Annotated in this window: 53 protein-coding genes (1 of these 53 running past the window's edge); 36 read left to right on the top strand and 17 right to left on the bottom strand. The window is 50.0% G+C overall.

Annotated features, from left to right (window positions below; translation table 11 throughout):
• The 5 genes from EC843_RS23100 to fhuB all read left to right on the top strand — a co-directional run.
• A protein-coding gene (locus tag EC843_RS23100; protein ID WP_133523118.1) for a hypothetical protein crosses the window boundary here: on the top strand, window positions 1–63 show its final stretch. The gene continues 669 nt to the left of window position 1, outside the view; the window shows 63 of its 732 coding nt (coding positions 670–732); its start codon lies off the left edge, out of view; it ends in the stop codon at window positions 61–63.
• Window positions 64–308: 245 nt separating this feature from the next.
• Window positions 309–2480, top strand: coding sequence for a ferrichrome porin FhuA (fhuA, locus tag EC843_RS23095; protein ID WP_064539817.1), 2172 nt, complete (start codon window positions 309–311; stop codon window positions 2478–2480).
• Window positions 2481–2527: 47 nt separating this feature from the next.
• A complete protein-coding gene (gene fhuC / locus EC843_RS23090) occupies window positions 2528–3325 on the top strand; it encodes a Fe3+-hydroxamate ABC transporter ATP-binding protein FhuC (protein ID WP_121814284.1) in 798 nt (265 codons plus the stop codon).
• Entirely contained in the window at window positions 3325–4224 is a 900-nt protein-coding gene (gene fhuD, locus EC843_RS23085; protein WP_064539812.1) for a Fe(3+)-hydroxamate ABC transporter substrate-binding protein FhuD, read from the top strand. Before fhuC ends, fhuD begins: the two co-directional genes overlap by 1 nt.
• Window positions 4221–6206, top strand: coding sequence for a Fe(3+)-hydroxamate ABC transporter permease FhuB (gene fhuB, locus EC843_RS23080; RefSeq protein WP_133523117.1), 1986 nt, complete (start codon window positions 4221–4223; stop codon window positions 6204–6206). Before fhuD ends, fhuB begins: the two co-directional genes overlap by 4 nt.
• Before the next feature lie 26 nt (window positions 6207–6232).
• Here fhuB and EC843_RS23075 read toward each other — a convergent pair whose 3' ends face one another.
• Window positions 6233–7159 (bottom strand): hypothetical protein, encoded by a 927-nt coding sequence (locus tag EC843_RS23075; protein WP_064539808.1) that lies wholly within the window; start codon window positions 7157–7159, stop codon window positions 6233–6235.
• 262 nt (window positions 7160–7421) lie between these two features.
• On the opposite strand from EC843_RS23075, the gene EC843_RS23070 reads away from it, so the two are divergent.
• Window positions 7422–9251, top strand: a complete 1830-nt coding sequence (locus tag EC843_RS23070; protein WP_133523116.1) for a hypothetical protein — start codon at window positions 7422–7424, stop codon at window positions 9249–9251.
• A 90-nt stretch (window positions 9252–9341) separates the two neighbouring features.
• Here the strand turns inward: EC843_RS23070 and hemL are convergent, their stop codons facing one another.
• Window positions 9342–10622 carry a glutamate-1-semialdehyde 2,1-aminomutase gene (hemL, locus tag EC843_RS23065; protein WP_064539804.1) on the bottom strand — a complete coding sequence of 427 codons (1281 nt, stop codon included), beginning with the start codon at window positions 10620–10622 and terminating at the stop codon, window positions 9342–9344.
• A gap of 139 nt (window positions 10623–10761) precedes the next feature.
• Between hemL and clcA the strand changes: the two genes are divergently transcribed.
• Together clcA and erpA are read left to right on the top strand one after the other, a co-directional pair.
• A complete protein-coding gene (gene clcA / locus EC843_RS23060) occupies window positions 10762–12183 on the top strand; it encodes a H(+)/Cl(-) exchange transporter ClcA (RefSeq protein ID WP_064539802.1) in 1422 nt (473 codons plus the stop codon).
• An 81-nt stretch (window positions 12184–12264) separates the two neighbouring features.
• Window positions 12265–12612: an iron-sulfur cluster insertion protein ErpA gene (gene erpA, locus EC843_RS23055; RefSeq protein WP_064539800.1), complete on the top strand. Its 348-nt coding sequence runs from the start codon at window positions 12265–12267 to the stop codon at window positions 12610–12612.
• A 139-nt stretch (window positions 12613–12751) separates the two neighbouring features.
• Here erpA and EC843_RS23050 read toward each other — a convergent pair whose 3' ends face one another.
• Genes EC843_RS23050 through mtnN form a run of 3 tightly spaced genes read right to left on the bottom strand, consistent with a single transcriptional unit; the run spans window position 12752 to window position 14879 of the window.
• Window positions 12752–13369, bottom strand: coding sequence for a TRIC cation channel family protein (locus EC843_RS23050; RefSeq protein WP_064539798.1), 618 nt, complete (start codon window positions 13367–13369; stop codon window positions 12752–12754).
• A gap of 12 nt (window positions 13370–13381) precedes the next feature.
• On the bottom strand, window positions 13382–14188 hold the full coding sequence (gene btuF, locus EC843_RS23045; RefSeq protein WP_064539796.1) for a vitamin B12 ABC transporter substrate-binding protein BtuF: 807 nt from the start codon (window positions 14186–14188) through the stop codon (window positions 13382–13384).
• Window positions 14181–14879, bottom strand: coding sequence for a 5'-methylthioadenosine/S-adenosylhomocysteine nucleosidase (gene mtnN / locus EC843_RS23040; RefSeq protein WP_064539794.1), 699 nt, complete (start codon window positions 14877–14879; stop codon window positions 14181–14183). The genes btuF and mtnN overlap by 8 nt, the downstream gene beginning before the upstream one ends.
• Before the next feature lie 78 nt (window positions 14880–14957).
• On the opposite strand from mtnN, the gene dgt reads away from it, so the two are divergent.
• The 3 genes from dgt to cdaR all read left to right on the top strand — a co-directional run bounded on the left by dgt (window position 14958) and on the right by cdaR (window position 19380).
• Complete coding sequence (dgt, locus tag EC843_RS23035; RefSeq protein WP_133523115.1) at window positions 14958–16472, top strand: dGTPase; 1515 nt, start codon at window positions 14958–14960, stop codon at window positions 16470–16472.
• 143 nt (window positions 16473–16615) lie between these two features.
• On the top strand, window positions 16616–18058 hold the full coding sequence (gene degP / locus EC843_RS23030; protein ID WP_064539790.1) for a serine endoprotease DegP: 1443 nt from the start codon (window positions 16616–16618) through the stop codon (window positions 18056–18058).
• Between the two features lie 164 nt (window positions 18059–18222).
• On the top strand, window positions 18223–19380 hold the full coding sequence (gene cdaR / locus EC843_RS23025) for a DNA-binding transcriptional regulator CdaR (RefSeq protein WP_121814277.1): 1158 nt from the start codon (window positions 18223–18225) through the stop codon (window positions 19378–19380).
• A gap of 48 nt (window positions 19381–19428) precedes the next feature.
• On the opposite strand, the gene EC843_RS23020 is transcribed toward cdaR, so the two are convergent.
• The 4 genes from EC843_RS23020 to map all read right to left on the bottom strand — a co-directional run bounded on the left by EC843_RS23020 (window position 19429) and on the right by map (window position 24321).
• Window positions 19429–19818 (bottom strand): DUF3461 family protein, encoded by a 390-nt coding sequence (locus EC843_RS23020; protein ID WP_034493480.1) that lies wholly within the window; start codon window positions 19816–19818, stop codon window positions 19429–19431.
• 110 nt (window positions 19819–19928) lie between these two features.
• A complete protein-coding gene (gene dapD, locus EC843_RS23015; protein ID WP_064539786.1) occupies window positions 19929–20753 on the bottom strand; it encodes a 2,3,4,5-tetrahydropyridine-2,6-dicarboxylate N-succinyltransferase in 825 nt (274 codons plus the stop codon).
• 38 nt (window positions 20754–20791) lie between these two features.
• Window positions 20792–23464, bottom strand: coding sequence for a bifunctional uridylyltransferase/uridylyl-removing protein GlnD (glnD, locus tag EC843_RS23010; protein WP_064540234.1), 2673 nt, complete (start codon window positions 23462–23464; stop codon window positions 20792–20794).
• Between the two features lie 62 nt (window positions 23465–23526).
• Window positions 23527–24321 (bottom strand): type I methionyl aminopeptidase, encoded by a 795-nt coding sequence (gene map / locus EC843_RS23005; protein ID WP_064539784.1) that lies wholly within the window; start codon window positions 24319–24321, stop codon window positions 23527–23529.
• A 310-nt stretch (window positions 24322–24631) separates the two neighbouring features.
• On the opposite strand from map, the gene rpsB reads away from it, so the two are divergent.
• The 21 genes from rpsB (at window position 24632) to EC843_RS22900 (ending at window position 48726) form a co-directional block, all read left to right on the top strand.
• The gene (gene rpsB, locus EC843_RS23000) at window positions 24632–25357 is read left to right on the top strand and encodes a 30S ribosomal protein S2 (protein ID WP_064516318.1); all 726 of its coding nucleotides are present in this window, start codon (window positions 24632–24634) and stop codon (window positions 25355–25357) included.
• A 276-nt stretch (window positions 25358–25633) separates the two neighbouring features.
• On the top strand, window positions 25634–26485 hold the full coding sequence (gene tsf, locus EC843_RS22995; protein ID WP_064539782.1) for a translation elongation factor Ts: 852 nt from the start codon (window positions 25634–25636) through the stop codon (window positions 26483–26485).
• Between the two features lie 142 nt (window positions 26486–26627).
• Entirely contained in the window at window positions 26628–27353 is a 726-nt protein-coding gene (gene pyrH / locus EC843_RS22990; protein ID WP_064516322.1) for a UMP kinase, read from the top strand.
• 171 nt (window positions 27354–27524) lie between these two features.
• The gene (gene frr / locus EC843_RS22985; RefSeq protein WP_034460857.1) at window positions 27525–28082 is read left to right on the top strand and encodes a ribosome recycling factor; all 558 of its coding nucleotides are present in this window, start codon (window positions 27525–27527) and stop codon (window positions 28080–28082) included.
• Window positions 28083–28231: 149 nt separating this feature from the next.
• Window positions 28232–29431 carry a 1-deoxy-D-xylulose-5-phosphate reductoisomerase gene (gene ispC, locus EC843_RS22980; RefSeq protein ID WP_133523114.1) on the top strand — a complete coding sequence of 400 codons (1200 nt, stop codon included), beginning with the start codon at window positions 28232–28234 and terminating at the stop codon, window positions 29429–29431.
• 186 nt (window positions 29432–29617) lie between these two features.
• A complete protein-coding gene (gene ispU / locus EC843_RS22975) occupies window positions 29618–30370 on the top strand; it encodes a (2E,6E)-farnesyl-diphosphate-specific ditrans,polycis-undecaprenyl-diphosphate synthase (RefSeq protein ID WP_064539780.1) in 753 nt (250 codons plus the stop codon).
• An 18-nt stretch (window positions 30371–30388) separates the two neighbouring features.
• Entirely contained in the window at window positions 30389–31246 is an 858-nt protein-coding gene (gene cdsA / locus EC843_RS22970; RefSeq protein ID WP_064539778.1) for a phosphatidate cytidylyltransferase, read from the top strand.
• 11 nt (window positions 31247–31257) lie between these two features.
• A complete protein-coding gene (gene rseP, locus EC843_RS22965; protein ID WP_133523113.1) occupies window positions 31258–32610 on the top strand; it encodes a sigma E protease regulator RseP in 1353 nt (450 codons plus the stop codon).
• Between the two features lie 33 nt (window positions 32611–32643).
• The gene (bamA, locus tag EC843_RS22960) at window positions 32644–35052 is read left to right on the top strand and encodes an outer membrane protein assembly factor BamA (RefSeq protein WP_064539774.1); all 2409 of its coding nucleotides are present in this window, start codon (window positions 32644–32646) and stop codon (window positions 35050–35052) included.
• 120 nt (window positions 35053–35172) lie between these two features.
• Entirely contained in the window at window positions 35173–35673 is a 501-nt protein-coding gene (gene skp, locus EC843_RS22955; RefSeq protein WP_064539772.1) for a molecular chaperone Skp, read from the top strand.
• Window positions 35674–35676: 3 nt separating this feature from the next.
• On the top strand, window positions 35677–36702 hold the full coding sequence (gene lpxD / locus EC843_RS22950; RefSeq protein ID WP_064539770.1) for a UDP-3-O-(3-hydroxymyristoyl)glucosamine N-acyltransferase: 1026 nt from the start codon (window positions 35677–35679) through the stop codon (window positions 36700–36702).
• Between the two features lie 116 nt (window positions 36703–36818).
• Entirely contained in the window at window positions 36819–37274 is a 456-nt protein-coding gene (fabZ, locus tag EC843_RS22945) for a 3-hydroxyacyl-ACP dehydratase FabZ (protein WP_064539768.1), read from the top strand.
• A 3-nt stretch (window positions 37275–37277) separates the two neighbouring features.
• Complete coding sequence (lpxA, locus tag EC843_RS22940) at window positions 37278–38066, top strand: acyl-ACP--UDP-N-acetylglucosamine O-acyltransferase (protein WP_064539766.1); 789 nt, start codon at window positions 37278–37280, stop codon at window positions 38064–38066.
• A complete protein-coding gene (gene lpxB, locus EC843_RS22935) occupies window positions 38067–39215 on the top strand; it encodes a lipid-A-disaccharide synthase (RefSeq protein WP_064539764.1) in 1149 nt (382 codons plus the stop codon).
• A complete protein-coding gene (gene rnhB / locus EC843_RS22930) occupies window positions 39212–39808 on the top strand; it encodes a ribonuclease HII (RefSeq protein ID WP_064539762.1) in 597 nt (198 codons plus the stop codon). The genes lpxB and rnhB overlap by 4 nt, the downstream gene beginning before the upstream one ends.
• Window positions 39809–39846: 38 nt before the next feature.
• Window positions 39847–43329 carry a DNA polymerase III subunit alpha gene (gene dnaE, locus EC843_RS22925; RefSeq protein WP_064539760.1) on the top strand — a complete coding sequence of 1161 codons (3483 nt, stop codon included), beginning with the start codon at window positions 39847–39849 and terminating at the stop codon, window positions 43327–43329.
• A 12-nt stretch (window positions 43330–43341) separates the two neighbouring features.
• Window positions 43342–44301: an acetyl-CoA carboxylase carboxyl transferase subunit alpha gene (accA, locus tag EC843_RS22920; protein ID WP_064539758.1), complete on the top strand. Its 960-nt coding sequence runs from the start codon at window positions 43342–43344 to the stop codon at window positions 44299–44301.
• Window positions 44302–44456: 155 nt separating this feature from the next.
• Window positions 44457–46598 (top strand): lysine decarboxylase LdcC, encoded by a 2142-nt coding sequence (locus tag EC843_RS22915; RefSeq protein ID WP_064539756.1) that lies wholly within the window; start codon window positions 44457–44459, stop codon window positions 46596–46598.
• Window positions 46599–46654: 56 nt separating this feature from the next.
• Window positions 46655–47044 carry a VOC family protein gene (locus EC843_RS22910; protein ID WP_064539754.1) on the top strand — a complete coding sequence of 130 codons (390 nt, stop codon included), beginning with the start codon at window positions 46655–46657 and terminating at the stop codon, window positions 47042–47044.
• 63 nt (window positions 47045–47107) lie between these two features.
• Window positions 47108–48418, top strand: a complete 1311-nt coding sequence (gene tilS, locus EC843_RS22905; protein WP_064540229.1) for a tRNA lysidine(34) synthetase TilS — start codon at window positions 47108–47110, stop codon at window positions 48416–48418.
• Window positions 48415–48726 (top strand): cytochrome c, encoded by a 312-nt coding sequence (locus EC843_RS22900; protein ID WP_064539752.1) that lies wholly within the window; start codon window positions 48415–48417, stop codon window positions 48724–48726. The genes tilS and EC843_RS22900 overlap by 4 nt, the downstream gene beginning before the upstream one ends.
• 54 nt (window positions 48727–48780) lie before the next feature.
• Here EC843_RS22900 and rof read toward each other — a convergent pair whose 3' ends face one another.
• Together rof and EC843_RS22890 are read right to left on the bottom strand one after the other, a co-directional pair.
• Entirely contained in the window at window positions 48781–49041 is a 261-nt protein-coding gene (gene rof / locus EC843_RS22895; RefSeq protein WP_121815684.1) for a Rho-binding antiterminator, read from the bottom strand.
• A complete protein-coding gene (locus EC843_RS22890; RefSeq protein WP_064540227.1) occupies window positions 49028–49228 on the bottom strand; it encodes a YaeP family protein in 201 nt (66 codons plus the stop codon). Before EC843_RS22890 ends, rof begins: the two co-directional genes overlap by 14 nt.
• A gap of 204 nt (window positions 49229–49432) precedes the next feature.
• Between EC843_RS22890 and EC843_RS22885 the strand changes: the two genes are divergently transcribed.
• Genes EC843_RS22885 through nlpE form a run of 3 tightly spaced genes read left to right on the top strand, consistent with a single transcriptional unit; the run spans window position 49433 to window position 51128 of the window.
• The gene (locus tag EC843_RS22885; RefSeq protein ID WP_064539748.1) at window positions 49433–49975 is read left to right on the top strand and encodes a YaeQ family protein; all 543 of its coding nucleotides are present in this window, start codon (window positions 49433–49435) and stop codon (window positions 49973–49975) included.
• A complete protein-coding gene (gene arfB / locus EC843_RS22880) occupies window positions 49975–50394 on the top strand; it encodes an alternative ribosome rescue aminoacyl-tRNA hydrolase ArfB (RefSeq protein ID WP_064539746.1) in 420 nt (139 codons plus the stop codon). Before EC843_RS22885 ends, arfB begins: the two co-directional genes overlap by 1 nt.
• Before the next feature lie 38 nt (window positions 50395–50432).
• Window positions 50433–51128, top strand: a complete 696-nt coding sequence (gene nlpE / locus EC843_RS22875; RefSeq protein ID WP_121815683.1) for an envelope stress response activation lipoprotein NlpE — start codon at window positions 50433–50435, stop codon at window positions 51126–51128.
• A 63-nt stretch (window positions 51129–51191) separates the two neighbouring features.
• On the opposite strand, the gene proS is transcribed toward nlpE, so the two are convergent.
• The 6 genes from proS to metN form a co-directional block, all read right to left on the bottom strand.
• On the bottom strand, window positions 51192–52910 hold the full coding sequence (gene proS, locus EC843_RS22870) for a proline--tRNA ligase (protein WP_121814267.1): 1719 nt from the start codon (window positions 52908–52910) through the stop codon (window positions 51192–51194).
• 113 nt (window positions 52911–53023) lie between these two features.
• Window positions 53024–53731, bottom strand: a complete 708-nt coding sequence (tsaA, locus tag EC843_RS22865) for a tRNA (N6-threonylcarbamoyladenosine(37)-N6)-methyltransferase TrmO (RefSeq protein ID WP_064539741.1) — start codon at window positions 53729–53731, stop codon at window positions 53024–53026.
• The gene (rcsF, locus tag EC843_RS22860; RefSeq protein ID WP_064539739.1) at window positions 53728–54132 is read right to left on the bottom strand and encodes an Rcs stress response system protein RcsF; all 405 of its coding nucleotides are present in this window, start codon (window positions 54130–54132) and stop codon (window positions 53728–53730) included. The genes tsaA and rcsF overlap by 4 nt, the downstream gene beginning before the upstream one ends.
• A 114-nt stretch (window positions 54133–54246) precedes the next feature.
• Window positions 54247–55062, bottom strand: coding sequence for a methionine ABC transporter substrate-binding lipoprotein MetQ (gene metQ, locus EC843_RS22855; RefSeq protein ID WP_133523112.1), 816 nt, complete (start codon window positions 55060–55062; stop codon window positions 54247–54249).
• Window positions 55063–55107: 45 nt separating this feature from the next.
• Complete coding sequence (locus tag EC843_RS22850; protein WP_064539735.1) at window positions 55108–55761, bottom strand: methionine ABC transporter permease MetI; 654 nt, start codon at window positions 55759–55761, stop codon at window positions 55108–55110.
• Window positions 55754–56785, bottom strand: coding sequence for a methionine ABC transporter ATP-binding protein MetN (gene metN / locus EC843_RS22845; RefSeq protein WP_064539733.1), 1032 nt, complete (start codon window positions 56783–56785; stop codon window positions 55754–55756). The genes EC843_RS22850 and metN overlap by 8 nt, the downstream gene beginning before the upstream one ends.
• 188 nt (window positions 56786–56973) lie before the next feature.
• On the opposite strand from metN, the gene gmhB reads away from it, so the two are divergent.
• Entirely contained in the window at window positions 56974–57540 is a 567-nt protein-coding gene (gene gmhB / locus EC843_RS22840) for a D-glycero-beta-D-manno-heptose 1,7-bisphosphate 7-phosphatase (RefSeq protein ID WP_064539732.1), read from the top strand.
• Window positions 57541–57671 lie beyond the last annotated feature (131 nt).

Below are 57671 nucleotides of genomic sequence, written 5' to 3'. Positions count from 1 at the left end.
AAAACACTCGCTTCAAAAAATAAACAGCATTATTCATTGATAGACAGAAGCGCGATTTCCTGAACCACTCGCATTAGCCATTCGGTCACGTTGCTGACAGCGTGATCGGGATGTGTCATTCCTGCCTGGTTTTCTCTGTTTGTGAGTCCTTTTTCACTCCTTGCACTTTGTATGGTTATTTTTTATCCCCCTGGTCCCCCAGGGGGTGTGATCCGCTTGCCATGCACTTTCCGTTTCGTCTATTATTCTGCGGCATAATAATAATTCTCGTTTTCGTTATCATTCGTTACTTCATCAGAGATAATACAATGGCGCGCTTAAGAACTGGACAACCAGTCAATACCTCAATTCGCAAACTTGCATTCTTTGTTGCTGCCGCTGTAAGCGGTGTCAGTGCATCAAGTTTTGCAGCAGACAACACAACAGCTAAAGAAGATACCATCACCGTTTCCGCCAGTGTTGCTGACGAAAGCGCGTGGGGCCCGTCTCCAACGATTGCCGCTAAACGCACGGCAACCGCGACCAAAACTGATACGCCAATTGAAAAGACTCCACAGTCTATTTCGATTGTGACTCGTGAAGAGATGGATACTCACCAGCCAGCTTCCGTGAAAGAAGCGTTGGGCTACACGCCAGGTATCACCGTTTCTACCCGTGGTGCATCCGACACCTATGACGCGGTGAAAATTCGTGGTTTCGGTTCGGTTAACCAGAACAACTATTTAGATGGCCTGAAACTTCAGGGCGACTTCTATAACGAAGTGATCATCGACCCGTACATGCTTGAGCGCGTGGAATTAATGCGTGGCCCAACTTCCGTGCTGTACGGAAAAAGCAGTCCAGGCGGTATTATCACTATGGTAAGCAAGCGTCCAACCACTGAACCGCTGAAAGAAGTTCAGTTCAAGATGGGCACTGACAATCTGTGGCAAACCGGTTTCGACTTCAGTGATTCACTGGATGATGCAGGCGTTTATTCTTATCGTCTGACTGGTGTGGCGCGTTCTAACGACGACCAGCAACAATTCTCCAAACAGAAACGTTATGCGATTGCTCCGTCATTCACCTGGCGTCCTGACGATAAAACTAATTTCACTTTCTTAGCGAACCTGCAAGACACTCCAGAGACGGGTTATTACGGTTGGTTGCCGAAAGAAGGTACCGTTGAGCCGTTGCCAGATGGTTCTTATCTGCCGACTGATTTCAACGAAGGTGTTCCAAATAACACCTACTCGTTGTCCCATAAAATGGTCGGTTATACCTTTGACCATGAGTTCAACGACACTTTCACCGTGCGTCAGAACCTGCGTTATGTTGAGTCTAAAACCAATCAGAAAAGCGTTTACGGCACTGGCGTAGACTCTTCAGGTTATATGCTGACTCGCGGCACTGTTGTGGATAACGAAAAGCTGCACAACTTTGCTGTTGATACTCAAGTGCAAAGTAATTTTGCGACCGGTGACGTGGCACACACCTTGCTGACTGGTGTTGATTTCCAGCAGATGCGTAACGATGTGAACGCAACCTTCGGCAGCGCTCCGCCACTGGATTTGTATAACCCAGTGTACGAAAACTACGATTTTGGCGATGCAGACCCGTATCAGCAAAACAAACAGAAACAGACCGGCATCTACATTCAGGATCAAGCTGAGTGGAACAAGTTTGTTCTGACCGTCGGTGGCCGTTATGACTGGCTGAAACAGTCAACTCTCGCTTACCAGGCGAATAACTACACCGAGCGTGACGATAGCGAATTCACTGGCCGTGCGGGTCTGAACTACCTGTTCGATAACGGTGTGTCGCCGTACATCAGCTACAGCGAATCTTTCGAGCCAAACTCAGGTGCAGATTTCTACGGCAACACCTTCAAACCGTCTAAAGGCCGTCAGTACGAAGCGGGCGTGAAGTATGTGCCGAAGGATATGGCGGTGGTGATTACTGGTGCGATTTATCAGCTGACTAAGTCTGATAATCTGATGTCTGACCCAGACACTTCCCACGGTTTCTCCTCCATTCAGGGTGGTGAAATTCGTTCTCGCGGCGTAGAGCTCGAAGCGAAAGCGGCGGTGAATGCCAACATCAACGTGACGGCTTCTTACACCTACACCGATGCGGAATACACCACTGACACCAACTACAAAGGCAACACGCCTGAGCAGGTGCCAGAGCACATGGCTTCACTGTGGGGTGATTATACCTTCAATGAAGGCTCGCTGACCGGTCTGACTATCGGTACCGGTGGTCGCTTCATCGGCTCCAGCTACGGCGACCCGGCTAACAGCTTCAAAGTGGGTAGTGCTGCGGTTCTGGATGCGGTGGTTAAATATGACCTCGGCCGTTTCGGTATGAATGGTTCAAGCGTGGCGGTGAATGTGAACAACCTGCTTGATCGTGAATACGTTGCCAGCTGCTTCGCCACTTATGGCTGCTTCTGGGGCGCTGAGCGCCAGGTTGTTGCGACTGCTACATTCCGCTTCTAAGTGTATTCGGGCACGGTTCGCCGTGCCCATCAACAAAGTTGGCTACCATGCAGGACAAACACCTTCATCCCGATACCACGTTTAGCCTCTCAGACGTTACCTTTCGCGTACCCGGTCGCACGCTTCTTCACCCTCTCTCGATAACCTTTCCCGTTGGCAAAGTCACCGGCCTGATTGGGCACAATGGCTCGGGGAAATCGACATTGCTGAAAATGCTTGGCCGTCATCAAAAGCCTTCTGATGGGGAAGTTCAGCTCAACAATCAACCGTTAGATAGCTGGAGCAGCAAGGAATTTGCGCGCAAAGTCGCGTATTTACCGCAGCAACTTCCGGCGGCAGAAGGGATGACGGTGCGTGAGTTGGTGGCGATTGGTCGTTATCCGTGGCATGGCGCGCTGGGGCGTTTCGGCGCGGCAGACCGTGAATTGGTTGAAGAGGCAATTACGCTGGTGGGGTTGAAACCTTTTGCGCATCGTCTGGTGGATAGTCTTTCTGGTGGCGAGCGCCAACGGGCGTGGATTGCTATGTTAGTGGCGCAGGACAGCCGCTGTTTGCTGCTTGATGAACCCACGTCGGCACTGGACATTGCCCATCAGGTTGACGTGCTGGCGCTTATCCATCGTCTGAGCCAGGAACGCGGTCTGACGGTGATTGCTGTGCTGCATGATATCAATATGGCCGCTCGCTATTGCGACCACCTGGTGGCACTGCGCGGTGGTGAAATGATTGCCCAGGGTAGCCCGGCTGACCTGATGCAAAGCGCAACGCTGGAGAAGATTTACGGAATTCCAATGGGCATTCTGCCTCATCCTGCGGGTGCCGCTCCGGTGAGCTTTGTTTACTGATGCCTGAACTAATCAATCCTTTGTTGAGTCGTCGTCAGTTGCTCACTGCTCTGGCACTCTCGCCGCTATTGCTCAAAATGGGTAATGCACAGGCGGCAACCATTGACCCTCAGCGTATTGTGGCGCTGGAGTGGTTGCCCGTCGAACTGATGCTGGCGCTGGGAATCAAGCCTTACGCCATGGCGGACATTAAAAATTACCAGGCGTGGGTCGGCGAACCGAAATTGCCGGATGGCATTATTGAAGTCGGCCTGCGCACTGAACCCAATCTTGAACTCCTGACACAGCTGAAACCTTCACTGATTCTCTATTCTGCAGGCTATGGCCCACAGCCTGAAAAAATGGCGCGTATCGCTCCGGGATTAGGTTTTAGCTTTAACGACGGTTCCGGAAAACCGCTGACCGTAGCGCGCCAGTCGCTGATTGAACTGGGCGAGAAACTGGGCATGCAGCAAGCGGCTCGTGACCACTTGCAGAAATTCGACCAATTTATTGAGCAGATGAAACCGCGCTTTGCCGCACGTGGTGAAAAACCTGTGTTGCTGATGACGTTATTAGATTCCCGCCATGCGCTGGTGATCGGCAAAAACAGCCTGTTCCAGCAAGTGATGGACTTACTCGGTGTGAAAAATGCCTGGTCTGGGGAAACCAATTTCTGGGGCAGCGCGGTGGTGGGGCTTGAACGTCTCGCTGAAGTCAAAGACGCCGACGTTATCTGCTTTGATCACAATAACGACGCTGAAATGGAGCGTGTGATGGCGACACCATTATGGAAGGCGATGCCTTTTGTGCGCCAGCAGCGTTTCCAGCGAGTCCCGCCAGTCTGGCTTTACGGGGCGACACTCTCTGCGATGAGTTTCACCAACACGCTGGCTAAAGCGATAGGGAGCGACGCGTGAAACATCGTTATGCCTTGTTCCCGGCGATACTGTTATCGCTGCTGTTTGTGGTTGCCTGCGCGCTAACACTACACAACCTCAACGCACAACTGCCTGCTGCCCAGTGGAGTGCGGCCTGGTGGCAGCCCAACATTGATAACATCAACCAGATGTTATTCCACTACAGCTCGCTTCCACGCCTTGCTATCTCGCTGTTAGTGGGCGCGGGGCTGGGGTTAGTGGGCGTGCTTTTCCAGCAAGTGCTGCGAAATCCACTTGCCGAACCGACCACCCTGGGCGTGGCCAGTGGTGCACAGTTAGGTGTCACCGTTGCTACGTTGTGGGCGTTGCCGGGTGGGTTTGTTACCCAACAGTTCGCGGCATTAGTCGGGGCAGGCGTTGTTGGTTTGCTGGTGTTTGGTGTCGCCTGGGGCAAGCGGTTATCGCCGGTCACGCTGATCCTCGCCGGTCTGGTGCTGAGCCTGTACTGCGGCGCGGTAAATCAGCTATTAGCGATTTTCCATCACGACCAATTGCAGAACATGTTCCTGTGGAGCACCGGTTCGCTGAACCAGCAAGACTGGGACATCGTCAACGGCCTGTGGCCGCGCCTGGTGGGTGGTTTATTGCTGACATTGCTGTTGTTGCGCCCGCTAACCCTGATGGGGCTTGACGATGGTGTGGCGCGAAATCTTGGTCTGGCACTTTCGATGGTGCGCCTCGCCACACTAGTGCTGGCGATTGCCATCAGTGCGCTGCTGGTGAATGCGGTTGGGATTATTGGGTTTATCGGCCTGTTCGCGCCGTTGCTGGCGAAGATGCTCGGCGCGCGTCGCCTGGTGGCGCGTTTGTTCCTCGCTCCGCTTATTGGTGCGTTGATCTTGTGGTTGTCGGATCAGTCGGTTATCTGGCTGACGAGCGTGTGGCGTGAAATTTCGACCGGTACCGTGACCGCGCTGATTGGTGCACCGTTGCTGCTGTGGTTGCTGCCGCGCCTGCGTACCGTCGGCACGCCTGCGATGAATCAGGGCGACAACGTTCCGGCTGAACGCCAGCATTTGGGCTGGTGGGCGTTAATCGGCAGCGGGGTGTTAGCGCTGGTGATTGTCACTGCGCTGACGCTGGGGCGTGACGTACATGGCTGGAACTGGGTGAGCGGTTCATTATTCCATGATTTGTTGCAGTGGCGTTGGCCGCGAGTATTAGCCGCGTTGACGGCGGGTATGATGTTGGCGGTTGCCGGTAGCGTTATTCAGCGCCTGACGGGCAATGCGATGGCCAGCCCGGAAGTGTTAGGGATAAGCTCAGGTGCCGCATTTGGCGTAGTGGTGATGCTGTTTATCGTGCCAGGCAATGCTTTCGGTTGGTTATTCCCTGCGGGGAGCCTGGGAGCGGCGGTCACATTACTGGTGATTATGGTCACTGCCAGCCGTGGCGGTTTTTCCCCGCAACGCATGTTGCTGGCCGGGATGGCGCTGAGCACCGCATTTACCATGTTGCTGATGTTACTGATGGCGAGTGGTGACCCGCGCATGGCTGGCATTCTCACCTGGATTTCTGGTTCAACCTATAACGTGACCGGCGATCAGGCGGTCAGAACGTTAATCCTGATGGTGATTTTGTTTGCCCTGACGCCGCTGTGCCGCCGTTGGTTGATGATTCTGCCGCTAGGTGGGGCAACCGCGCGTGCCATTGGTATGGCGTTGACACCATCACGCTTTGCGCTGTTATTACTAGCCGCCACGTTGACGGCAGCAGCAACCATGACCGTCGGCCCGCTGAGTTTTGTTGGCTTAATGGCACCGCATATCGCGCGCATGCTGGGATTCCGCCGTGCGATGCCGCAACTGATCATGTCGGCGTTGTTAGGTGGTATGTTGATGGTGGCAGCGGATTGGTGTGGAAGGATGATTCTGTTCCCCGATCAGGTTCCGGCGGGGTTGTTGGCGACCTTTATCGGCGCGCCTTATTTCGTTTATTTGCTGCGTAAGCAGAGCCGTTGATAGGGTCTATAACGGCCCTGTCTGTATCAGCGATTGACGGACCTTGCGATACGCGTGTAGGTATGACGAACACCGCGGATAGCGATGCTGTAGGTGCGAATATTTTCGGGTATGGCTATCCCGGTGTAACCGGTATCTCCAATGTGGTGTAAGTCCGTTCCGGCCATTTTACTCATCAGTGCAATTTGACGTACCGTTTCAGCGTCCGCACCTTCTTGCGAGGTACCAATTGCGGTCATGGTCATCGCGCCCATTTGATGTGCCAGATCGATAAGCTTTTGCGCATACTCGAGCGTTATTCCTGGTACAGTTCCGGGGGCGGGCAACAAAATAATATCGGCACCTTTTTGGATGAATTTCTCTACATCGTCTGGCGTTATCAGCTTTTGAGAGCCAGAGGGTAAGATCCCCGCAGAGTGCATTTTCCCTGCTATCAGCACCATATCCTCACCTAATTCAGCACGTATTTCCTGCAAACTTTCAGCGATCGCTTCATTGCTGATGCCGTTGCCTGGGTTTCCCGTCAGCACAATAAATCCGACGCCCATTTCATGGAGCCGGCGTGCATTAGCAGCGGTAGCAAAACGCCCCTGACGCATCATCCAAAGCTCTTCGTGTGTTGCAGAAAAACCTTTATCTACTGCTTCCAGATTAACGCCAATTATCCGCCCGGTTAGATGCTGCAATTTGCGGATGACATCCTCGGGCGGGGTATCGGCAGGCATTCCTGCAATTTTTGGATTTTCAATATCGAACAGGTTGAGCAATAAAAGATCTGCCCCTTGGCTGGCAGCGAGTTCAGCATTGGTGACCGAGGTCAGTAACGGCGCGACGGTGACAATGGTTTCACTCACCAGAATACGGCCTTCGCAGGCTCTGAGAGAAAACAGTAAATCGGTACGGGAAAGATCCATCAAATCTGAGGCATTACAATCCAGATATCTTTTATACATTTTAATTTCCTTCCAAAAGTTGAATTTTTATGACGACCTGGTTCTTATAATGAAGAGTTTATTTACGTTGCAAAATATCATGATTAAAAATGTGGCTGATATCACTACTCTTTAGCATTTGTAGCTAACAGATGAATGCTGCAGCCGCCTAGAATAGATATCAAAGTTAAATTTATTCCATCAATGAATTAAGTTAAATCTATCATTTAGGTCAATGGTATTGGTTGGAATTTATATTAAGTGATGTATTAGAAGGGAACTCATGATTAGTGCAACTGTAAAAAAATATATAAGCAATCCTTCCGCTAAATTAATTATTGTTAGCTACTCCCCAACCGGGGGGGGGCATACTGCACGTTTACTCAATATTATTTCGATGGCGCTAGAAAAAAAATCAATCCCCGAAGGTAGCATCGTTATGTTTCATGTCCCCTGTCCCTGGGAAGGTACGCCACGCTCCCCTTTAGTCGCAAATCTTGCAAAGACACTCATCAATCGCCAAATTAATGTCTGGATAGCTGAGTCAGATAAATCTATCTATGGATATCTGAATAAAGAGACGGGGGGATCAGATGATGCCAGCATTCTCCAGCATATCACGCGCTTTCCTCAACGCAATGTCACGCCCCAATCCGCCAGAAAGGATGATAGCCAGAAAACGATCACAGAACTTACGCAATGTGTTTCTTTCCAAACTGATGAGGACTGTAAGAATTTACCCATTATTTCAGCAAAGAATCTGATGAATAGCATGGCGGCTACATTTGGGCGTGAAATTATGGCTGAGCGTTGTTATGTTTTGACTGATATGGACCCCTATTTGCAGAAAGCGGCACAGGCTGCGGGGGTTCCAGGGAAACGATGCCTGGATCAACAAAATCATGCAATTTTACTGAATCTTAATGATAGCCAGCTCAACATATTGCCTAAATATGCTCTGTTATCAAAAGTATTAGGTGGATACGGTGAGCAAATCTCGCATATTGATTTAGGTGGGCGTAATACGCTGGTGAGTATCAGTAATATTACTGAACGTCTTGGTATATTAAGTGGAACACCCAAATATATTGCCAGGCTAAAAATTGCTGATTTATTATTGTCACATGCGCTTCCTGCAGAAAAAATTAAAGAAAAATTAGCGGATGCTAATCGTCCCTTTTCTGGTGTGATGGCGGGTCCTTTAGTGCAGCATGGTGGCGATGCCCAAAATATTGTTTATGTTTATGCACATAAGAAAACAAATATAGTAGCACGTTGTGTCAATGAACGAATGTGTGCCAATGATCCCCTTTTTCAGAGCATAATATTCTTATTTTGCGGGCCGGGAGCTGCGGGTGATTTTAATGCCATGCATCTGGCTTATATTGCCGATGCTGATGGTATTACTACCGCTGGGGCGGGTACGATTGGCGAATTTGCCTATTTACGGAAACAGGCGGGATGTGGTTCACGCTTGTTGGTCTTACCTATTGAAGGTCACAACGAGCAAGAGAAGAATGCCGATGTGATTTCTGAAGACAACGAAATCAAAGCTTTTGTGGTACGTACACTTGCAACCGAACAGCTTTCTGATTCGCTTCTGCGTTTTGTTAGCGATCAGCCTAAAACGCGTGAAGCACCGTGCACCATGAACGAATTCATTACCGCAATTAGCGATCAAAATAGCTATGTGCGGCAGGCTTATGATCGGTTGTTTAACAATGATATCGCCATCAATTTCAAAAATATTGAGCAAGTTGAGCAGATTATGAATCGAAGCCCATTGCTGAAAGCCACACGTAAATATTTGAAACTCGTCTTCCAGGCGCTTAATGCGACCGAGAAAGAAGCCAACAGCAGTATCCAGGTTATGTTACAGCAAGGCATGTCACATACTTTTAGCAATGTGAAAGAACTGAACAACACGCTGCTCAGCTCTATGCGTCTGGCACAAATGATTGGACTGAAGGAGGCAGAAGATGCGGATCGATTGCCGTTACTTAGCGAAGTAAGGAGGCACTTTTCAGCGCTGGCGGGAGGAGGTAAACCTTCAGTCAGTCAATCGACAAAACTTAAGGAAGAATTTGGTGAGTTTATGGTAACTGGGTTCTGATATTGCTGCATTTATTGCTGCATTGAAACTACGTGATAACCACTTTCGTAGGGCGATAGCTCGCCCTACGAACCTATTTTGCAATCAGCGTTACAGTTTTGCGAATGCCCGACGCGCAGCGTCGATAGTCTTCTGAATATCTTCTTTCGAATGGGCAACTGACATAAAGCCTGCTTCAAACGCAGACGGTGCCAGGTAAACACCTTCTTCCAGCATTAAGTGGAAGAACTTTTTAAAGCGTTCAACGTCACACGCCATCACATCCTGATAGCACGTTACGCTCTCGGCATCGGTGAAGAACAAACCAAACATCCCCCCAACATTATTCACCACCAGTGGGATATTTTCGGCAATCGCTGCATTCAACAAGCCATCAGCCAGCATTTCGGTCAGTTCGGTCAACGTCTGGTGAATGCCCGGTTGTGCGACTTCTGTCAGGCAAGCGTAGCCTGCAGCCATGGCAATTGGGTTACCGGAAAGTGTTCCCGCTTGATAAACCGGTCCGGTTGGTGCCAGCGCATCCATAATTTCACGACGGCCACCGAATGCTCCGACAGGCATGCCACCACCGATGATTTTGCCCAGACAGGTTAAGTCAGGCTCCACGCCGTAGTAAGACTGTGCGCCAGCCAGCGCGACACGGAAACCAGTCATCACTTCGTCGATAATAAACAGTGCGCCAAACTCATCGCACAACGCGCGCAGGCCTGGCAGGAAATCATCGTTTGGCGGAATGCAGTTCATGTTGCCGGCAACCGGCTCAACGATAATACAAGCGATGTCTTGCGGATATTGCTCGAACGCGGCGCGCACCGAGGCGAGATCGTTATAGGTACAGGTGAGGGTATGTTTGGCGAAATCAGCCGGAACGCCCGGTGAATTTGGCTGGCCAAGGGTCAGGGCACCAGAACCGGCTTTCACCAGCAGGCAATCGGCGTGACCGTGATAGCAGCCTTCGAATTTGATGATTTTATCGCGCCCGGTGAAACCACGCGCCAGACGAATCGCGCTCATGGTGGCTTCTGTACCGGAGTTCACCATGCGAACCATGTCCATTGTTGGAACCAGTTCGGTGACCAGCTCCGCCATTTTTACTTCCATCTCCGTCGGCGCACCAAAGCTTAAACCGCGCTCAACTGCTTCAATGACCGCATTGCGAATCGCCGGATGGTTATGGCCGAGAACCATTGGCCCCCATGAACCTACGTAATCGATATAGGCTTTGCCGTCTGCGTCAAACAGGTAAGCCCCGTCAGCACGTTCGATAAACAGCGGCACACCGCCGACGCCGGTGAAAGCACGAACTGGCGAATTCACCCCACCCGGGATGACTTTACGTGCGGCAGCGTACAGGTTTTCAGACTTACTCATGGAGCGGCTCCTGGATTCGTATAAATAATGGCAACGCACTATTCTAAGGGAAACCGCCGACGTTATGAAAGTATTGCCCAAACGCGTCGAGGGAGTAGAATGCCCGCTCGATTTGTATTACCAATAAATGATTAGCCTAATGAATCACTCCCAGCCCTCTTTTGAAGCACAACAGGTTGTGCGCTTACGCCGGGGCGACATGGTACGTCGCCTGATTCGACAGGATAAAACCCCTGTCGCTATTCTTTTTATGGCCGCGATAGTAGGGACGTTAACCGGTTTAGTGGGGGTCGCGTTTGAAAAATCAGTGACCTGGATTCAACAAAATCGCCTGGCGATGCTGGCGCATGTGGCAGATTACAGCGTGATCGTCTGGCCACTGGCATTCATCAGTTCAATGCTTTTGGCGATGATCGGCTACTATCTGGTGCGTCGTTTTGCGCCGGAAGCAGGCGGTTCAGGCATCCCTGAAATTGAAGGTGCGCTTGAAGAGTTGCGCCCGGTTCGCTGGTGGCGTGTCATACCGGTGAAATTCATCGGCGGTATGGGGACGCTCGGCGCGGGCATGGTGCTGGGCCGCGAAGGGCCAACAGTACAACTTGGCGGGAATATCGGCCGTATGGTGCTGGATATTTTCCGTCTGCGCGGTGCTGAAGCTCGCCATTCACTGTTAGCCACCGGTGCGGCTGCTGGTTTATCCGCGGCGTTTAACGCTCCGCTGGCGGGCATTTTGTTCATCATCGAAGAGATGCGCCCGCAGTTCCGCTACAACCTCATTTCGATCAAAGCCGTGTTTATCGGCGTGATTATGTCGAGCGTCGTGTTCCGTATTTTTAACGGTGAAAATGCGGTTATTGAAGTCGAGAAACTTTCTAACGCGCCGGTTAACACACTGTGGCTTTATCTGGTGCTCGGCATGGTATTTGGCATTGTCGGCGTCATGTTTAATGCGATGGTGTTTCGCACTCAGGATATGTTCCAGCGTATTCATGGCGGCAACCTCAAAAAATGGGTGATCATCGGTGGCCTGTTGGGCGGTGTTTGCGGTGTGTTAGGTCTCATTCAGCCCGCAGCAGCCGGTGGCGGTTTTAACTTGATCCCTATTGCTGCGGCGGGTAACTACACCATCGGCATGCTGCTATTTATTTTTATTGCCCGGGTGATTACCACATTGTTGTGCTTCGCATCTGGTGCGCCGGGTGGGATCTTTGCGCCAATGTTGGCACTGGGCACATTGCTGGGTACGGCTTTCGGTGCCGCTAGTGTCGCCTGGTTCCCGGCCTATCATCTTGAAGTGGGAACATTTGCCATTGCTGGTATGGGCGCATTATTTGCGGCTTCCGTGCGTGCACCACTGACGGGAATTGTGCTGGTTCTGGAAATGACTGACAATTATCAGCTCATTCTGCCAATGATTATTACCTGCCTGGGCGCGACACTATTGGCACAATTCCTGGGTGGAAAACCGCTATACTCCTCGATCCTTGCGCGTACGCTTGCCAAACAAGACGCCGAAAAGCACAGCAAAGAGCAGCAAAACCCGGTCGGGGAGAATACTTGAACGATTTACTCGGGTATTAGATAATGGCGCTAAAGATCGGGTTATTCTTTGCCCGACTTCTTATTTCGTTGGGAGCAAAAAATGAGTGATGACGTAGCAGTGCTGCCGTTGCAGTTTACCGAAGCCGCAGCCAATAAAGTAAAAACCCTGATCGCGGATGAAGAAAACCCGAATCTGAAACTGCGCGTTTACATCACCGGTGGTGGTTGCAGCGGCTTCCAGTATGGTTTTACTTTTGATGACCAGATCAACGACGGCGATATGACTATCGAGAAGCAAGGCGTTGCACTGGTTGTTGACCCGATGAGCCTGCAATATCTGGTAGGTGGCGCGGTGGATTACACCGAAGGTCTGGAAGGTTCCCGCTTTGTGGTGACCAACCCGAACGCCAAGAGCACCTGCGGGTGTGGTTCATCTTTCAGCGTTTAAAGACATCGTTCTTTTGTAGGTCGGATAAGCGAAGCGCCATCCGACAAAAATGGTGGATGACGCTAACGCTTATCCACCCTACAAAACCTGTTTAGCTATCCGAAGCCGTGTTTTCTAACACGGCTTTTTTATGTCTAAATTACCGGTCATCCAGCGCAAACGTCGGCAGTTTTAAGTGCCAGCGAATGGCAGCCAGACGAATCCCTAGCGTGACCACCATGCCAATCATACTGGCCTGGTCTAGCGGGACGTGGAAGGTGTGATAGGCGGTGGCATGAACGATACCGCCTGCAATACAGGCTGTCGCGTAGATTTCGGTGCGCAGAATCATCGGGATTTCACGCGCTAAAACGTCACGAATGATCCCGCCACCAACGCCAGTGAGCACGCCCATGCAGATAGCAATCAGCGGGCTGGCGCCCGCCAGAAATGCTTTATTTACCCCAATCCCGACAAACACTGCAAGACCGACCGCATCCAGTACCGGTAAAATCCATTTTGGCAGGCGACGCGGCTGGCGTATTAACAGGATAGTGAGTAAACAGGTCACCATCGCGACTACTAAGTCGGTCGGGTCTTTAACCCAAAATACCGGGCCGTTATCCAGAGCCATATCGCGTATTGTCCCACCGCCCACAGCTGTCACTACGCCCAGCACCAGTACACCGAACGGGTCCATACGGAGTTTTCCAGCTAACAATACGCCGGATATGGCAAAGACGGCTGTGCCTATGATGTCCAGCCAATAGACAAGCATGTGAGATTACCCTCATTGTTCATTGTTATTCAGCTCCTTACAGAGCTGTTTTGCGGCGAGGATAATACGTGGGCTCGAGCGACTAAACCAGTCATCATTCACTGCGATAACCGGAATTTTTAACTGGGTATTCCAAAATTGTTCAACCGGAGGAATCTGGGTCTCATCGCCAGTAATAATAATAGCCTGGGGACGCCGACTAATCACTTGTTCGCGGCTCACCTGTGGCCAGGGAACCCGGCTGTCCGCAAAGATATTTTGCCCGCCACAGACTTCCAGAATTTCGTTCTGAATCGAACCTTTTCCTGAAGTAAATAACGGTTGCTGACCAAATTGCAGGAATACTTTTTTCTTCGGGTGTTGAGAGTACTGGGCTTTTAACTCAGCAAATTCTTTTGCCAGCCGATCTGCGGCGTCCTGGGCAGTTTGTGGTGTTGGGCTGAATTGGCCAAGTTGACGCAGTGCGGCAACCACACCTTCAACGGTTGTTGGATCAAGCCAAATGACTTTAATCCCCAGAGCCTGCATTTGATTGACTTGCCGTTCGGCATTACCGCCACGCCATGCCAGCACCACATCGGGTTTAAGTGCCACGATACGTTCGAGGTTCATCCCCTGCCAGTTAGAGACTTGCTCAAGTTTTTTGGCGGCATCCGGATAATTCGACCACGCGCTGACCGCCACAGGGGTAATTCCCGCAGCGTACGCCAGCTCAGTATTACTGGGCGACAATGAGATAACCCGCGGCGCTGCAATCAGCAACGCCGGGAGGCAACACAGCAGCGCGGTGAGCCCGCGCCAGATTTTTTTATTATGCACGAGCCAGTTTCTGTACCAGTTTTTCAACCATCAGCGTGGACTGCTTCGCCGCTACGGCGAGGAACTCGTCAAAGCTCAGGTGAGATTGTTGGTCGGCGACGTCGGAAATCGCGCGAACCACCACAAATGGTGTGCCAAAATTATGGCAAACGTGCGCAACGGCGGTCGCTTCCATTTCAACGGCTACAGCCTGCGGGAAGTTATGTTGGATCTTTGCCAATGCCACAGAACCATTAATAAAGGCATCACCGCTGACCACCAGGCCACGTACTGCATTCAGGTTCAGCTCGGCAATGCACTCTTCAGCCGCGGCAATCAGTTTGGCGTCGGCGGCGAAACCTGCCGGGCAACCTGGCAATTGACCATATTCATAGCCAAAAGCGGTAACGTCTGCATCGTGGTAACGCACTTCATCGGAAACCACGATATCGCCTACTTTGAGCGTGGATGCGAGGCCACCTGCAGAGCCGGTGTTAATCACAACATCTGGTTTGCAATGCTCAAGCAGAAGCGTTGCGCCCATGGCTGCTGCCACTTTACCGATGCCTGATTTCAACAATGCGACTTCAACGCCGTCCAGTGTGCCGGTGTAGATTTCACACCCAGCCAGCGTCAGAGTTTGACGGTTTTCAATTTTGTCACGCAGCAACGTAACTTCTTCTTCCATTGCACCAATAATGCCTGCTTTCATAGTGATACTCGCTAAAGTAATAAATCAGTCGCATAGTCTACCATGACAAACCGCAGAGAAAACGGCGCAGGAGAGGGCATGAGTGAGATAGATTTCCGCAAGAAAATTAACTGGCACCGCCGTTTCCGCTCGCCAGAAGGGCAGAAAAGCGAGCATGAGATCCTGCGAATTTTTGAAAGCGATCGCGGGCGTATCGTGAATTCCCCGGCGATTCGCCGCTTGCAGCAGAAAACACAAGTCTTTCCCCTGGAGCGTAATGCTTCGGTGCGCACGCGTTTAACGCATTCAATGGAAGTGCAGCAGGTCGGGCGCTATATCGCCAAAGAAGTGTTGAGCCGCTTGAAAGAGCAGCAAGCGCTTGAGCGCTACGGGCTGCATGAACTGACCGGCCCGTTTGAAAGTATTGTCGAAATGGCCTGCCTGATGCACGACATCGGTAACCCGCCGTTTGGTCATTTTGGGGAATCGGCGATAAATGACTGGTTCCGCCAGCGTTTGTTTCCTGCTGATGCCGGGAGCCAGCCACGTAGCGATGATCGTTGCCGTGTGGCGACGTTGCGTCTGCACGAAGGCGAAGATCAACTGAACGGTTTGCGCCGTAAAGTCCGCCAGGATCTCTGCCAGTTTGAGGGCAATGCTCAGGGCATTCGTCTGGTACACAGTCTGCTGCGTATGAATCTGACCTGGGCGCAGGTTGGCTGCATCCTCAAATATACCCGTCCCGCCTGGTTTGTTGGTGAGCCTCCAGAAAGCCACGCCTATCTGATGAAGAAGCCGGGTTTTTATCTTTCCGAAGAATCGTACATTGTGCGTTTGCGTAGCGAACTTGAACTCGGTGAGTACAGCCGTTTTCCACTGACGTGGATAATGGAAGCGGCTGACGACATCTCTTATTGCGTGGCGGATCTCGAAGATGCCGTTGAGAAGCGCATTTTCAGTGTTGATCAACTTTACCAGCACTTATGTGACGCCTGGGGCGAGCATCGCGAGGGGGATCTTTTCGAACGCGTGGTGAATGAAGCCTGGGAGAAATCCCGCTCAAACCAGATGCGCCGCAGCACCGAAGATCAGTTCTTTATGTATCTGCGCGTCAACACGCTAAATCAACTGGTGCCGTATGCCGCCCAGCGTTTTATCGATAACCTGGCTGAGATCTTTTGTGGGGAGTTTAATCACGCGCTTCTTGAAGATGACAGCCCATTTGCGCGCCTGTTGGAGTTATATAAACAAGTGGCGTTCAAACACGTGTTTAGCCACCCGGAGGTTGAGCAGTTAGAGTTACAGGGTTATCGCGTAATAAGCGGCTTACTTGATATTTACAGTCCCTTACTCAATATATCCCTTGAGGATTTTGCTGAGTTGGTGGAAAAGGAAAGTTTACGCCGTTTGCCGATTGAGAGTCGGTTATTCCATAAATTATCGACAAAACATCGGCTTGCTTACATAGAGGCAGTCAATGATTTGACGCCGTCGGCCAGTGATTTTCCGGTATGGGAATATTACTACCGCTGCCGCCTGATTCAGGATTATATCAGTGGAATGACGGACTTATTCGCCTGGGATGAATATCGTCGTCTGATGGCCGTGGAGTAATGGAGTCGCTGAGTTTTGTAAAGACGGACAATAAACTTTTACGTTTTCCAGTGACTTATAGACGGAACTTAGCGTCGCATTAGTCACTCTATATTGGCCTACACAGCAATTTTGCGTGACTTATTAACTTTGGATCGAAATCAATGAAAAAAACAACTTTAGCAATGAGCGCGCTGGCTCTGAGTTTGGGTTTAGCGCTGAGCCCTGTATCTGCAATTGCAGCAGAAACCGCATCTTCCGCATCCGCAGCACAACCGCTTCCAAGCCTTGCGCCGATGCTGGAAAAAGTGATGCCTTCAGTGGTGAGCATCAATGTTGAAGGCAGCACTACCGTTAACACGCCACGCATGGGACGTAACTTCCAGCAATTCTTTGGTGATAACTCACCATTCTGCCAGGAAGGTTCACCGTTCCAGAGCTCTCCATTCTGCCAGGAAGGTGCGCCTGGGAACGGCGGCCAGGGTGGTGGACAGCAACAGAAATTTGCAGCCCTTGGTTCTGGTGTCATTATTGACGCAGCGAAAGGCTATGTCGTGACCAACAACCACGTTGTTGATAATGCAACAAAAATTCAGGTCTCACTGAGTGATGGTCGCAAGTTTGAGGCGAAAGTGGTGGGTAAAGATCCACGATCTGATATCGCACTATTGCAATTACAAGATCCGAAAAATCTGACTGCCATTAAAATGGCTGATTCAGACGCATTGCGCGTTGGTGATTACACCGTGGCAATTGGTAACCCATACGGCCTGGGTGAAACCGTGACTTCCGGTATTGTATCTGCACTGGGTCGTAGTGGTCTTAACATTGAAAACTATGAAAACTTTATCCAGACAGATGCGGCAATCAACCGGGGTAACTCGGGTGGCGCACTGGTTAACCTGAATGGCGAACTGATCGGGATTAACACTGCGATTCTGGCACCGGACGGCGGCAACATCGGTATCGGCTTTGCCATTCCAAGCAACATGGTGAAAAACTTGACTGCTCAGATGGTGGAGTTCGGTCAGGTTAAACGCGGCGAGCTGGGGATTATGGGTACCGAGCTGAACTCTGAGTTGGCGAAAGCGATGAAAGTCGACGCGCAGCGTGGCGCATTTGTCAGCCAGGTGATGCCAAACTCTTCTGCTGCAAAAGCGGGTATTAAAGCCGGTGATGTGGTGGTGTCAATGAACGGTAAAGCAATTACCAGCTTTGCCGCATTGCGTGCTGAAGTCGGTTCTATGCCGGTGGGTAGCAAACTGACTCTTGGCCTGCTGCGTGATGGCAAACCAGTATCGGTAGATCTGGAGTTGCAACAAAGTAGCCAGACTCAGGTTGACTCAGCAACCATCTTTACCGGTATTGAAGGTGCTGAAATGAGCAACCGCAGCGGTAAAGGCGAAAAAGGGGTTATCGTTAACAACGTTAAAGGGAATACCCCAGCGGCACGTATTGGCCTGAAAAAAGGTGACATCATCATTGGTGTGAACCAGCAGGCAGTGAACAACATTGCTGAATTGCGTAAAATTCTTGACGCTAAACCGTCAGTAATGGCGCTGAACATTCAGCGAGGTGATACCACTATCTACCTGCTGATGCAGTAATCGTCACTGAGATACACTCAAAACTATCAGGGCCGCGCTATGCGGCCCTTTTTTGTGAGCCTTTCCACAACTCCATACTCTTCCTTTGTGCTTTGTGCATTTGCACAATGCTGGGGCGATTCATCTCGCCTATGCTAGGCCATTAGCACGATTCAGGAGGAAGCATGGCTGGCTGGCATCTTGATACCAAAATGGCGCAGGACATTGTGGCGCGCACCATGACCATCATTGATACCAACATCAACGTGATGGATGCGCGTGGGCGGATTATTGGTAGCGGTGATAAAGAACGTATTGGTGAACTGCATGAAGGTGCGTTGCTTGTGCTCTCTCAGGGACGTGTTGTCGATATTGATGACGCAGTAGCCCGGCATCTTCACGGCGTGCGTCAGGGCATTAACCTGCCTTTGCGTATCGATGGTGAAATCGTTGGTGTAATTGGTTTGACGGGGGAACCGGGCTCGTTGCGTAAGTACGGCGAGTTGGTGTGTATGACAGCCGAGATGATGCTTGAACAATCTCGTTTGATGCACCTGCTGGCGCAAGACAGCCGTTTACGCGAAGAGTTGGTGATGAATTTGATCCAGGCGGAAGAGCATACGCCCGCGTTGAGTGAATGGGCGCAGCGTTTGGGGATTGACCTGAATCAGCCTCGAGTGGTTGCCGTGGTGGAAGTCGACAGCGGTCAGCTTGGCGTGGACAGTGCCATGGAAGAGTTGCAACAACTGCAAACTGCGCTGACGACACCTGAGAGAAATAACCTGATTGCTATTGTGTCGTTAACCGAAATGGTCGTGCTGAAACCGGCACTTAACCAGTTTGGCCGTTGGGATGCAGAAGATCATCGCAAACGCGTTGAACAGTTGATTAGCCGCATGAAAGAAAACGGTCAGCTGCGTTTTCGCGTTGCATTGGGCAACTATTTTACCGGTCCTGGCAGCATCGCACGTTCGTATCGTACCGCTCGCACCACCATGATAGTTGGTAAACAGCGTATGCCGGAAAGCCGTGGCTATTTTTATCAGGATTTGATGTTGCCGGTGCTGTTGGATAGTTTGCGTGGCGGTTGGCAGGCGAACGAACTGGCTCGTCCGTTGGCTCGTCTGAAATCAATGGATAACAATGGGTTATTACGCCGCACGCTTAGCGCATGGTTTCGTCATAACGTGCAGCCGCTGGCGACATCTAAAGCGTTGTTTATTCATCGTAATACGCTTGAATATCGGTTAAATCGCATTTCCGAATTAACGGGTTTGGACTTAGGGAATTTTGACGACCGGTTGTTGCTGTATGTGGCGTTGCAACTGGACGAACAGAGATGAAATAGAGTGGATGACGTTGTGTCATCCACTCGTGGCATACGCAGGACTTTATTTACCGCGGGTTAGCTTATCGAGATCGGATTCAATTTCACTGATCTTATGAGCAACCACAGACTCCAGATGGCGGAGATCGTCGAGAATTTTGCGTTTCAGATCGACTTCTGTGCGATCGCGCTGACACAGTTGATCCAGTTCATCAATCACATAACGCAAGTTCGGGCTGATTTCCTGTACTTCTTTGTAGCCCTGGCCAACGCCATCGGCAACGACAGTTTTACGCTGGCGTGGGTATTTAAACTTCACGCTTTTAGCAAAAAACTCGCCTTTATCCTTCTGGAAATAGATTTTCAGGATATCGTTGTTGGCTTCCTGCCGGAGGCTATAACGATCGATTTCATCAGGATTGGTAATACCCAGACTTTTCAAGTTATCGTACATAGTGTTACCTTTTCGATATCATTAACCTATAGATAATCAACGGAAAATTCCCTTTCCGCCAGTCCCGGATGCAAAAAAGGCGAGTCGCCCCGCCTTTTGAACATTTATATTTAGTCGATAGTGCGAAGCAGTTCGTTGATGCCCACTTTACCGCGGGTTTTGGCGTCTACTTTTTTCACGATAACCGCGCAGTACAAGCTGTACTTACCATCTTTGGATGGCAGGTTACCGGAAACAACTACGGAGCCTGCTGGTACGCGGCCATAATGCACTTCACCCGTTTCACGGTCATAAATACGCGTGCTTTGACCGATGTAAACGCCCATGGAAATGACAGAACCTTCTTCAACGATAACGCCTTCCACAACTTCTGAACGCGCGCCGATAAAGCAGTTATCTTCGATAATGGTTGGGTTAGCCTGCAGTGGTTCCAGAACACCACCAATTCCCACGCCACCAGACAGGTGTACGTTTTTACCAATCTGCGCGCAAGAACCTACGGTCGCCCAGGTATCAACCATCGAGCCTTCATCAACGTATGCGCCGATGTTGACGTAAGAAGGCATCAGAACGGTATTGCGCGCGATGAATGCGCCCTGGCGTACTGCCGCTGGTGGCACAACGCGGAAACCTTCTTTCTGGAAGCGTGCTTCGTCATAGTTGGCGAATTTCATCGGCACTTTGTCGAAGTAGCGGCTTTCTGCGCCATCAATAACCTGGTTGTCATTGATACGGAAAGAGAGCAGAACGGCTTTTTTGAGCCACTGGTGGGTAACCCACTGGCCATCAATTTTTTCGGCAACGCGCAGCGCACCGCTGTCGAGCAGGGAGATGACCTGGTTTACCGCTTCACGAGTCACGGTATCTGCATTTGCCGGAGTGATTTCGGCGCGGCGCTCGAAAGCGGTTTCAATGATATTTTGTAGCTGCTGCATTAAAATTTTCCTGATCGTAGCTGAATTAAAAAAGACTGTTATTTATCGTTGGGATTAAGGGCCGCTGTCAACCGTTGCTGTACTTCCTGTTGTAACTCATCATTAAGAGCACGCCGGTCGGCAGTGGCTATTATAAATAAATCTTCTACTCGCTCACCAATTGTCGTGATTCTTGCGCCATAAAGCGAGATCCCGAGATCGGCAAATACTTCCCCAACCCTTGCCAGCAAACCTGGCTGATCTAAAGCAATCAGCTCCAGGAATGTGCGTCTGTCGGTGTGTGTCGGCAGGAAATTCACCTCAGTATCGACAGTAAAATGGCGCAGTTTTGCCGACTGGCGCCGGGGTTGTGGTGGCTGCCAGCTGGCTTGCGTGATGGCTTGTTCCAGGCTGTGGCAAATAAGCTCGTGCCTGTCGGCGGAAAGCGGGCTGCCGTCTGGCTCCAGTACAATAAAGGTATCCATCGCCATTCCGTCGCGGGTGGTAAAGATTTGCGCGTCGTGAACACTAAGGTTACGCCGGTCTAACTCCGCGCAAACCGCAGCAAACAGGTGAGGGCGGTCAGGGCTCCAGATGAAAATTTCGGTGCCACCGCGAGTTGCCTGCGGGCTGAGTAAAATCATCGGCTTGCTGAGATCGTGTTTCAGTAAATGGCGCGCATGCCAGGCAATTTGGTTTGGTGTATGGCGGACGAAATAGTTTGCCCGGCAACGGCGCCAGATATTATGCAGGGCTTCTTCGTTGATGTTGTCCATACGCAACAATGCCAGCGCCTGTAATTGATGATGGCGCACACGTTCGCGCATATCCGGGCTGTTCTGCATCCCGCGGCGTAGCTGTTTTTCGGTCGCGAAGTACAGTTCACGTAGCAAGCTTTGTTTCCAGCTGTTCCATAAGGTTTCGTTAGTCGCGCAAATATCGGCAACGGTCAGGCAAACCAAATAGCGCAGGCGGTTTTCAGTCTGTACCTCTTCAGCGAACTGCTTAATCACTTCTGGATCCTGAATATCGCGGCGTTGTGCCGTTACCGACATCAGCAAATGCTGGCGTACCAGCCATGCGACTAACTGTGTTTCACGCGAGTTCAGCCCGTGAAGTTCCGCAAATTTTACAATGTCCTGCGCGCCGAGCACCGAGTGATCTCCGCCACGGCCTTTGGCGATATCGTGGAACAGGGCTGCGATCAGAATAAGTTCCGGATGCGCCAGGCGTGGCCACAGATCCACACATAAAGGATGTTTCGAGCGAGTCTCTTCTTTGGCGAAACTCTCCAGTTTTAGCAGCACACGAATAGTATGTTCATCAACGGTATAAGCGTGGAATAGGTCAAACTGCATCTGGCCGACGATATGCGACCACTGTGGCATATAAGCCCACAACACGCTGTGGCGGTGCATCGGTAATAATGCGCGGCTAACGGCACCAGGGTGGCGCAGGATAACCAGAAACAGTTCACGCGCCTCAGGAATGTAGCAAAGAGGCTGTTTGAGATGGCGACGTGCATGACGTAAATGGCGCAGGGTAGTCGAATAAATTCCGGTGATGTCCCGATTGCGTACCATCGTGTAAAACATGCGCAGAATGGCCTGTGGCTCGCGCATAAACAGTGTTTCGTCACGCAAATCAATCAGTGTTCCGCGCAGCTGGAAGTCATCATCAAGCGGGCGAGGTTTTTCGCTGGCATCCAGGGCAAGAATCGCTTCGTCAAAAAGCTGCAATAGCATCTGGTTAAGCTCACCCACACGTCGGGTCACGCGATAAAAATCTTTCATCATGCGCTCGACTGGCTCATTACCTTCACCGGTGTAATTCAGGCGTTGGGCGACGCTGAGCTGGCGGTCGAACAATAAGCGGTTGTCGTAGCGATTCACTTCAAGATGCAGTGCAAAACGGATGCGCCATAACAGATGCTGACATTCGTCGAGTTCATTTCGTTCCGCTTCGGTTAAAAAGCCAAATCCGACCATTTCACTTAATGACGTTGCGCCAAAGTGGCGACGGGCAACCCATTGCAGGGTATGGATGTCGCGCAGGCCACCGGGGCTACTTTTGATATCTGGCTCGAGGTTATAACTGGTACCGTGATAACGTTGATGACGTTCGTTTTGCTCGTCAATTTTGGCGGCAAAGAATTTCGCCGATGGCCAAAAACCATCGCTAAAAATGTGTTTTTGAAGTTCGAGAAACAGAGCGACATCGCCAATCAGCAAGCGCGATTCAATCAAGTTAGTGGCGACGGTTAAATCTGACAAACCTTCGAGTAAACACTCTTCAAGCGTACGCACGCTGTGGCCGACTTCCAGTTTCACATCCCACAATAGCGTTAGCAGCTCGCCGATTTTCTGGGCTTGAGATTCGGTCAGACGCTTACGGCTGAGAATCAGTAAGTCAATGTCGGAAAGAGGATGTAGCTCCCCGCGTCCGTATCCCCCAACCGCGACCAGAGCCGTTTCGGCAACATCGCCAAAGTCATATTTCAGCCACAACCGCTGTAGCAGTTGATCGATAAATTCGGTGCGGGCATCCATTAACTTTTCGGCTGAAATACCGTCATCAAAAGCGCGCCCCAGCCATTGCTGGAAGAGGTCGATTCGGGCTTTTATCTGGCTGCATTCAAGCTCTGCATCTGGCCAACTGACGGGGTATTCAGGTTGCCCGGAAATCTCAGGAAGCACTGTGGTCGCGTACTGCTCGGGTAAACTCTGGGTCATGTCGCCATCCATAAAAAAAGCCGGCATAAGCCGGCTTCGATCGCTGACTTTCGTCAGGCGAATCACTCGTTATGCGAAATCACACTTGGGATGGTGTCATCTTTACGCAAAGTGAGAATTTCGCAGCCGTTATCTGTCACCACAATAGTATGCTCGTATTGTGCAGACAAGCTGCGATCTTTGGTTTTCACCGTCCAACCGTCTTTCATGGTGCGAATGCGGTAATCACCGGAGTTCACCATCGGCTCGATGGTGAACGTCATACCCGGTTGCAGTACTACGCCGCCGTCGTCAGCATCATAATGCAGCACTTGTGGTTCTTCGTGGAATACGCGACCAATACCGTGTCCACAGTATTCACGTACTACAGAAAAACCTTCTGCTTCAACGAACTTCTGAATTGCCGCACCGAGGGTACGCAGGCGAATGCCTGGTTTTACCATGCGCAGAGACAAATACAGGCTTTCTTGCGTGATACGACACAGACGCTCACCAAGGATGGTTGGTTTGCCCACGAGGAACATTTTTGAGGTATCGCCGTGGTATTCATCTTTGATGACAGTGACGTCGATGTTGACGATGTCGCCATCTTTCAAAATTTTAGTGTCATCAGGGATACCGTGGCATACCACTTCGTTGATGGAGATGCACACGGATTTTGGGAAGCCGTGGTAACCCAAACACGCTGAAATAGCCTGTTGGTTGTTAACGATGTAATCGTTGCAAATACGATCCAACTCACCAGTGCTAACACCAGGCCGCACGTGAGGTTCAATCATTTCCAGCACTTCAGCGGCAAGCCTGCCCGCAACGCGCATTTTTGCAATTTCTTCAGGGGTTTTAATTGAGATAGCCATTAATTCGATCCGCAGGTGTCGTCAATATCGACAATAATTGAGCAAGTGTATAGCAATGTTATCAGGGCAGGCGATCGGTGCCAAATTGAGAATCCTTGCGCGCACTATCTGCCAACAACTATTGGTGTCTGAGTCTGTTTTATGGTATAAAGCGCGCCGGACTTGTATTCCGATTTTTCGGATACAGCCAACACTCTCACTTTGTGTAAATAACACACACGTATCGACACATATTCCGGGGTGCCCTTTGGGGTCGGTAATATGGGATACGTGGAGGCTTAACCCCAATCACTATATAGAGGTTTTAATCATGGCAACTGTTTCCATGCGCGACATGCTCAAGGCTGGTGTTCACTTCGGTCACCAAACCCGTTACTGGAACCCGAAAATGAAGCCTTTCATCTTCGGCGCTCGTAACAAAGTTCACATCATCAACCTTGAAAAAACTGTACCTATGTTCAACGAAGCTTTGGCTGAACTGAGCAAGATTTCTTCTCGTAAAGGCAAAATCCTTTTCGTTGGTACTAAGCGCGCAGCAAGCGAACCAGTAAAAGAAGCTGCTCTGAGCTGCGATCAGTTCTTCGTGAACCATCGCTGGTTGGGCGGTATGCTGACTAACTGGAAAACCGTTCGTCAGTCCATCAAACGTCTGAAAGACCTGGAAATCCAGTCTCAGGACGGTACCTTCGACAAACTGACCAAGAAAGAAGCGCTGATGCGTACCCGTGAGCTGATTAAGTTAGAAAACAGCCTCGGCGGTATCAAAGACATGGGCGGCTTGCCGGATGCACTGTTTGTAATCGACGCCGATCACGAACACATTGCAATCAAAGAAGCGAATAACCTGGGTATCCCAGTATTCTCTATCGTTGATACTAACTCTGATCCAGATGGCGTTGATTTCGTTATCCCTGGTAACGACGATGCAATCCGTGCTGTAACCCTGTACCTGGGTGCTGTAGCTGCTACCGTTCGTGAAGGCCGTTCTCAGGATCTGGCTTCTCAGGCAGAAGAAAGCTTCGTAGAAGCTGAATAATAAGGTTCGCTCTTATTTGAGCTCTTATTAACCAGGTATACCCTTTAGATTTCGAGTTGCAGGTAGACGGCAAACTCAAGAATCCCCAGGAGCTTACTTAGGTAAGTGACTGGGTGAGTGAGTACAGCCAACGCCCCTGTGGCTTGAAAGATTATGGGTATATTGAATAGTTTGGTTAGGGGGCCTGCACAGGCCCCCTTTTTATTTTGAGCCAGGGTTCGTCTGTTCCGTGGACCAGGGCTTATCTCTCTCTACGAGATAACCGAGGATTTTAGAATGGCTGATATTACTGCTGCTCTGGTAAAAGAACTGCGTGAGCGTACTGGCGCAGGCATGATGGATTGCAAAAAGTCACTGACTGAAGCTAATGGCGACATTGAGCTGGCAATCGAAAACATGCGTAAGTCTGGTGCGATCAAAGCGGCTAAGAAAGCAGGCAACGTTGCTGCTGACGGCGTGATCAAAACTAAGATTGCTGACGGCTATGCTGTGATTCTGGAAGTTAACTGCCAGACTGACTTCGTTGCTAAAGATGGTGGTTTCCAGGCATTTGCTGACAAAGTGCTGGACGCTGCTGCTGCAGGCAAAGTAACTGACATCGAAGTGCTGAAAGCACAATTCGAAGAAGAGCGTGTTGCACTGGTTGCTAAAATCGGTGAGAACATCAACGTTCGTCGTGTTGCTGTTCTGGAAGGCGACGTTCTGGGTAGCTACCTGCACGGTGCTCGCATCGGTGTTGTTGTTGCAGCTAAAGGCGCTGACGAAGAACTGGTTAAGCAAATTGCTATGCACGTTGCTGCAAGCAAGCCAGAATTCGTTAAGCCAGAAGATGTGTCTGCTGACGTGGTTGAGAAAGAGTACCAGGTTCAGCTGGACATCGCTATGCAGTCTGGTAAGCCGAAAGAAATCGCAGAGAAAATGGTTGAAGGCCGCATGAAGAAATTCACCGGCGAAGTTTCTCTGACTGGTCAGCCTTTCGTAATCGACCCAAGCAAAACTGTTGCTCAGTTGCTGAAAGAGCACAATGCTGACGTGACTGGCTTCATCCGCTTTGAAGTGGGCGAAGGCATCCAGAAAGTTGAGACTGACTTCGCAGCAGAAGTTGCTGCAATGTCTAAGCAGTCTTAATTTTTAAAGGAGCCGCCAATTGGCGGCTCCTTTATATCTGCCTTTAAAAATCAGTCTGCTCTGATACAGATCTTACTGATATGCGACATTATGTCGCCTGAATTTACCATCCCCATTCGTTGACTGTTCCCAGGAAAGAATCATGGCTACCAATGCAAAACCTGTCTACAAACGCATTCTGCTCAAGCTAAGCGGCGAAGCGCTGCAAGGTACCGAAGGCTTCGGTATTGATGCAAGCATCCTTGATCGTATGGCTCAGGAAATTAAAGAGCTGGTTGAATTGGGCATTCAGGTCGGGGTGGTGATTGGTGGTGGCAACTTATTCCGCGGTGCGGGCCTGGCAAAAGCCGGTATGAACCGTGTTGTGGGCGACCACATGGGCATGTTGGCCACCGTCATGAACGGCCTGGCAATGCGTGATGCGCTTCATCGCGCCTATGTGAACGCCCGCTTGATGTCAGCTATTCCATTGAATGGCGTGTGTGATAACTACAGCTGGGCAGAAGCCATCAGCCTGCTGCGTAATAACCGCGTAGTTATCCTGGCTGCCGGTACTGGCAACCCGTTCTTTACCACTGACTCTGCAGCGTGTTTACGCGGTATTGAAATTGAAGCTGACGTCGTATTGAAAGCGACAAAAGTTGATGGCGTGTTTACCGCAGATCCGGTTCAAGATCCTACCGCTACGCTTTGTGAGCAATTGACCTATACCGAAGTACTGGAAAAAGAACTGAAAGTGATGGACCTGGCGGCGTTTACCCTCGCACGCGATCACAAAATCCCGATTCGTGTTTTCAACATGAACAAACCTGGTGCGCTTCGCCGTGTTGTGATGGGCGAAAAAGAAGGCACTTTAATCACTGAATAATTTCAGTCGATGATAAATCAGGGTAAGATTCGATTTCACTTACTCTGATTAATTGAGTAGCAGGCAACCCCAACGGGCGCCATGAATAAACAGGGCTATACTTAGCTCGCAGCGTCTGCATCGCAGCGTGAAGTGTGGTCTGCCCTAAACCAGTTTTCAAGGATTCGTAACGTGATAAGTGATATCAGAAAAGATGCCGAAGTGCGTATGGAAAAATGCGTAGAAGCATTCAAAACTCAAATCAGTAAAATCCGCACCGGTCGCGCCTCTCCATCTCTGCTGGACGGTATCATTGTGGAGTATTACGGAACACCAACTCCACTGCGCCAACTGGCAAGTGTAACGGTTGAAGATTCTCGTACACTGAAGATCAACGTGTTTGACCGCTCTCTGAGCCAGGCCGTTGAGAAAGCGATCATGACTTCCGACCTCGGTCTGAACCCAAGCTCTGCCGGTACCGACATTCGTGTTCCACTACCAGCACTGACTGAAGAACGTCGTAAAGACCTGATCAAAATTGTACGTGGCGAAGCTGAAGGCGCGCGCGTTGCGGTTCGTAACGTTCGCCGTGATGCTAACGACAAAGTTAAAGCGCTGCTGAAAGATAAAGAAATCAGTGAAGATGACGATCGTCGTTCACAGGATGACGTTCAGAAAATGACTGATGCTGCTATCAAAAAAGTAGATGCTGCGCTTGCTGAGAAAGAAGCTGAGTTGATGCAGTTCTAATCCGTTGAGATGACGGATCAAACGCCGTATACAGGCTGTGGCTAACGTTGCAGTCATTGTTTACGGCGTTTTGTTTTTCACGCGAAAGTGTCGGCAATCTCTCTGTGTCGCGGCAAACTATTATTAATTCTAAAATTCCAGAGCGTCTTATGAAGCAACTGACCATTCTTGGCTCTACCGGGTCTATCGGTACCAGTACCCTTAGCGTTGTTCGTCATAATCCTGAGAAGTTTTCCGTCACGGCATTAGTTGCCGGGAAAAATGTCGCGCGTATGGCCGAGCAGTGCCTGGAGTTCCAGCCAAAATGGGCAGTGATGGATGATGAGAAGTCTGCCGGTGAGTTACGTCGCCTGTTAAAAGAGCATGGGAGTCGCACCGAAGTCCTGGCAGGGCAGCAAGCGGCTTGCGAAATGGCCGCGCTGGATGAAGTTAATCAGATTATGGCCGCGATTGTTGGTGCTGCGGGGTTGTTACCAACACTTGCAGCTATCGCTGCAGGCAAGCAAGTTTTACTGGCAAACAAAGAGTCGTTAGTGACTTGTGGTCGTCTATTTATGGACGCCGTTCAACGCAGTAAAGCCCAGTTGCTACCTATCGACAGTGAACACAACGCAATTTTTCAGAGTTTGCCGGAACCAATCCAGCAAAACCTCGGGTACGCTGAACTTGAGAGTAATGGCGTTTCGTCCATTATTCTTACTGGGTCAGGTGGCCCGTTCCGTGAGACGCCTTTAGGCGACTTGGCTGCAATGACGCCAGACCAGGCTTGTAGCCATCCGAACTGGTCGATGGGACGTAAAATCTCTGTCGATTCAGCCACCATGATGAATAAAGGTCTCGAATATATTGAAGCTCGCTGGCTATTCAATGCAACAGCGAAGCAAATGGAAGTCCTGATACATCCGCAGTCGGTTATCCATTCGATGGTTCGCTATCGCGATGGCAGTGTATTGGCACAATTGGGCGCGCCAGATATGCGCACACCAATCGCACATGCAATGGCGTTCCCGGAGCGTGTTATATCCGGTGTTGAGCCGCTCGATTTTTGTAAAATTGGCACTTTCACCTTCATGGAACCAGACTATCACCGCTATCCTTGTCTGAAATTGGCGATGGACGCGTTTGAGCAGGGGCAGGCCGCAACGACAGTACTAAATGCGGCTAATGAAGTGGTTGTTGAAGCCTTCTTACGCGAACAACTGCGATTCACCGAGATTGCAGCCCTGAATCGGGCCGTGTTGGAAAGTGTTGATTTGACGGAACCGAAGAGCGTTGAAGATGTGATTACTGTGGACGCAAAAGCGCGTGAAGTTGCCCGAAATTTGGTGACACGTATCGCTTCCCGATGATTATTCATCCGGCTGATGTGCCTCCATTTGTTAGCTCTGTGCTTCAGTGATATAGTCTGCGCCATCTTTCAGTCGATAATTATTGACTGAAAGATAGGTAAGCCGTGTTATAGCACGGCTTTTTTATGTAAAAGCTGAAATCATTCTGAGTACCGCTTAATCCTTATCTGGGAATAATTACGTCTTATGTTGTCTGCAAACCAACAATTAAGCGAATCACAATCTGACCATGGCGCACGTCATGTTGCCATCATTATGGACGGTAATGGACGTTGGGCTAAACGACAGGGGAAGATGAGGATTTCCGGCCATAAAGCGGGTGCGAAATCAGTACGGCGGGCTGTGAGTTTTGCAGCAAACAACGGTATTGATGCGCTAACACTTTATGCCTTCAGTAGTGAAAACTGGAATCGCCCTGCTCAAGAAGTCAGCGCGTTGATGGAATTGTTCGTGTGGGCTTTAGACAGTGAAGTCAAAAGTTTACATCGACACAATGTTCGTCTGCGGATTATTGGTGATACCAGTCGATTCAATGCTCGCCTGCAAGAACGTATTAACAAAGCCGAAGCCCTCACCAGTGCCAATACCGGTTTAACTCTCAACATTGCCGCGAATTATGGCGGACGTTGGGATATTATTCAGGGAGTGCGGCATCTTGCCGAACAGGTACAGGAAGGCTTATTGCGCCCAGACCAGATTGATGAAGAGATGCTGAGTCAGCAAATCTGCATGAATGAACTGGCTCCCGTAGATTTAGTAATTAGGACAGGGGGAGAGCATCGTATCAGTAACTTTCTGATTTGGCAGATTGCCTATGCAGAACTTTATTTCACTGATGTTCTTTGGCCTGATTTCGATGAACAAGACTTTGAAGGTGCACTACATGCTTTTGCAAATCGAGAGCGTCGTTTTGGCGGCACGGCACCTGGTAGTGAGTAAGCCTGTTGGGGGTCACCTTTGCTGAAGTATCGCCTGCTTTCTGCGTTTATTTTAATCCCGGTGGTTATAGCCGCGCTATTTTGGCTCCCACCCGTAGGATTTGCTATTACCACTCTGGTGGTCTGCATGCTCGCCGCCTGGGAATGGGGGCAACTGGCAGGCTTTAAAGCACGCTCTCAACGAGTATGGCTTGCTGTGCTGTGCGGCCTGTTATTGGCGCTGATGTTGTTTGCATTGCCCGAATACCAGCGTACGGTCCATATTCCGCTCATTGAGGCGTCACTTTGGGCATCGCTTGCCTGGTGGTTTGCGGCACTGCTACTGGTGTTGTTCTATCCGGGCTCTGCATCCATTTGGCGTAATTCAAAAACACTGCGTTTAGTATTTGGTGTGCTGACGATCGTGCCGTTTTTCTGGGGCATGATTGTACTGCGTAACTGGCATTACGATATCAACCACTACACCGGTTCAATCTGGCTGTTGTATGTAATGGTACTGGTCTGGGGCGCGGACTCCGGAGCGTATATGTTTGGCAAAATGTTTGGCAAACATAAACTAGCTCCGAAAGTATCGCCTGGCAAAACATGGCAGGGCTTCTTCGGTGGCTTGTTCACTTCTGCGATTATCTCAGTGCTGTTCGGCATGTGGGCGAACCTGGATGTGTCACCGGCTATCCTGTTGACCTGTTCGGTCGTTGCGGCTCTGGCTTCAGTTCTTGGTGACTTAACCGAAAGCATGTTTAAGCGCGAAGCTGGGATTAAAGATAGCGGTCACCTGATCCCCGGTCATGGTGGTATCCTTGACCGCATTGATAGCCTTACAGCAGCAGTACCGGTATTTGCCTGTCTGTTATTGCTGGTATTCAGGACGATTTAACGGAAGGTTATATGCTGAGCTTACTCTGGAATTTGGCTGCATTTATCGTTGCACTGGGTGTGTTAATTACCGTGCATGAGTTCGGCCATTTTTGGGTTGCTCGTCGCTGCGGCGTAAAAGTAGAGCGTTTTTCCATTGGTTTTGGTAAAGCGCTCTGGCGTCGCACTGACCGTCATGGTACCGAATTTGTCATTGCCCTAATCCCTCTTGGCGGCTACGTCAAAATGCTTGATGAACGTGTTGAGCCGGTTAGCCCGGAACTGCGCCATCAGGCTTTCAATAACAAAACTGTTTCTCAACGAGCAGCAATTATTGCTGCCGGTCCGATTGCTAACTTTATCTTCGCTGTGTTTGCTTATTGGCTTGTGTTTATCATTGGTGTGCCCGGTGTTCGTCCGATTGTTGGCGAAGTTATGCCCAACTCGATAGCGGCCGAAGCACAAATTGCACAAGGCACGGAACTTAAAGCGATAGATGGTATCGAAACGCCTGATTGGGAATCAGTTCAACTTGCGTTAATGGGCAAAATTGGCGATGACAGCGTCAAGATGACGACGGCACCGTTGGGCTCGAATCTGAAAAGTGAAAAAACGCTCGATTTGCGCCACTGGCAATTTGACCCAGAGAAGCAGAATCCGATCACTTCTTTAGGTATCGAACCACGTCGTCCGCAGATTGAGACAGTACTACAGGAAGTACAGCCAAATTCCGCAGCGGAAAAAGCGGGTTTGCAAGCTGGAGACAGGATCGCTAAAGTCAACGGTGCGGCACTGACTCAGTGGACAGAATTTGTTAGTCAGGTGCGTGACAATCCAGGTCAGCCACTGGAGCTAGAAATAGAAAGACAAGGGGCGCTCTTGTCTTTAACGTTGATACCGGATACAAAACCGGGTAAAGCGAAGGCTGAAGGGTTTGCGGGTGTGGTTCCAAAGGTTATCCCGCTACCGGATGAGTATAAAACAGTACGCCAGTATGGGCCGTTTGCGGCTGTTGCGGAAGCCACGGATAAAACCTGGCAACTGATGAAGCTTACGGTCAATATGCTGGGAAAATTAATAACCGGTGACATCAAGCTGAATAACCTCAGTGGGCCAATCTCCATAGCTCAAGGGGCTGGTATGTCAGCGGAATCTGGGTTGATTTACTATCTGATGTTCCTGGCGCTGATTAGCGTCAATCTGGGGATTATCAACCTGTTTCCGTTACCCGTCCTGGACGGGGGGCATCTGCTCTTTTTGGCGATTGAGAAACTGAAAGGTGGGCCGGTTTCCGAGCGAGTTCAAGACTTTAGTTACCGCATTGGCTCTATATTGCTGGTGCTGTTGATGGGGCTTGCACTTTTCAATGATTTCTCTCGGTTTTAGAGAGAATTAGGTTAGGAAGAACGCATAACAACGATGGCGATGAAAAAGTTGCTCATAGCGTCGCTGCTGTTTAGCAGCGCCACCGTATACGGTGCAGACGGGTTCGTGGTGAAGGATATTCATTTCGAAGGCCTGCAGCGAGTCGCCGTCGGTGCGGCCCTCCTCAGCATGCCGGTTCGCGTAGGCGATACTGTCTCTGACGAGGATATCAGTAATACTATCCGTTCACTTTTTGCTACCGGGAACTTCGAAGATGTCCGGGTGCTGCGTGATGGTGAAACGTTGGTTGTACAGGTGAAAGAACGCCCGACAATCGCGAGTATTACTTTCTCTGGTAACAAGTCCGTGAAGGACGACATGCTTAAACAGAACCTCGAGGCTTCTAGCGTGCGTGTCGGTGAGTCATTGGACAGAACAACCCTGGCCGATATTGAAAAAGGGCTGGAAGATTTCTATTACAGCGTTGGTAAATACAGTGCCAGCGTGAAAGCCGTTGTTACGCCACTGCCGCGTAACCGTGTTGACCTGAAACTGGTATTCCAGGAAGGCGTTTCCGCCAAAATTCAGCAAATCAACATTGTGGGCAACCATGCGTTTACTACTGACGAGCTCATTTCGCACTTCCAGTTGCGTGATGAGGTACCGTGGTGGAACGTGGTGGGCGATCGTAAATATCAGAAGCAGAAGCTTGCTGGTGATCTCGAAACACTGCGCAGTTACTACCTGGATCGTGGTTATGCACGCTTTAACATCGATTCTACCCAGGTCAGCCTGACGCCTGATAAGAAAAGCATTTACGTTACCATCAACGTGACAGAAGGTGATCAGTATAAGATTGCTGGCGTGACGGTGAGCGGTAATCTGGCAGGGCACTCAGCAGAAATTGAAACGCTGACTAAGCTCAAGCCGGGCGAGCTTTATAACGGCACTAAAGTGACCAAAATGGAAGACGACATCAAGAAATTGTTGGGTCGTTATGGTTACGCCTATCCGCGCGTGCAAACACAACCTGAAATCAATGATGCAGACAAGACCGTTAAACTGCATGTTAACGTTGATTCAGGTAACCGTTACTACGTACGTAAAATTCGCTTTGAAGGTAACGACACCAGTAAAGATTCTGTCCTGCGTCGCGAAATGCGCCAAATGGAAGGAACGTGGCTGGGTAGTGACCTTGTCGACTCAGGCAAAGAACGTCTGAACCGTCTGGGATACTTCGAAACTGTAGATGTCGACACGCAGCGTGTGTCAGGTAGCCCTGACCAGGTTGATGTGGTTTACAAAGTTAAGGAGCGTAATACCGGTAGCTTCAACTTTGGTATCGGTTACGGTACTGAAAGTGGTATCAGCTTCCAGGTGGGTGTCCAGCAGGATAACTGGCTTGGAACGGGTTATTCTGTCGGTATCAACGGGACCAAAAACGATTATCAGACATATGCGGAATTGTCCTTAACCGACCCGTACTTTACAGTTGATGGTGTGAGCCTTGGCGGTCGTGTCTTCTACAACGACTTTAAAGCAGATGACGCGGACCTTTCTGACTACACCAACAAAAGTTATGGTGTGGATGGAACCCTTGGTTTCCCGGTTAATGAAAACAACACGTTGCGTCTTGGTGTAGGTTATGTACACAACGACCTGTCCAACATGCAGCCGCAGGTTGCGATGTGGCGTTACCTGGATTCAATGGGTCAATCAGCGGGTACTACGTCGACTGATAATGGTTTTGCGGCAGATGACTTCACGCTGAACTATGGCTGGACGTATAACAAACTTGACCGTGGTTACTTCCCAACGGAAGGTTCACGTGTGAACCTGAACGGTAAAGTGACCGTACCAGGTTCTGACAACGAGTTCTACAAAGTCACGTTTGATACAGCAAGCTACTTCCCAATTGATGATGATCATACCTGGGTAATGTTAGGCCGTGCTCGTATTGGTTACGGTGATGGCCTGGGCGGCAAAGAAATGCCGTTCTATGAAAACTTCTATGCCGGTGGTTCCAGTACAGTCCGTGGCTTCCAGTCCAACAACATTGGTCCGAAAGCGGTCTATATTGGTGGTCCTGGAAATGATAATTGCGACCAGCCTAACGGGTATTGCTCATCCGACGATGCAGTCGGTGGTAACGCAATGGCTGTGGCAAGTTTAGAACTTATCACGCCAACACCATTCCTGAGCGATAAGTACGCGAACTCAGTTCGTACTTCCTTGTTCATGGACATGGGTACCGTTTGGGATACAAACTGGGATAATGAGAAGTATTCTGCTGATGGGATTCCTGATTACAGTGACCCAAGCAATATTCGTATGTCAGCAGGTATAGCATTGCAATGGATGTCACCATTAGGGCCGTTGGTATTCTCTTATGCCCAACCGTTCAAGAAATATGAAGGTGACAAAGCGGAACAATTCCAGTTTAACATTGGTAAAACCTGGTAATTGTTTTGCGCAAAGGAATGCGAGTAAGCAGTGTCGCGTTGATGCCAGTTCGCTAAATGCAGAACTGGCACTCGCAAAAAGAGTGTCTCAGGACACATACGGGATGGTAAGGAGTTAATTGTGAAAAAGTGGTTATTTGCCGCAGGTCTTGGCCTCGCTATGGCTGCATCAGCCAGTGTTCAAGCAGCTGACAGCATTGCTGTAGTGAACATGGGTAATCTGTTCCAACAGGTTGCACAGAGCACCGGTGTGTCCAAAACTTTGGAAAACGAGTTCAAAGGCCGCGCGAGCGAGTTGCAGAATATGGAAGGCGATCTGCAATCCAAAATGCAAAAGCTGCAACGTGATGGTTCTACCATGAAAGCTGCTGACCGTAGCAAAATGGAAAAAGATCTGATGGCTCAGCGCCAGCAGTTCCAGACCAAAGCTCAAGCTTTTGAACAAGACCGTAACCGTCGTTCTAACGAAGAACGTGGTAAACTGGTTACTCGTATTCAGAGCGCAGTGAAGAAAGTTGCTGACGACAAAGGCTACGACGTAGTTCTGGATACTAACACCGTTGCTTATGCAGGCAGCAGTGTAAAAGACATCACTTCAGATGTTCTGAAACAGGTTAAATAAGTAATGTCTTCAATTCGACTGGCTGATTTAGCCCAGCAGTTGGATGCAGAATTGCACGGTGATGGCGAACTCGTCATCACCGGCGTTGCATCTATGCAAACGGCAAAAGCAGGCCAAATTACATTCATGGTAAACCCTCGTTATCGTGAGCAATTGGCTGTTTGCCAGGCTTCTGCCGTCGTGATGACTGAAGCCGATCTTCCTTTCGCACATAGCGCAGCTTTGGTAGTGAAGAACCCCTACCTGACTTATGCTCGTATGGCGCAAATTCTTGATTCCACGCCGCAACCTGCTCAAAATATCGCGCCAGGCGCGGTGGTTGATGCGACTGCGACGTTGGGTAAAAATGTTGCCATTGGCGCTAATGCGGTTATCGAATCTGGCGTAGTGCTGGGCGATAATGTCGTGATTGGCCCTGGCTGTTTCGTGGGCAAAAACACCAATATTGGTGCTGGCACTCGCCTGTGGGCGAATGTGTCGATCTATCACGAAATCCAGATTGGTGAGCAGTGCCTGGTTCAGTCCGGTACTGTCATTGGTTCTGATGGTTTTGGTTATGCTAACGATCGTGGAAACTGGGTGAAGATCCCCCAGCTTGGCCGAGTGATCATTGGCGATCGTGTTGAAATTGGTGCATGTACAACAATCGACCGTGGTGCACTGGACGACACGATTATTGGCAATGGTGTTATCATCGATAATCAATGCCAGATTGCACATAACGTTGTGATTGGCGACAATACTGCCGTTGCTGGTGGTGTCATCATGGCTGGTAGCCTGAAAATTGGGCGCTACTGTATGATTGGCGGTGCCAGTGTTATCAATGGTCATATGGAAATCTGCGATAAAGTCACCGTGACTGGAATGGGCATGGTAATGCGCCCAATCACAGAACCGGGAGTTTACTCCTCAGGTATTCCACTACAGCCAAACAAAGTGTGGCGTAAAACAGCCGCGTTGGTGATGAATATCGACGAAATCAGCAAGCGCTTGAAATCAGTTGAGAAAAAAATCAATCAACAAGACTAAAAGTCACCCGCCCAAGACGCGTTAGTGCTTACTGATTTGCGGCCTGCTAGCTATCCCGAGATAGCCGCAGGCCGTGTTATTATTGTCATTTGGTACATTTAGACAGGAAGAGTATCTTGACTATCGACACTCATACTCTGCACATCGAAGAGATTTTAGAACTTCTGCCGCACCGTTACCCGTTCTTGCTGGTAGATCGCGTGCTGGATTTTGAAGAAGGCCGTTTTTTACGTGCAGTAAAAAATGTCTCAGTAAACGAGCCGTTTTTCCAGGGCCACTTCCCTGGTAAACCGATTTTCCCAGGTGTTTTGATTCTTGAAGCGATGGCGCAAGCCACCGGTATTCTTGCGTTTAAAAGCGTAGGCAAACTGGAACCTGGTGAGCTTTATTACTTTGCTGGTATTGATGAAGCACGTTTCAAGCGCCCAGTCGTGCCTGGTGACCAGATGGTCATGGAAGTTACTTTCGAGAAAACCCGCCGTGGTCTGACGCGCTTCAAAGGCGTGGCAACTGTTGACGGTAAAATTGTCTGCGAAGCAACTATGATGTGTGCCCGCAGCCGGGAGAGTTAATACGTGATTGATAAATCCGCCTTTATTCATCCATCAGCCATTGTGGAAGAAGGTGCCGTCATCGGTGCTAACGTTCATATTGGTCCGTTTTGTATTGTTGGTCCGCATGTTGAGATCGGTGACGGTACCGTTCTGAAGTCTCATGTTGTGGTAAATGGTCATACGACTATTGGTCGCGATAACGAGATATATCAGTTCGCGTCCATTGGTGAAGTGAACCAGGATCTTAAATATGCTGGTGAACCAACCCGAGTGGAAATTGGCGACCGCAACCGCATTCGCGAAAGCGTAACCATCCATCGTGGAACAGAACAGGGCGGTGGCTTGACGAAGGTGGGTAGCGATAACTTACTGATGATTAACGCCCACGTGGCGCATGATTGTACGGTTGGTAATCGTTGTATCCTCGCGAATAACGCAACACTTGCTGGTCACGTTTGCGTTGATGATTTTGCCATCATCGGCGGCATGACCGCGGTGCACCAGTTCTGTATTATCGGTGCGCACGTGATGGTGGGTGGCTGCTCTGGTGTAGCACAAGATGTTCCACCGTATGTTATTGCGCAGGGCAACCACGCGACACCATTTGGCGTCAATATCGAAGGGCTTAAACGCCGCGGTTTCAGTAGAGAAGCAATCCACGCAGTTCGTAATGCGTATAAAATTCTCTACCGCAGCGGGAAAACCTTCGAAGAAGCTAAGCCTGAGATTGCTCAAATTGCCGAGCAACATCCAGAAGTGAACGCATTCGTTGAATTCTTCGCTCGTTCAACTCGTGGTCTGATTCGCTAAATGAAGCCTGGTCGTCCGCTTACGATTGCCCTGGTCGCCGGAGAAACTTCCGGCGATATTCTTGGTGCAGGTCTGATTCGTGCATTAAAAGCTCGTGTTCCTGATGCTCGCTTCGTGGGTGTCGCTGGGCCATTGATGCAGGCTGAAGGTTGTGAAGCCTGGTATGAAATGGAAGAGTTGGCCGTGATGGGCATTGTTGAAGTGCTGGGTCGCCTGCGTCGATTACTTCATATTCGTGCTGATTTGACTCGCCGTTTCACAGAATTACAGCCAGATGTTTTTGTCGGTATCGATGCGCCTGATTTTAACATCACGCTGGAAGGTAATCTCAAAAAGCAGGGTATTCGTACCATTCATTACGTCAGTCCTTCTGTTTGGGCATGGCGTCAAAAACGTGTTTTCAAAATTGGCAGAGCAACGGATTTAGTGCTCGCATTTCTGCCTTTCGAAAAAGCGTTTTACGATAGATTTAATGTGCCGTGTCGGTTTATCGGTCATACCATGGCGGATGCTATGCCGCTTGATCCTGATAAAAATGCCGCACGCGCGACTTTAGGTATTTCCCCTGAGGCTAAATGCCTGGCACTGTTGCCTGGTAGCCGCGGTGCAGAAGTTGAAATGCTCAGCGCAGATTTTCTCAAAACAGCACTTTTGCTGCGTGAACGTTTTCCGAGTCTGGAAATCGTTGTTCCGCTGGTTAATGCCAAACGTCGTGAACAATTCGAACGAATCAAAGCTGAAGTCGCTCCAGACTTGACGATGCACTTGCTCAATGGGCAAGGGCGCGAAGCGATGGTGGCGAGCGATGCCGCATTGCTGGCATCGGGTACCGCTGCACTGGAGTGCATGTTGGCGAAATGCCCGATGGTGGTTGGTTATCGCATGAAGCCGTTCACTTTCTGGCTTGCGAAGCGCCTGGTTAAAACTGATTACGTTTCATTGCCAAATCTGCTGGCTGGCCGTGAACTGGTTAAAGAGTTATTGCAGGATGAGTGTGAGCCCAATGCGCTTGCGAAGGCGCTGGGCCCGTTGCTTGAAGACGGTGCGCAGAGTCACCAAATGCATGACACCTTCCGCGATCTGCATCAGCAAATTCGTTGTAACGCAGATGAACAGGCCGCAGACGCCGTGCTGGAGCTCGCACAATGATTGAATTTATTTACCCTCATACGCACCTGGTAGCAGGTGTTGATGAAGTGGGTCGTGGCCCACTGGTTGGCGCAGTTGTCACTGCGGCGGTGATTCTTGATCCAGCAAAACCTATTATTGGCCTTGCTGATTCGAAGAAACTCTCTGAAAAACGTCGCAACGCGCTTTACGATGAAATCATCGAAAAAGCGCTGTCCTGGAGTCTTGGCCGAGCTGAACCGGAAGAGATCGACCAGTTAAACATTTTGCATGCCACTATGCTGGCGATGCAGCGTGCAGTTGCTGGCCTCAGTGTGGTGCCTGAATATGTGCTGATCGATGGTAACCGCTGCCCAGCGCTACCAATGCCCTCACTGGCGGTAGTAAAAGGCGACAGCCGGGTTGCAGAAATTAGCGCGGCATCGATAATTGCCAAAGTGACGCGCGATCGTGAAATGACAGAGCTAGACCTCTGTTTTCCGCAATACGGTTTTGCCCAACACAAGGGTTACCCTACCGCTTTTCATCTGGAAAAGTTGGCAGAGCATGGTGCGACTGAACATCATCGTCGTAGTTTTGCTCCGGTCAAACGCGCTCTCGGACTGGCGTCCTGATTTGCGGACGTACGTTACACATCTAAACGGAATGAGAAATGGCTGAACCACGTTTCGTACACCTGCGGGTGCACAGCGACTACTCTATGGTTGATGGCCTGGCAAAAACCGCTCCGCTGGTGAAGAAAGCCGCGGCGATGGGGATGCCGGCGATCGCTATCACCGATTTTACTAACCTTTGCGGGTTGGTGAAATTCTATGGTGCAGCTCATGGCGTAGGGCTTAAGCCGATCATCGGTGCTGATTTTAACGTTGCCAATGAGTTGTTGGGGGATGAGCTTAGCCATCTGACGGTTCTCGCCACCAATAATGACGGTTACCAGAACCTTACCCTGTTGATTTCTAAAGCCTACCAACGTGGTTATGGAGCAGCAGGCCCGATTATTGACCGAACCTGGCTTGCCGAGCTCAACGAAGGGCTGATCCTGCTGTCTGGCGGGCGGATGGGGGATATTGGCAAAAACTTGTTGCGTGGCAATACGGCACAGCTTGATCAGTGCCTGGAATTCTACCAGCAGTATTTTGCCGATCGCTTCTATCTGGAGCTGATTCGAACCGGCCGTCCCGATGAAGAAAGCTATTTACACGCCGCTGTGGCTTTGGCCGATGAGCGTGGTTTGCCGGTGGTGGCGACCAACGACGTCAGGTTTATTGAAGCCACAGATTTTGATGCTCACGAAATTCGTGTCGCGATTCACGACGGCTTTACGCTCGATGACCCGAAACGCCCACGCAATTACTCTTCGCAGCAATACTTGCGCACTGAAGAAGAGATGTGTGAGCTGTTTTCAGATATTCCGGAAGCGCTAGAAAATAGCGTAGAAATTGCCAAACGCTGTAATGTCACCGTGCGCCTGGGTGAGTACTTCTTGCCCCAATTCCCAACCGGTGAAATGTCGACCGAAGATTTCCTGGTGATGAAATCCCGGGAAGGGCTAGAAGATCGTCTGGAATTCTTATTCAAAGATCCTGAAGAGCGGGCAGCAAAACGGCCACCGTATGATGAGCGTCTGGAAATTGAACTCAAAGTTATCAACCAGATGGGGTTTCCTGGGTACTTTCTGATCGTAATGGAATTTATCCAGTGGTCCAAAGATAACGGTGTGCCAGTCGGCCCAGGTCGTGGTTCTGGTGCGGGCTCGCTGGTTGCTTACGCTCTGAAAATCACTGACCTCGATCCGCTTGAATTGGATCTGCTGTTCGAACGCTTCCTGAACCCGGAACGTGTTTCGATGCCTGACTTTGATATCGACTTCTGCATGGAGAAACGCGATCGGGTTATTGATCACGTGGCCGAAATGTATGGGCGTGAGGCGGTATCGCAGATCATTACTTTTGGTACCATGGCGGCAAAAGCGGTTATCCGCGATGTGGGCCGCGTACTGGGTCACCCGTACGGCTTTGTCGATCGTATTTCTAAACTGATCCCGCCAGATCCGGGAATGACGCTTGCCAAAGCGTTTGAGGTCGAGCCACAGCTTCCTGAAATCTACGAGGCTGACGAAGAAGTTAAAGCGCTAATCGATATGGCGCGAAAACTTGAAGGTGTGACGCGAAACGCTGGCAAACACGCCGGTGGTGTTGTCATCGCGCCAACCAAAATTACCGACTTTGCTCCGCTGTATTGCGATGACCAGGGGCAGAACCCGGTCACCCAGTTCGATAAAAATGATGTGGAATATGCGGGTCTGGTGAAGTTCGACTTCCTTGGCTTGCGTACGCTGACCATCATCGACTGGGCGTTGAAGATGATTAACCCGCGTCGGGCAAAGCAAGGTTTAGAGCCGATTGATATCGCCGCTATTCCGCTCGAAGACAAGAAAAGCTTCGACATGCTGCAACGCTCGGAAACCACTGCGGTGTTCCAGCTTGAATCCCGCGGCATGAAAGATTTGATTAAGCGTCTACAGCCTGACTGCTTCGAAGATATGATCGCACTGGTGGCGCTTTTCCGCCCTGGCCCGCTGCAATCAGGCATGGTTGATAACTTTATCGACCGTAAGCACGGGCGTGAAGCTATCTCTTATCCGGATATTCAGTGGCAGCATGAAAGCCTGAAACCGGTGCTGGAACCGACCTACGGCATCATCCTGTATCAAGAACAGGTTATGCAAATTGCGCAGGTTCTGGCGGGTTACTCGCTCGGCGGCGCAGATATGTTGCGTCGTGCGATGGGTAAAAAGAACCCAGCCGAGATGGCGAAGCAGCGTGGTGGCTTTGAAGATGGCGCGAAATCTCGCGGTATTGACGGCGAACTGGCGATCAAAATCTTTGACCTGGTAGAGAAATTCGCCGGTTACGGGTTTAACAAATCTCACTCCGCAGCTTACGCGCTGGTTTCCTACCAGACGCTATGGTTAAAAGCGCACTATCCGGCAGAATTTATGGCCGCAGTAATGACTGCGGATATGGATAACACCGAGAAAATCGTTGGCCTGGTCGACGAATGCTGGCGTATGGGTCTGAAAATTCTGCCACCAGATATTAACTCGGGTCTGTACCATTTCCACGTTAATGACGACGGGGAAATTGTTTACGGCATTGGCGCGATTAAAGGTGTTGGTGAAGGCCCAATTGAAGCGATAATTGAGGCGCGTAACGAAGGCGGTTATTTCCGTGAGTTGTTCGACCTCTGTGCGCGTGCTGACGTTAAAAAACTCAATAAACGTATCCTTGAAAAATTAGTGATGTCCGGGGCCTTTGACCGTCTTGGACCGCATCGGGCCGCACTTATGAATGCGCTGCCCGATGCGCTAAAAGCGGCTGATCAGCACGCTAAAGCGGAAGCTATCGGCCAGGTTGATATGTTCGGTGTACTGGCTGATGAACCAGAGCAGGTTGAACAGTCTTATGCCAGCGTGATGCCGTGGCCTGAGCAAGTGGTACTGGACGGCGAGCGTGAAACGCTGGGCTTGTATCTTACTGGCCACCCCATCACACAGTACCTTAAAGAAATTGAGCGCTATGTCGGTGGCATGCGCCTGAAAGAGATGCACCCGACAGAACGTGGTAAAATGACCACGGCTGCGGGTCTGGTGATTGCTTCGCGGGTGATGGTTACCAAGCGCGGCAATCGCATTGGCATCTGTACTCTGGATGACCGTTCTGGTCGCCTGGAAGTGATGCTATTCACAGATGCGTTAGAAAAGTACCAGCATCTGTTGGAAAAAGACCGTATCCTGATCGTCAGCGGACAGGTCAGCTTTGATGACTTCAGCGGTGGCCTTAAAATGACTGCTCGCGAAGTAATGGACATTGACGAGGCCCGCGAAAAGTATGCGCGTGGGCTTGCTATCTCGCTGACGGACAGGCAAATTGATGACCAGCTTTTGAACCGTCTCCGTCAGTCTCTGGAACCCCATCGTTCGGGGACCATTCCAGTACATCTCTACTATCAGAGAGCGGATGCACGAGCGCGTTTGCGTTTTGGCGCAGCATGGCGTGTATCCCCAAGCGATCGTTTGCTCAATGAGCTTCGCACGCTGATAGGCTCGGAGCAGGTGGAACTGGAGTTTGACTAATACAGGAATATTATGAGTCTGAATTTCCTCGATTTTGAACAGCCGATTGCAGAGCTGGAAGCGAAAATTGATTCCCTGACTGCAGTTAGCCGTCAGGACGAAAAGTTAGATATTAATCTCGACGAAGAAGTGCAGCGTCTGCGTGAAAAAAGCGTAGAACTCACACGTAAAATCTTCGCCGATTTAGGGGCATGGCAGATTGCTCAACTGGCGCGTCATCCGCAGCGCCCGTATACGCTTGATTACCTGCGTCTCGCTTTTGATGAGTTTGATGAGCTTGCGGGTGACCGTGCGTATGCTGACGATAAAGCTATTGTTGGCGGGATTGCGCGCTTAGATGGTCGTCCGGTGATGGTTATTGGCCATCAAAAAGGCCGTGAAACCAAAGAGAAGATTCGCCGTAACTTCGGTATGCCAGCACCTGAGGGGTATCGTAAAGCACTGCGTTTGATGGAAATGGCTGAGCGCTTCAAGATGCCAATCATTACCTTCATCGACACTCCAGGCGCATACCCTGGTGTGGGTGCGGAAGAGCGCGGTCAATCCGAAGCTATCGCTCGCAACTTGCGTGAGATGTCTGGCCTGAAAGTGCCCGTCATCTGTACCGTAATTGGTGAGGGTGGTTCTGGTGGTGCGCTGGCGATTGGTGTGGGCGATAAAGTGAATATGCTGCAGTACAGCACCTATTCCGTAATCTCCCCAGAAGGCTGTGCGTCAATTCTGTGGAAAAGTGCTGATAAAGCCCCTATCGCCGCAGAAGCGATGGGCATCATTGCTCCGCGCCTGAAAGAGCTGAAGCTGATTGATTCCGTCATTCCTGAACCACTGGGCGGTGCGCACCGTAACGTGGAAGTAATGGCAGCATCACTGAAAGCGCAGTTACTGGCTGATTTAGCCGATCTGGACGTGCTGAATACCGAAGAGCTGTTGGCTCGTCGTTATCACCGTCTGATGAGCTACGGCTACGCGTGATAGCATGAAGCATTGCCAGGAAAGGTCAGAAGAAATTCTGGCCTTTTTTATTGCCTGAATCCCAGACTTTAAAAAGCTTTACACCACTGAGCTTGTCCTCAGCCTGATTTCAATAAACTATGCTTACTTAAAGGTTTTTTGCCAGGAGGTAAGCGTTGAATATTATTGCAATCATGGGCCCGCATGGTGTTTTCTACAAAGATGAGCCAATTAAAGAGTTACATAAAGCACTGGAAGTGCAAGGTTTCCGGCTCATTTACCCCACCAACAGCACCGACCTGCTTAAACTCATCGAACATAATCCGCGTATTTGTGGTGTCATTTTTGACTGGGACGAGTACAGCATGGACTTATGCAGCGAAATTAATGCGCTGAATGAATATTTGCCGCTGTATGCGTTTATCAATACGCACTCTTCGCTGGATGTCAGCGTCAACGAAATGCGCATGGCGCTGTGGTTTTTTGAATATGCTCTCAGTGCCGCCGACGACATCGCCCTGCGCATCCGTCAGTACACCAACGAGTATCTGGATAACATCACTCCGCCGTTAACTAAAGCGCTGTTTAACTATGTTAACGAAGGAAAATATACCTTCTGCACACCTGGCCACATGGCGGGCACTGCCTACCAGAAAAGCCCGGTCGGCTGCCTGTTCTACGATTTTTTTGGTGCGAATACTCTCAAGGCAGATGTCTCTATTTCGGTGACAGAACTGGGATCGTTACTGGATCACACAGGGCCGCATCTGGAAGCCGAGGAATACATCGCCCGTACTTTCGGTGCTGAACAGAGCTACATGGTGACTAACGGTACATCGACGTCGAATAAAATCGTTGGTATGTACGCAGCTCCTTCTGGCAGCACGGTGTTGATTGACCGTAATTGTCACAAATCGCTGACGCATTTGTTGATGATGACGGATTTGGTTCCCATCTGGCTCAAGCCGACTCGTAACGCGTTGGGGATTTTAGGCGGTATTCCGAAGCGTGAGTTTATGCGCGCGAGCATCGAAGAAAAGGTGGCGAACACTGAAAATGCGCAGTGGCCAGTTCATGCGGTCATTACCAACTCGACATACGACGGCTTGCTGTATAACACCGAATTTATCAAACAAACCCTGGATGTTCCGTCTATCCACTTTGACTCCGCCTGGGTGCCATACACCAATTTCCATCCGATTTATCAGGGGAAAAGTGGCATGAGCGGCGATCGGGTCGTGGGAAAAGTCATTTACGAAACTCAATCCACACACAAGTTACTGGCAGCGTTCTCACAAGCATCTCTGATTCATATTAAAGGGAATTACGACGAGGAGACTTTCAACGAAGCCTACATGATGCACACCACGACCTCGCCAAGTTATCCGTTGGTGGCGTCGATTGAAACGGCTGCAGCGATGCTGCGTGGTAACCCAGGTAAGCGGTTGATCAACCGTTCAGTAGAACGTGCGTTGCATTTTCGTCGTGAAGTTCAGCGTTTACGTGAAGAGACTGAGGATTGGTTCTTCGATATCTGGCAGCCGGAACACATAGACGAAGCGGCTTGTTGGCCTATTTCACCAGGCGAAGAAGACTGGCACGGCTTCAAAGATGCGGATGCCGACCATATGTACCTCGACCCGATTAAAGTCACCATTCTGACGCCGGGCATGGATGAGTTAGGTACGATGGCCGAGCAGGGGATCCCTGCGGCATTGGTGGCGAAGTTCCTTGATGAGCGTGGTGTGGTGGTTGAAAAAACCGGGCCGTATAACTTGCTCTTCCTGTTCAGTATTGGCATCGACAAAACCAAAGCTTTAAGTTTGCTGCGTGGTTTGACGGAGTTTAAACGCTCTTATGACCTCAATCTGCGGGTGAAAAACATGCTGCCAGATTTGTATGCCGAAGACCCAGATTTTTACCGCAATATGCGTATCCAGGATCTGGCGCAAGGCATTCATAAACTGATTAAGCAGCACAACCTTTCCGATCTGATGCTGCGGGCTTTTGATGTGTTACCGGAAATGAAAATGACACCGCACAAAGCCTATCAACAACAAGTGAAAGGCAACGTTGAAACGGTCGAAATTGAACAACTACTAAACCGTGTCTCGGCTAACATGATCCTGCCGTATCCGCCGGGTGTCCCGGTGGTGATGCCTGGTGAGATGATTACCGATGAAAGCCGCGCCGTGCTCGATTTCTTGCTGATGCTGTGCTCGGTTGGAGAACACTATCCCGGCTTTGAAACCGATATTCACGGCGCTAAATTGGGTGACGATGGCATCTACCGTGTACGAGTCTTAAAAACGGTTTAGGGTCTTGATTTAGCAAGGCGCGATAGTTACCGTGCGGAAAAGATAAAGGAGCACTTATGCTGGGTTTAAAACAAGTTCATCACATCGCGATTATTGCTTCGGACTACCCAATCAGTAAGCATTTTTACTGTGACATTCTCGGCTTCACGCTGCAGGCAGAGGCTTATCGTGAAGAGCGAGATTCATGGAAAGGGGATTTGGCGCTGAACGGGCAATATGTCATTGAGCTGTTCTCGTTTCCTTTTCCGCCTGCAAGGCCAAGCCGCCCGGAAGCTTGTGGGCTGCGCCATTTGGCGTTTAGCGTTGATGACATTGATAGCGCGATTGTTCATCTTGAGAAGCATGGCGTGAAGTGCGAACCCGTGCGTATCGATCCTTTCACGGATAAACGTTTTACTTTCTTTAGTGACCCAGATGGCTTACCGCTGGAGCTTTATCAGCAGTAACACTTGCCTCATATCTCGTTGCCCAGTAACGTGCTGGGCAAATCCTTATTCAAACTACTGATTATGCAACTTCGTCCTCTATTCACATTACTGCATCCGCACCAACAATTGCTGGTGGCGTTTAGTGGCGGGCTGGATTCCACGGTTTTACTGCATCAATTGGTCACACTGCGTGACAGCCAGGCTGCAAATTATAAAATTCGTGCAATGCACATTCATCACGGCTTAAGCCCTTTCGCTGATGATTGGGCTGAGCATTGTCAGAAAGTGTGTTTGCAATGGAACGTGCCATGCGAAGTCAGACGAGTGCAGTTAGCCGACGACGGATTAGGCATTGAAGCTCACGCCCGGGCAGCACGTTATCAGGCGCTGACGGAAGCATTACTTCCTGAAGAGGTGCTACTCACAGCACAACATCTCGACGACCAATGCGAAACGTTTTTGTTGGCCCTAAAGCGTGGAAGTGGCCCTGCGGGATTATCCGCAATGCCAGTGCGCTTGCCTTTGGGCGAGACGGAATTAATCAGGCCGTTGCTCGGGCAAGCGCGTCAGCAGTTGCAAGCATGGGCGGATGAACACCAGCTAACCTGGATAGAAGACGAAAGTAATCAGGACGACAGCTACGACCGTAATTTCTTACGGCTGCGAGTGCTTCCTGAAATCCAACAGCGCTGGCCTCATTTCCCGCAAAGCGTGGCGCGCAGTGCGGAGTTGTGCGCTGAACAAGAACAACTACTTGATGAGTTGCTGGCCGAACAACTCGATGAACTCATTCAGTCTGATGGATCGTTGTTAATTGAGCCTATGCAGCCGTTGAGCGAGGTTCGTCGTGCCGCGCTGTTACGCCGTTGGATTGCCAGACAGAAAGCGGTGATGCCTTCCAGAGCAGCACTTGTGCGTTTATGGGATGAAGTGGCAACCAGCCGTGAGGATGCCAATCCGCGGCTGAAGTTTGGCTGCTATGAAGTCCGTCGTTTTCAGGGCGCGCTGTACTGGTTGCCAATAATCCATGGGTTAGGTGATGAAGTGGTTCGCTGGGCTGCGCCTTTCGAGCCATTAATCTTGCCCGACGGTTTGGGAGTGGTTCAACTTGTGGCAACCGGGCAAGAGATTCGTGCACCGCTGGATAACGAACCGGTGAGTATTCGATTTAAGGCTACCGGGCAGCTCCATATTGTCGGGCGGGATCGTGGCCGTAGCCTGAAAAAAATCTGGCAGGAATTTGGCATTCCGCCATGGCTACGCGAGCGAACACCGCTGTTATATTACGGCGAAAAATTAATTGCCGCTCTGGGCGTTTTTGTCACCCAGGAGGGAAGGGCAACAGAACAATCATGCTGGCATGTCGACTGGCAAAAGGAGAATCAGCAGTGAAGAGAATATTTATTTTGGCCGGTGTGCTGGTGTGCGCTCAGCCTGTATGGGCAAAAGGTGATGCCGCAGCCGGTGAACAGAAAGCCATGATGTGTGTGGCCTGTCATGGCGCAACCGGGAAAGTTTCTGTACCGATGTACCCGAATCTGGCGGGGCAAAACCAGGCGTATCTTGAGCACTCATTGCAAGCGTATAAAAAAGGCGAACGCAGTGGCGGACAAGCGGAAATCATGAAGGCTTACGTCAGTGGTTTGTCTGATGAAGATATTAGCAATCTGGCGGCTTACTACGCGTCCATGAAACCGTAGTAAAAAAAACGGGCAGCCAAGTAAGGCTGCCCGCGCATGCGGATACTTTGCGTATCAGGACTCGCTAACTACGACAGTCCCAATTTCAGGATGGCTGAAACTGGTTATTTTATCGAGACGAACTTCGCGAGTGGCGCCGGCATCATCGACAATCAAATATTCGATGTTCTTACGAGATACCAGGTCACTGGCTTTCGCCTTGAAAACTTCTCCGCTCTTTAATTCCAGCGTCAATAATAAGTGATGCTGGCAGGCGAGCTCGAGATTGTCATAATCATCACAATTGATGGGTTGATAGGCATCATTCATTGACATAATCGCTCACCAGTAAGTTCGCGGCAGCATACGCCGCCTGTTCCCTGATAGATTCTGGTTGTGCTTCGTTGGAAGCCACTTCGTTCAGCACCTTCAAGACGCAACCTAGTGCATCCGGAATGTAACCCAAATCTCCGCTGGCTATTTCCGCATAGCGCTTTCGTACTAATTCACAATACTTTTCCACACGCCCTCCTTTCAGAGTCCCGACCTCAGACTTAATCGTGGGATGCAAGTTAAGCCTACGAAGATAAACTCTGTTTAGCAAGGTGACTATACCACAGTGATGAAAGCGATATCAGCAGCGTAACTCTCTACATCAGTGAATACATAACAGCGTTTTAGCGAGGTTTTCGTTACAATGACTGCCTAATTAGTGTGGAGAAGTGTGATGGCGTTAAAAGCGACAATCTATAAAGCGATGGTGAATGTTGCCGATCTCGATCGAAATCAGTTTCTGGATAGCAACCTGACGCTTGCGCGCCATCCTTCGGAAACTCAAGAACGCATGATGCTGCGTTTGCTGGCGTGGATTAAATATGCCAATGAGCGCCTGCAGTTTTCTCGCGGATTAAGTGCTGAAGACGAGCCTGAAATCTGGCAGCGCAACGATCATATGGGCATCGACTTGTGGATTGAACTCGGTCTGCCGGAAGAAAAACGCCTGAAAAAAGCCTGTAGCCAATCTGCAGAAGTGGCGCTGTTTACTTATAACAGCCGTGCCGCAGAAATCTGGTGGCAGCAGCATCAAAATAAACTCAAGCAATACCAAAACTTGTCTATCTGGTACCTGGATGATGAGCAACTGGCGAAGCTGTGTGAGTTCGGCACGCGCTCAATGAACTTGCAGGCCACGATTCAGGATGGTGCGATTTGGCTGTCTGATGCTGAGAATAATCTCGAAATTCACTTCACGGCCTGGCAGCATCATTGATGATTGTCGTCTCTCGTGCGGTAGCCATACCGGACAACGAAGTCACCATTACGGCTATCCGCGCACAAGGAGCGGGTGGCCAGCATGTGAATAAAACCTCAACGGCAATCCATTTGCGTTTTGACATTCGAGCCTCCAGCCTGCCAGAGTATTATAAAGAACGCTTATTGGCGGCCAGCCATCATCTGATTACGCCTGATGGTGTGGTTGTGATTAAAGCGCAGGAATATCGTAGCCAGGAAATGAATCGTGAAGCGGCGGTGGCAAGGCTCGTTTCCTTGATTCAGGAATTAACCGTTGAGCAGAAAAACCGTCGGGCGACCCGGCCTACACGCGCGTCAAAAGAGCGCCGTCTGGCATCGAAATCACAAAAATCTACGACTAAGTCGCTACGAGGAAAAGTCCGTCGCCCTGAATGACGAACGGCAAAGAAATTGACCAGCAGAAGGAAGAGATGGTGAAAAAAATACTATTGTCAGCTGTGGCTGTGTGCAGTTTGTTCGCTCTTTTTGGCTGTAATAACCGGGCCGAAGTTCAAACGTTGCAGCAGACGCAAGTTGCAGAGCTGCAACCGATGCAGCAAAGCTACCGTGGTGTTTTACCTTGTGCGGATTGCTCAGGAATTGAAACCTCGCTGTTTTTGGAAAAAGATGGCTCGTGGGTCATGAATCAGCGCTACGAGGGCGCGAAAGAGCCAGCGGTATTTGCCTCATATGGCAGTTGGGCGCGTACGGCTGATAAATTAGTGTTGACCGCAAGCGACGGTGAAAAGCTCTACTTCCGTCCTAAAGGTGATAGCCTGGAAATGTTGGATAGGAGTGGCAATCCCATTGAGTCACAGCTCAATTACACGCTACAGCCGATGAAAGACGCTCTGCCTGCGACACCAATGACCATGAAAGGCATGTATAAGTACATGGCTGATGCGGCAATTTTCCAGGATTGTGCGACAGGGAAAACCTTTGACGTTGCCAGCAATGCTGAACTTGAGCGTGGCTATGCGGCCGCACGTGGCGAGGATTTCCAGCCCGTGTTGCTGGTGGTTGAAGCGCACTTTGCCTTACAGGCTTCACCTGATAGCGGCGAATTGAGAAAAACAGTGGTTGCAGACCGGGCCGCTAAGTTCGAGCCGAAGAAAACCTGCCACGACTAATCAAATGAATAAAAAAAGCCCCGCTAAGAAATTAGCGGGGCTTTTTACTGAACACAATTGTTGTTAGCGTTTAATCTGCGCCAGCAGGAAATCAATGATTTCGCTGGTTTTGATCATCTGCTTCTCGCCTTCACGACGGTTTTTGTATTCGACTTCTTCGCTATCAAGGTTACGATCGCCGATAACGACAGTGTGCGGAATACCAATCAGTTCCATGTCCGCAAACATTACGCCTGGGCGTTCTTTGCGGTCATCCATCAGTACTTCAATGCCTTTGGCACGCAGAGTCGAATACAGCTCTTCTGCCAACTCTTTCACACGGAAAGATTTGTGCATATTCATTGGCAGAATAGCAACCTGGAACGGAGCAATCGCATCTGGCCACAGAATGCCACGGTCGTCATAGTTCTGCTCAATGGCAGCTGCTACTACGCGAGTCACACCGATACCGTAGCAACCCATTGTCAGCGTCTGGTTACGACCATCTTCACCCTGAACAGAGGCTTTCATTGCTTCTGAATACTTGGTGCCGAGCTGGAAGATATGACCCACTTCGATACCGCGTTTAATCAGCAGCGTGCCTTTACCGTCCGGGCTTGGGTCGCCTTCAACCACGTTACGGATGTCGGCAACTTCTGGCAGCGCAACATCACGTTCCCAGTTAATACCAACCAGGTGTTTACCGTCGATGTTTGCACCCGCAGCGAAGTCGCTCATCGCCGCAACAGTACGGTCAACAACCACCGGAATAGGCAGATTGACTGGGCCAAGTGAACCAGGGCCTGCTTTAACAACTGCACGAATTTCTTCTTCGGTCGCGAAAGTCAGTGGGCTGGCAACCTGTGGCAGTTTCTCTGCTTTGACTTCGTTCAGTTCGTGATCGCCACGAACCAGCAGAGCAACCAGAGGATAAGCACTCCCTTCGGTGGCTTTGACCATCAAAGTCTTCACTGTTTTTTCAACTGGCAGATTGAACTGCTCAACCAGCTCAGCGATGGTTTTTGCGTTCGGGGTGTCGATCTGCGTCATTTCAACAGTCGGTGCCGCACGGCCGCCAACTGGAGCAACCGCTTCAGCAAATTCGATGTTAGCTGCGTAATCAGACTCGGTTGAGAAGATGACATCATCTTCGCCGCTTTGTGCCAGCACCTGGAATTCGTGAGATGCACTGCCGCCGATAGAACCGGTATCAGCTTCTACTGCGCGGAAATCCAGACCCATACGGCTGAAGATTTTGCTGTAAGCCTGATACATCGCATCGTAAGTTTCCTGCAAGGATTCCTGAGAAGTATGGAAAGAGTAAGCGTCTTTCATCAGGAATTCACGGGAACGCATCACGCCGAAACGTGGGCGAACTTCGTCACGGAACTTAGTCTGAATCTGGAAGAAGTTCAGTGGCAGCTGTTTGTAAGAGCTGAGTTCATTACGAATCAAGTCAGTGATGACTTCTTCGTGAGTTGGGCCGAGGACAAATGGACGATCGCCACGGTCAACAAAACGCAGCAGCTCCGGGCCATACTGCTCCCAACGACCGCTCTCCTGCCACAAATCTGCGGGCTGAACCACGGGCATGCACATCTCGATGGCACCGGCGTTGTTCATCTCTTCACGCACGATGTTTTCGACTTTTTTCAGGACACGCAGACCGGTCGGCAACCAGGTATACAAACCTGAAGCGAGTTTACGGATCATCCCGGCGCGCAGCATCAGTTGATGACTGATGACTTCGGCGTCGGCTGGTGTCTCCTTCAATGTGGAGAGCAGATATTGGCTAGTACGCATGTTGTTACGGTTCCATTTGAACGGCAGATAACTGGCTACCTGAGTAGCCTGATGCAAAATAAGTGTTTTAGTTTACCAGTGTGGCAGGAATGTCAAAAGAGAAGGGCGATAAATTAACGGTTCTCAACGGCAAACACTTCTGAACCTAGCTCGGTAACACGCCAGCGGACGTTAAAATCCAGCAATAAAACGGCGTAGCTTTTACCTGGCTCTTCAGCTTTGCGATAAGCCGGGCGAGGGTCCTGAGCCAGTACCTGACGGATGAAACGCTCAATGTGGGGAAAACGTTTCTCAAGCAGCAATAACTGCTGCTGTACTTCAGGTGTGAAATAAACCGGCATATCGGCTGCGGGGGCGTTTTGCGCGTATCCCGCAATGGCTTCTGGTACAGCTTCAGCAAATGGCAAATAAGGTTTGATATCAACCACCGGTGTGCCATCGACCAAATCGAGACTCCCCAATTGCAAAATGACCTGATCTTTTTGGCAGCGAATGCCTTTCAGTTCAACTAATGACATTCCAATGGGATTTGGTCGGAATGTCGAACGCGTAGCGAAAACACCCATTCGGGCATTGCCACCCAGACGAGGTGGGCGCACCGTGGGCCGCCAGCCGCCTTCCATCGTTTGATGAAAAACAAATAGCAGCCATAAATGACTAAAGCCTTCGAGGCCACGAACCGCATCTGCCACGTTATACGGTGGCAGAAAATGCAACTCGCCACCGCCATCAGCCACTAAACCGGGCTGACGGGGAACGGCAAACTTCTCTTTATAAGGGGAGCGAATAACGCCAATCTGCTCAAAGCTAAACGCTGTCATTTTGCCGATACGTTCAATGCCGAACCTACACAAACGGCCTGCCGGTAGCAACCTGGTGTGCCGCTGGTAACATCACAGCTATGCAATAACACCGCGTTGGCTTTCATTTTTGATGCGTTGACTTGCAAGCGTTTGCGGGCAGTTGGGATATTCGGTGGAGAATCTTGATTGCTCACCTGGCATGAATCGCCGCTGACTTCACCGAGATCACGGAAAGGTTTACCCACTAACTCTTCAGCATTGGTATAGATTTTTACGGGGGCAGGGCGCACGACTTTTGGTTTTGCAGGCTCCTGTTTCGGTGGTGTTGCGGTGCTTTTGATGGGCTCAACAGGGGATCTGCTTAGCATCGTACAGCCGCTCAGCATGACTGCTAATAAACAGATCGGTAAAGCACGCATAATTTTTCCTCAATGAATGATAAAACGCGATTATTGAATCAAGCTATTGCACAAATAACAAGACGGGCTTTCGCCCGCCTTAGTATATTTACGCAAAAATAAAAGAATGGAAACTTACCAGCCTTTTACTGCGCCGCCGTTGAAGACTTTGTTTGCTGCTTCGTAAACTTCGTCAGACTGGTAAGCCTGAACGAATTTCTTCACGTTTTCTGCATCTTTATTGTCTTCGCGGGAAACGATCAGGTTCACGTATGGAGAGTCTTTGTCTTCAACGAAGATACCATCTTTCGCTGGAGTCAGGTCAATCTGGCTTGCGTAAGTGGTGTTGATGATAGCCAGCGCAATCTGAGCATCGTCCAGGGAGCGTGGCAGCTGTGGAGCTTCCAGTTCAACCAGCTTCAGATTTTTAGGGTTTTCAGTTACGTCCAGAACGGTTGGCAGCAGACCCACGCCATCTTTCAGTTTAATCAGACCTTGTTTTTGCAGCAGCAGCAAAGAACGGCCAAGGTTAGTTGGGTCGTTTGGCAGAGCGATTTGCGCGCCAGCTTGCAGTTCATCTACAGATTTGATTTTTTTGGAGTAACCAGCAATCGGGTAAACGAAAGTATTGCCTACACCAACCAGTTTGTAGCCACGGTCTTTGATCTGCTGATCCAGGTATGGTTTGTGTTGGAAAGCGTTAGCATCGATATCGCCCTTGCTCAGTGCTTCGTTAGGCAGAACGTAGTCGTTAAAAGTAACCAGCTCAACATCCAGGCCGTATTTCTCTTTTGCGACTTTCTGCGCAACTTCGGCAACCTGCTGCTCAGCACCAACAATGACGCCTACTTTAATATGGTTTGGATCTTTCTCGTCCTGACCACAACCCACTAGTGCCAGAGAACCAATCAGAGCACCAACTGCCGCAAAGGTTTTAAATTTAAAAGACATATCCTTTCCTTACTATGTGTAAAAAACGATGTTGTGTTGAACGTATTATTTGTGAGTTACAGCTCGGACGATACGATCGCCAGAGAATTGAATTAAATACACTAATACTACCAATAACACTAATACCGTATTCATCACGGTAGCGTTATAACCGATATAACCATACTGATAACCAATCTGACCTAAGCCACCGGCACCAACGGCACCGCCCATCGCGGAATAACCTACGAGAGTAATCAGTGTAATGGTGGCTGCATTTACCAGACCTGGCAGTGCTTCTGGCAGCAGAACTTTGCGGATGATTTGCATTGGAGTTGCACCCATTGCGCGTGAAGCTTCAATCAGACCCGATGGGATTTCTAACAGGGCGTTTTCCACCATACGTGCGATGAACGGTGCTGCACCTACGGTTAATGGAACGATTGCCGCTTGCAGGCCAATTGAAGTGCCGACAATGGTGCGGGTAAACGGAATCATCCATACCAGCAATATAATGAACGGTATAGAACGGAAGATATTCACTAACGCCGAAAGGCTGTTATAAAGCTTGGCGTTCTCGCTGATTTGACCCGGACGTGTAATATAGAGGAGCACACCAACAGGTAGCCCAAGCACGAAGCCAAAGAAGCCAGACACAAAAGTCATTGCCAGCGTCTCATACACTCCTTTAAGGAGTAACCACATCATTGGCTCAGACATAACCCAGCACCTCTACTTTTACATGTTGCTGCTGCAAGTATGCGATCGCAGCGTCCATATCCTGATGTTCTCCATGCAACTCGCACAGCATAATGCCGAACTTCACGCCACCGGCGTAATCCATCTGCGCGCTGATGATATTGCTATTCACATTAAAGCGACGGGCGGTTTCGGAAAGTAACGGCGCATCAACCGATTGGCCGGTAAACTCCAGGCGCAGCAATGGAACGGTATCTCCACTCTTTTCTGTACTTAAGCGTTGCGCGTAATCCTCAGGAATATCCAGATGCAGAGTGGACTGAATAAACTGTTGTGCAAGTGGTGTCTTCGGATGAGAGAACACTTCACTTACCGTATCTTGTTCTATTAATTCACCGTCGCTAATCACCGCGACACAATCACAGATGCGTTTTACAACATCCATTTCATGGGTAATCAATAGAATAGTCAGACCAAGGCGGCGGTTAATATCTTTCAACAGTTCGAGAATGGAACGTGTTGTTGCTGGATCAAGCGCGCTGGTGGCTTCATCGCATAGAAGAACTTTCGGGTTGCTTGCCAGCGCTCGAGCAATCGCAACACGCTGCTTTTGTCCACCAGACAGGTTGGCTGGGTACGCATCGTGCTTTTCGCTCAGACCGACCAAATCGAGTAATTCAGATACGCGGCGTTTGATTTCTTCGCGCGGTGTATTGTCCAACTCTAAAGGCAAAGCGACGTTGCCATACACAGTGCGGGAAGAGAGTAAGTTAAAGTGCTGGAAAATCATGCCAATCTGACGACGTGCTTTGGTTAGCTGGCTTTCAGAAAGAGTCGTCAATTCCTGGCCATCGACCAGAATAGAACCTTGTGTTGGACGCTCAAGCAGGTTCACACAACGGATCAATGTGCTTTTCCCTGCACCAGATGCGCCAATCACGCCATAAATTTGCCCAGCAGGAACATGCAGACTAACGTTATTCAACGCCTGTATGCTGCGGTTACCTTGCTGGAACACTTTGGTGATATTAGAAAGTTTTATCATTAGGTTATTTATTATCGTATGAGTGTAAGCCGTGGCATTTTCTGCTGCCGATAACGGGCGATGACCGTTATCGATATGGATGTTAAGGCATCCAGACGTCTAAATCAATCAGCGAATGATTGTCTGTTCTCGCCCAAATAGTAATTCATGCGATACTACACCAAATCCCCAGTATCAGGAGTTTCCAAGTGGCACAGTCTGTTCCCGCTATTTTTCTCGATCGTGATGGCACCATTAATGTTGATCATGGTTATGTCCATGAAGTTGATCAGTTTGAGTTCATTGATGGTGTGATTGACGCAATGCGTGAGTTAAAAGCAATGGGTTATGCGTTAGTTCTTGTCACTAACCAGTCTGGCATTGCCCGTGGCATGTTTACTGAAGCTGATTTTGAAAATCTGACTGAGTGGATGGACTGGTCCTTAGCTGACCGTGGTGTTGACCTTGATGGTATCTATTATTGCCCACATCACCCTGAGGCAATAGTAGAAGAGTTTCGCCAAACCTGTGATTGTCGTAAACCACAACCGGGGATGCTGCTCTCAGCTCAAGAGTTTCTTCATATAGATATGGCTTCTTCTTATATGGTTGGAGACAAGTTAGAAGACATGCAAGCAGCTTCAGCGGCACAAGTCGGGACAAAAGTATTGGTTCGTACAGGTAAACCGGTCACTGAGCAAAGCGAAGCCGCAGCTGATATTGTTATTAATAGCCTCGCAGACCTACCAAAAGCGATAAAAGCGCGTCAAAAATAGACGTTACGCTCAAAAGTTAAACGGTTGGCAATTATTTTGAAAATAGGGGTTGTCAGCCTCCAGAAAATCCCTATACTGCGCCTCCACTGACACGGCACAACGGCTTACAAACCGGCCCGTCAGCCAGATGA

The organism is Buttiauxella sp. JUb87 (assembly GCF_004361975.1).
In the GTDB taxonomy this organism is placed as follows: Bacteria; Pseudomonadota; Gammaproteobacteria; order Enterobacterales; family Enterobacteriaceae; genus Buttiauxella; species Buttiauxella ferragutiae.
The sequence above is the reverse complement of the archived record's forward strand: the minus strand, read 5'-3'. Positions and strand labels throughout refer to the sequence as shown.

Bases quoted from the DNA above. Each gene is read 5' to 3' on its own strand.
- fhuA (WP_064539817.1), top strand. From the start codon at position 309: ATGGCGCGCTTAAGAACTGGACAACCAGTCAATACCTCAATTCGCAAA.
- fhuC (WP_121814284.1), top strand. From the start codon at position 2,528: ATGCAGGACAAACACCTTCATCCCGATACCACGTTTAGCCTCTCAGAC.
- fhuD (WP_064539812.1), top strand. From the start codon at position 3,325: ATGCCTGAACTAATCAATCCTTTGTTGAGTCGTCGTCAGTTGCTCACT.
- EC843_RS23075 (WP_064539808.1), bottom strand. From the start codon at position 7,159: ATGTATAAAAGATATCTGGATTGTAATGCCTCAGATTTGATGGATCTT.
- EC843_RS23070 (WP_133523116.1), top strand. From the start codon at position 7,422: ATGATTAGTGCAACTGTAAAAAAATATATAAGCAATCCTTCCGCTAAA.
- hemL (WP_064539804.1), bottom strand. From the start codon at position 10,622: ATGAGTAAGTCTGAAAACCTGTACGCTGCCGCACGTAAAGTCATCCCG.
- clcA (WP_064539802.1), top strand. From the start codon at position 10,762: ATGAATCACTCCCAGCCCTCTTTTGAAGCACAACAGGTTGTGCGCTTA.
- erpA (WP_064539800.1), top strand. From the start codon at position 12,265: ATGAGTGATGACGTAGCAGTGCTGCCGTTGCAGTTTACCGAAGCCGCA.
- EC843_RS23050 (WP_064539798.1), bottom strand. From the start codon at position 13,369: ATGCTTGTCTATTGGCTGGACATCATAGGCACAGCCGTCTTTGCCATA.
- mtnN (WP_064539794.1), bottom strand. From the start codon at position 14,879: ATGAAAGCAGGCATTATTGGTGCAATGGAAGAAGAAGTTACGTTGCTG.
- dgt (WP_133523115.1), top strand. From the start codon at position 14,958: ATGAGTGAGATAGATTTCCGCAAGAAAATTAACTGGCACCGCCGTTTC.
- degP (WP_064539790.1), top strand. From the start codon at position 16,616: ATGAAAAAAACAACTTTAGCAATGAGCGCGCTGGCTCTGAGTTTGGGT.
- cdaR (WP_121814277.1), top strand. From the start codon at position 18,223: ATGGCTGGCTGGCATCTTGATACCAAAATGGCGCAGGACATTGTGGCG.
- EC843_RS23020 (WP_034493480.1), bottom strand. From the start codon at position 19,818: ATGTACGATAACTTGAAAAGTCTGGGTATTACCAATCCTGATGAAATC.
- dapD (WP_064539786.1), bottom strand. From the start codon at position 20,753: ATGCAGCAGCTACAAAATATCATTGAAACCGCTTTCGAGCGCCGCGCC.
- glnD (WP_064540234.1), bottom strand. From the start codon at position 23,464: ATGACCCAGAGTTTACCCGAGCAGTACGCGACCACAGTGCTTCCTGAG.
- map (WP_064539784.1), bottom strand. From the start codon at position 24,321: ATGGCTATCTCAATTAAAACCCCTGAAGAAATTGCAAAAATGCGCGTT.
- rpsB (WP_064516318.1), top strand. From the start codon at position 24,632: ATGGCAACTGTTTCCATGCGCGACATGCTCAAGGCTGGTGTTCACTTC.
- tsf (WP_064539782.1), top strand. From the start codon at position 25,634: ATGGCTGATATTACTGCTGCTCTGGTAAAAGAACTGCGTGAGCGTACT.
- pyrH (WP_064516322.1), top strand. From the start codon at position 26,628: ATGGCTACCAATGCAAAACCTGTCTACAAACGCATTCTGCTCAAGCTA.
- ispC (WP_133523114.1), top strand. From the start codon at position 28,232: ATGAAGCAACTGACCATTCTTGGCTCTACCGGGTCTATCGGTACCAGT.
- ispU (WP_064539780.1), top strand. From the start codon at position 29,618: ATGTTGTCTGCAAACCAACAATTAAGCGAATCACAATCTGACCATGGC.
- rseP (WP_133523113.1), top strand. From the start codon at position 31,258: ATGCTGAGCTTACTCTGGAATTTGGCTGCATTTATCGTTGCACTGGGT.
- bamA (WP_064539774.1), top strand. From the start codon at position 32,644: ATGGCGATGAAAAAGTTGCTCATAGCGTCGCTGCTGTTTAGCAGCGCC.
- lpxD (WP_064539770.1), top strand. From the start codon at position 35,677: ATGTCTTCAATTCGACTGGCTGATTTAGCCCAGCAGTTGGATGCAGAA.
- lpxB (WP_064539764.1), top strand. From the start codon at position 38,067: ATGAAGCCTGGTCGTCCGCTTACGATTGCCCTGGTCGCCGGAGAAACT.
- rnhB (WP_064539762.1), top strand. From the start codon at position 39,212: ATGATTGAATTTATTTACCCTCATACGCACCTGGTAGCAGGTGTTGAT.
- dnaE (WP_064539760.1), top strand. From the start codon at position 39,847: ATGGCTGAACCACGTTTCGTACACCTGCGGGTGCACAGCGACTACTCT.
- accA (WP_064539758.1), top strand. From the start codon at position 43,342: ATGAGTCTGAATTTCCTCGATTTTGAACAGCCGATTGCAGAGCTGGAA.
- EC843_RS22910 (WP_064539754.1), top strand. From the start codon at position 46,655: ATGCTGGGTTTAAAACAAGTTCATCACATCGCGATTATTGCTTCGGAC.
- tilS (WP_064540229.1), top strand. From the start codon at position 47,108: ATGCAACTTCGTCCTCTATTCACATTACTGCATCCGCACCAACAATTG.
- rof (WP_121815684.1), bottom strand. From the start codon at position 49,041: ATGTCAATGAATGATGCCTATCAACCCATCAATTGTGATGATTATGAC.
- EC843_RS22885 (WP_064539748.1), top strand. From the start codon at position 49,433: ATGGCGTTAAAAGCGACAATCTATAAAGCGATGGTGAATGTTGCCGAT.
- arfB (WP_064539746.1), top strand. From the start codon at position 49,975: ATGATTGTCGTCTCTCGTGCGGTAGCCATACCGGACAACGAAGTCACC.
- proS (WP_121814267.1), bottom strand. From the start codon at position 52,910: ATGCGTACTAGCCAATATCTGCTCTCCACATTGAAGGAGACACCAGCC.
- tsaA (WP_064539741.1), bottom strand. From the start codon at position 53,731: ATGACAGCGTTTAGCTTTGAGCAGATTGGCGTTATTCGCTCCCCTTAT.
- rcsF (WP_064539739.1), bottom strand. From the start codon at position 54,132: ATGCGTGCTTTACCGATCTGTTTATTAGCAGTCATGCTGAGCGGCTGT.
- metQ (WP_133523112.1), bottom strand. From the start codon at position 55,062: ATGTCTTTTAAATTTAAAACCTTTGCGGCAGTTGGTGCTCTGATTGGT.
- EC843_RS22850 (WP_064539735.1), bottom strand. From the start codon at position 55,761: ATGTCTGAGCCAATGATGTGGTTACTCCTTAAAGGAGTGTATGAGACG.
- metN (WP_064539733.1), bottom strand. From the start codon at position 56,785: ATGATAAAACTTTCTAATATCACCAAAGTGTTCCAGCAAGGTAACCGC.